The 56,303-nt window shown below is 70.4% G+C and carries 52 protein-coding genes (1 of these 52 running past the window's edge); 32 read left to right on the top strand and 20 right to left on the bottom strand.

What is annotated here, in order from left to right; translation table 11 throughout:
* The 8 genes from E3O48_RS15195 to E3O48_RS15160 form a co-directional block, all read left to right on the top strand.
* On the top strand, positions 1-784 hold the 3' portion of the coding sequence (locus tag E3O48_RS15195) for a cytochrome P450 (RefSeq protein ID WP_241982569.1). It extends 545 nt beyond the left edge of the window; 784 of the gene's 1,329 nt are visible here — the last part of the coding sequence; its start codon lies off the left edge, out of view; its stop codon occupies positions 782-784.
* Entirely contained in the window at positions 781-1,860 is a 1,080-nt protein-coding gene (locus tag E3O48_RS15190; protein ID WP_134540094.1) for a PEP/pyruvate-binding domain-containing protein, read from the top strand. Before E3O48_RS15195 ends, E3O48_RS15190 begins: the two co-directional genes overlap by 4 nt.
* Before the next feature lie 105 nt (positions 1,861-1,965).
* Positions 1,966-3,852 (top strand): PEP-utilizing enzyme, encoded by a 1,887-nt coding sequence (locus tag E3O48_RS15185; RefSeq protein ID WP_134540091.1) that lies wholly within the window; start codon positions 1,966-1,968, stop codon positions 3,850-3,852.
* Positions 3,845-4,627, top strand: a complete 783-nt coding sequence (locus E3O48_RS15180; protein WP_134540088.1) for an SDR family NAD(P)-dependent oxidoreductase — start codon at positions 3,845-3,847, stop codon at positions 4,625-4,627. The genes E3O48_RS15185 and E3O48_RS15180 overlap by 8 nt, the downstream gene beginning before the upstream one ends.
* Positions 4,628-4,653: 26 nt before the next feature.
* Positions 4,654-4,974: a 2Fe-2S iron-sulfur cluster-binding protein gene (locus E3O48_RS15175; protein WP_134507758.1), complete on the top strand. Its 321-nt coding sequence runs from the start codon at positions 4,654-4,656 to the stop codon at positions 4,972-4,974.
* 5 nt (positions 4,975-4,979) lie between these two features.
* On the top strand, positions 4,980-6,269 hold the full coding sequence (locus E3O48_RS15170) for an NAD(P)/FAD-dependent oxidoreductase (RefSeq protein ID WP_134540084.1): 1,290 nt from the start codon (positions 4,980-4,982) through the stop codon (positions 6,267-6,269).
* Between the two features lie 52 nt (positions 6,270-6,321).
* Positions 6,322-6,966: an HD domain-containing protein gene (locus tag E3O48_RS15165; protein WP_134540081.1), complete on the top strand. Its 645-nt coding sequence runs from the start codon at positions 6,322-6,324 to the stop codon at positions 6,964-6,966.
* 11 nt (positions 6,967-6,977) lie between these two features.
* The gene (locus E3O48_RS15160) at positions 6,978-8,438 is read left to right on the top strand and encodes an aldehyde dehydrogenase family protein (protein WP_241982568.1); all 1,461 of its coding nucleotides are present in this window, start codon (positions 6,978-6,980) and stop codon (positions 8,436-8,438) included.
* 48 nt (positions 8,439-8,486) lie between these two features.
* Here the strand turns inward: E3O48_RS15160 and E3O48_RS15155 are convergent, their stop codons facing one another.
* Positions 8,487-10,472 (bottom strand): APC family permease, encoded by a 1,986-nt coding sequence (locus E3O48_RS15155; protein ID WP_134540075.1) that lies wholly within the window; start codon positions 10,470-10,472, stop codon positions 8,487-8,489.
* Positions 10,473-10,721: 249 nt separating this feature from the next.
* Between E3O48_RS15155 and E3O48_RS15150 the strand changes: the two genes are divergently transcribed.
* Positions 10,722-11,279 (top strand): hypothetical protein, encoded by a 558-nt coding sequence (locus E3O48_RS15150; protein WP_134540073.1) that lies wholly within the window; start codon positions 10,722-10,724, stop codon positions 11,277-11,279.
* Between the two features lie 22 nt (positions 11,280-11,301).
* Here the strand turns inward: E3O48_RS15150 and E3O48_RS15145 are convergent, their stop codons facing one another.
* Entirely contained in the window at positions 11,302-12,759 is a 1,458-nt protein-coding gene (locus E3O48_RS15145; protein WP_134540070.1) for an MATE family efflux transporter, read from the bottom strand.
* Here E3O48_RS15145 and E3O48_RS15140 point away from each other — a divergent pair.
* From E3O48_RS15140 to E3O48_RS15125, 4 genes are all read left to right on the top strand, one after another.
* Entirely contained in the window at positions 12,758-14,722 is a 1,965-nt protein-coding gene (locus E3O48_RS15140) for a M13 family metallopeptidase (RefSeq protein WP_134540067.1), read from the top strand. The two genes, E3O48_RS15145 and E3O48_RS15140, sit on opposite strands and share 2 nt — an antisense overlap.
* An 87-nt stretch (positions 14,723-14,809) precedes the next feature.
* The gene (locus tag E3O48_RS15135; protein WP_134540064.1) at positions 14,810-15,718 is read left to right on the top strand and encodes a serine hydrolase; all 909 of its coding nucleotides are present in this window, start codon (positions 14,810-14,812) and stop codon (positions 15,716-15,718) included.
* Positions 15,719-15,843: 125 nt separating this feature from the next.
* The gene (locus tag E3O48_RS15130; protein ID WP_134507776.1) at positions 15,844-17,358 is read left to right on the top strand and encodes a cytosine permease; all 1,515 of its coding nucleotides are present in this window, start codon (positions 15,844-15,846) and stop codon (positions 17,356-17,358) included.
* Positions 17,355-17,966 (top strand): cysteine hydrolase family protein, encoded by a 612-nt coding sequence (locus tag E3O48_RS15125; RefSeq protein WP_134540061.1) that lies wholly within the window; start codon positions 17,355-17,357, stop codon positions 17,964-17,966. The genes E3O48_RS15130 and E3O48_RS15125 overlap by 4 nt, the downstream gene beginning before the upstream one ends.
* Positions 17,967-18,090: 124 nt before the next feature.
* Here the strand turns inward: E3O48_RS15125 and E3O48_RS15120 are convergent, their stop codons facing one another.
* Positions 18,091-18,300: a YbdD/YjiX family protein gene (locus E3O48_RS15120; RefSeq protein WP_134540058.1), complete on the bottom strand. Its 210-nt coding sequence runs from the start codon at positions 18,298-18,300 to the stop codon at positions 18,091-18,093.
* On the bottom strand, positions 18,300-20,582 hold the full coding sequence (locus tag E3O48_RS15115) for a carbon starvation CstA family protein (protein ID WP_134540055.1): 2,283 nt from the start codon (positions 20,580-20,582) through the stop codon (positions 18,300-18,302). Before E3O48_RS15115 ends, E3O48_RS15120 begins: the two co-directional genes overlap by 1 nt.
* A gap of 157 nt (positions 20,583-20,739) precedes the next feature.
* Here E3O48_RS15115 and E3O48_RS15110 point away from each other — a divergent pair, with 157 nt between their 5' ends.
* Complete coding sequence (locus E3O48_RS15110; RefSeq protein ID WP_134507784.1) at positions 20,740-22,125, top strand: glycine--tRNA ligase; 1,386 nt, start codon at positions 20,740-20,742, stop codon at positions 22,123-22,125.
* A gap of 42 nt (positions 22,126-22,167) precedes the next feature.
* Here E3O48_RS15110 and E3O48_RS15105 read toward each other — a convergent pair whose 3' ends face one another.
* The 3 genes from E3O48_RS15105 to E3O48_RS15095 form a co-directional block, all read right to left on the bottom strand.
* Positions 22,168-23,253, bottom strand: a complete 1,086-nt coding sequence (locus E3O48_RS15105) for an alcohol dehydrogenase catalytic domain-containing protein (protein ID WP_134540052.1) — start codon at positions 23,251-23,253, stop codon at positions 22,168-22,170.
* The gene (locus E3O48_RS15100; RefSeq protein WP_134540049.1) at positions 23,250-23,849 is read right to left on the bottom strand and encodes a GNAT family N-acetyltransferase; all 600 of its coding nucleotides are present in this window, start codon (positions 23,847-23,849) and stop codon (positions 23,250-23,252) included. Before E3O48_RS15100 ends, E3O48_RS15105 begins: the two co-directional genes overlap by 4 nt.
* Before the next feature lie 93 nt (positions 23,850-23,942).
* Positions 23,943-25,337 carry a glutamyl-tRNA reductase gene (locus E3O48_RS15095; RefSeq protein ID WP_134540047.1) on the bottom strand — a complete coding sequence of 465 codons (1,395 nt, stop codon included), beginning with the start codon at positions 25,335-25,337 and terminating at the stop codon, positions 23,943-23,945.
* Between the two features lie 71 nt (positions 25,338-25,408).
* Between E3O48_RS15095 and hemE the strand changes: the two genes are divergently transcribed.
* The 12 genes from hemE to E3O48_RS15035 all read left to right on the top strand — a co-directional run bounded on the left by hemE (position 25,409) and on the right by E3O48_RS15035 (position 35,994).
* The gene (gene hemE / locus E3O48_RS15090) at positions 25,409-26,566 is read left to right on the top strand and encodes a uroporphyrinogen decarboxylase (RefSeq protein WP_134540045.1); all 1,158 of its coding nucleotides are present in this window, start codon (positions 25,409-25,411) and stop codon (positions 26,564-26,566) included.
* Positions 26,567-26,596: 30 nt separating this feature from the next.
* Entirely contained in the window at positions 26,597-28,147 is a 1,551-nt protein-coding gene (locus tag E3O48_RS15085; RefSeq protein WP_134540043.1) for an NAD(P)/FAD-dependent oxidoreductase, read from the top strand.
* A 120-nt stretch (positions 28,148-28,267) separates the two neighbouring features.
* The gene (locus tag E3O48_RS15080) at positions 28,268-28,663 is read left to right on the top strand and encodes a hypothetical protein (protein WP_134540041.1); all 396 of its coding nucleotides are present in this window, start codon (positions 28,268-28,270) and stop codon (positions 28,661-28,663) included.
* A gap of 38 nt (positions 28,664-28,701) precedes the next feature.
* A complete protein-coding gene (locus E3O48_RS15075; RefSeq protein ID WP_134507797.1) occupies positions 28,702-29,133 on the top strand; it encodes a phage holin family protein in 432 nt (143 codons plus the stop codon).
* On the top strand, positions 29,123-29,443 hold the full coding sequence (locus E3O48_RS15070) for a DUF3618 domain-containing protein (protein ID WP_134540039.1): 321 nt from the start codon (positions 29,123-29,125) through the stop codon (positions 29,441-29,443). The genes E3O48_RS15075 and E3O48_RS15070 overlap by 11 nt, the downstream gene beginning before the upstream one ends.
* Positions 29,444-29,526: 83 nt before the next feature.
* Positions 29,527-30,291, top strand: a complete 765-nt coding sequence (gene hemQ, locus E3O48_RS15065) for a hydrogen peroxide-dependent heme synthase (protein ID WP_134507801.1) — start codon at positions 29,527-29,529, stop codon at positions 30,289-30,291.
* Positions 30,291-31,403: a ferrochelatase gene (locus E3O48_RS15060; RefSeq protein ID WP_134507803.1), complete on the top strand. Its 1,113-nt coding sequence runs from the start codon at positions 30,291-30,293 to the stop codon at positions 31,401-31,403. The genes hemQ and E3O48_RS15060 overlap by 1 nt, the downstream gene beginning before the upstream one ends.
* Entirely contained in the window at positions 31,400-32,356 is a 957-nt protein-coding gene (hemC, locus tag E3O48_RS15055; protein WP_241982567.1) for a hydroxymethylbilane synthase, read from the top strand. Before E3O48_RS15060 ends, hemC begins: the two co-directional genes overlap by 4 nt.
* A complete protein-coding gene (locus tag E3O48_RS15050; RefSeq protein WP_134540037.1) occupies positions 32,356-33,147 on the top strand; it encodes a uroporphyrinogen-III synthase in 792 nt (263 codons plus the stop codon). Before hemC ends, E3O48_RS15050 begins: the two co-directional genes overlap by 1 nt.
* 112 nt (positions 33,148-33,259) lie before the next feature.
* Positions 33,260-34,246: a porphobilinogen synthase gene (gene hemB / locus E3O48_RS15045; protein ID WP_370250275.1), complete on the top strand. Its 987-nt coding sequence runs from the start codon at positions 33,260-33,262 to the stop codon at positions 34,244-34,246.
* Complete coding sequence (gene hemL, locus E3O48_RS15040) at positions 34,246-35,571, top strand: glutamate-1-semialdehyde 2,1-aminomutase (RefSeq protein WP_134540033.1); 1,326 nt, start codon at positions 34,246-34,248, stop codon at positions 35,569-35,571. Before hemB ends, hemL begins: the two co-directional genes overlap by 1 nt.
* Before the next feature lie 78 nt (positions 35,572-35,649).
* Positions 35,650-35,994, top strand: coding sequence for a hypothetical protein (locus E3O48_RS15035; protein ID WP_134540031.1), 345 nt, complete (start codon positions 35,650-35,652; stop codon positions 35,992-35,994).
* A gap of 13 nt (positions 35,995-36,007) precedes the next feature.
* Here E3O48_RS15035 and E3O48_RS15030 read toward each other — a convergent pair whose 3' ends face one another.
* The 5 genes from E3O48_RS15030 to E3O48_RS15010 all read right to left on the bottom strand — a co-directional run bounded on the left by E3O48_RS15030 (position 36,008) and on the right by E3O48_RS15010 (position 40,229).
* A complete protein-coding gene (locus tag E3O48_RS15030) occupies positions 36,008-36,388 on the bottom strand; it encodes a DUF1304 domain-containing protein (protein WP_134540029.1) in 381 nt (126 codons plus the stop codon).
* Positions 36,389-36,397: 9 nt separating this feature from the next.
* Positions 36,398-37,414 (bottom strand): MDR family oxidoreductase, encoded by a 1,017-nt coding sequence (locus tag E3O48_RS15025; protein WP_134540027.1) that lies wholly within the window; start codon positions 37,412-37,414, stop codon positions 36,398-36,400.
* 71 nt (positions 37,415-37,485) lie between these two features.
* Positions 37,486-38,322, bottom strand: a complete 837-nt coding sequence (locus tag E3O48_RS15020) for an ABC transporter permease (RefSeq protein WP_134540523.1) — start codon at positions 38,320-38,322, stop codon at positions 37,486-37,488.
* A 2-nt stretch (positions 38,323-38,324) separates the two neighbouring features.
* Positions 38,325-39,227, bottom strand: coding sequence for an ABC transporter ATP-binding protein (locus tag E3O48_RS15015; protein ID WP_134507817.1), 903 nt, complete (start codon positions 39,225-39,227; stop codon positions 38,325-38,327).
* A gap of 93 nt (positions 39,228-39,320) precedes the next feature.
* Positions 39,321-40,229 (bottom strand): rhodanese-related sulfurtransferase, encoded by a 909-nt coding sequence (locus tag E3O48_RS15010; RefSeq protein ID WP_134540025.1) that lies wholly within the window; start codon positions 40,227-40,229, stop codon positions 39,321-39,323.
* Between the two features lie 153 nt (positions 40,230-40,382).
* Between E3O48_RS15010 and E3O48_RS15005 the strand changes: the two genes are divergently transcribed.
* Positions 40,383-40,871 (top strand): YbhB/YbcL family Raf kinase inhibitor-like protein, encoded by a 489-nt coding sequence (locus tag E3O48_RS15005; RefSeq protein ID WP_134540520.1) that lies wholly within the window; start codon positions 40,383-40,385, stop codon positions 40,869-40,871.
* A 31-nt stretch (positions 40,872-40,902) separates the two neighbouring features.
* Positions 40,903-41,835, top strand: coding sequence for a LysR family transcriptional regulator (locus E3O48_RS15000; protein ID WP_134540023.1), 933 nt, complete (start codon positions 40,903-40,905; stop codon positions 41,833-41,835).
* Here E3O48_RS15000 and E3O48_RS14995 read toward each other — a convergent pair.
* Genes E3O48_RS14995 through E3O48_RS14985 form a run of 3 tightly spaced genes read right to left on the bottom strand, consistent with a single transcriptional unit; the run spans position 41,778 to position 44,661 of the window.
* Positions 41,778-42,638, bottom strand: a complete 861-nt coding sequence (locus E3O48_RS14995; RefSeq protein ID WP_134540021.1) for an aldo/keto reductase — start codon at positions 42,636-42,638, stop codon at positions 41,778-41,780. The genes E3O48_RS15000 and E3O48_RS14995 overlap by 58 nt on opposite strands.
* Positions 42,635-43,696, bottom strand: coding sequence for an NAD-dependent epimerase/dehydratase family protein (locus tag E3O48_RS14990; protein WP_134507825.1), 1,062 nt, complete (start codon positions 43,694-43,696; stop codon positions 42,635-42,637). Before E3O48_RS14990 ends, E3O48_RS14995 begins: the two co-directional genes overlap by 4 nt.
* On the bottom strand, positions 43,690-44,661 hold the full coding sequence (locus tag E3O48_RS14985; RefSeq protein ID WP_134540019.1) for an aldo/keto reductase: 972 nt from the start codon (positions 44,659-44,661) through the stop codon (positions 43,690-43,692). The genes E3O48_RS14990 and E3O48_RS14985 overlap by 7 nt, the downstream gene beginning before the upstream one ends.
* Positions 44,662-44,819: 158 nt before the next feature.
* Here E3O48_RS14985 and E3O48_RS14980 point away from each other — a divergent pair, with 158 nt between their 5' ends.
* Complete coding sequence (locus E3O48_RS14980; RefSeq protein WP_241982565.1) at positions 44,820-45,854, top strand: alpha/beta hydrolase; 1,035 nt, start codon at positions 44,820-44,822, stop codon at positions 45,852-45,854.
* A 37-nt stretch (positions 45,855-45,891) separates the two neighbouring features.
* Here E3O48_RS14980 and E3O48_RS14975 read toward each other — a convergent pair whose 3' ends face one another.
* Positions 45,892-46,530 (bottom strand): LysE family translocator, encoded by a 639-nt coding sequence (locus E3O48_RS14975; protein WP_134540017.1) that lies wholly within the window; start codon positions 46,528-46,530, stop codon positions 45,892-45,894.
* A 132-nt stretch (positions 46,531-46,662) separates the two neighbouring features.
* On the opposite strand from E3O48_RS14975, the gene E3O48_RS14970 reads away from it, so the two are divergent.
* Positions 46,663-47,226 carry an acyl-CoA thioesterase gene (locus tag E3O48_RS14970; protein ID WP_370250162.1) on the top strand — a complete coding sequence of 188 codons (564 nt, stop codon included), beginning with the start codon at positions 46,663-46,665 and terminating at the stop codon, positions 47,224-47,226.
* Between the two features lie 22 nt (positions 47,227-47,248).
* On the opposite strand, the gene E3O48_RS14965 is transcribed toward E3O48_RS14970, so the two are convergent.
* Positions 47,249-47,761, bottom strand: coding sequence for an SRPBCC domain-containing protein (locus E3O48_RS14965; protein ID WP_134507833.1), 513 nt, complete (start codon positions 47,759-47,761; stop codon positions 47,249-47,251).
* Between the two features lie 273 nt (positions 47,762-48,034).
* Between E3O48_RS14965 and E3O48_RS14960 the strand changes: the two genes are divergently transcribed.
* Positions 48,035-49,117, top strand: coding sequence for a ScyD/ScyE family protein (locus tag E3O48_RS14960; RefSeq protein ID WP_134540013.1), 1,083 nt, complete (start codon positions 48,035-48,037; stop codon positions 49,115-49,117).
* Between the two features lie 50 nt (positions 49,118-49,167).
* Here the strand turns inward: E3O48_RS14960 and E3O48_RS14955 are convergent, their stop codons facing one another.
* The 3 genes from E3O48_RS14955 to E3O48_RS14945 are packed head-to-tail and all read right to left on the bottom strand — an operon-like array spanning position 49,168 to position 52,453.
* Positions 49,168-50,769: an NAD(P)/FAD-dependent oxidoreductase gene (locus E3O48_RS14955; protein ID WP_134540011.1), complete on the bottom strand. Its 1,602-nt coding sequence runs from the start codon at positions 50,767-50,769 to the stop codon at positions 49,168-49,170.
* A complete protein-coding gene (locus E3O48_RS14950) occupies positions 50,762-51,514 on the bottom strand; it encodes an SDR family oxidoreductase (RefSeq protein WP_134540009.1) in 753 nt (250 codons plus the stop codon). Before E3O48_RS14950 ends, E3O48_RS14955 begins: the two co-directional genes overlap by 8 nt.
* A 9-nt stretch (positions 51,515-51,523) precedes the next feature.
* Positions 51,524-52,453, bottom strand: coding sequence for a LysR family transcriptional regulator (locus E3O48_RS14945; protein WP_134540007.1), 930 nt, complete (start codon positions 52,451-52,453; stop codon positions 51,524-51,526).
* Between the two features lie 152 nt (positions 52,454-52,605).
* Between E3O48_RS14945 and E3O48_RS14940 the strand changes: the two genes are divergently transcribed.
* Positions 52,606-56,208, top strand: coding sequence for a bifunctional proline dehydrogenase/L-glutamate gamma-semialdehyde dehydrogenase (locus E3O48_RS14940; protein ID WP_134540005.1), 3,603 nt, complete (start codon positions 52,606-52,608; stop codon positions 56,206-56,208).
* Positions 56,209-56,303: the final 95 nt, after the last annotated feature.

Raw genomic sequence — 56,303 nt, 5'->3', positions numbered from 1 at the left:
CATCACCATCCTCGGCCTGCTCGGCGTCGGCCCGGAAATGGTGCCCACCTACAAGAAATGGTCGGACTCCCGTGCCGCGATGACCTGGGGCGACCTCAGCGACGAGGAGCAGATCCCGCACGCGCACAATCTGGTCGACTACTGGAACGAGTGCCTGCGCCTGGTCTCCGACGCCCACGCCCACGGCGGCGACAACCTCGTCGCCGACCTGGTCAAGGCGCAGAATGCCGGCGCCGAGATCTCCGACCATGAGATCGCCTCGGTCTGTTACAGCCTGCTCTTCGCCGGCCACGAGACCACCACCACGCTGATCTCCAACACCATCCGGGTGCTGCTCAGCCACCCCGACCAGTGGCAGACGCTCGTCGCCGACCCCAGCCGGATCCCGGCCGCGATCGACGAAACCCTGCGGTACAGCCCGTCGATCGTCGGCTGGCGCCGGAAGGCGCTGAGGGACACCGAGATCGCCGGCACTCCGATTCCGAAGGGCGCGGACATCCTGCTCCTGATGGGCGCGGCCAACCGCGACCCCGGTGTCTTCGAGGAGCCGGAGATGTTCGACCTGAGCCGGGAGAACGCCCGCACCCACCTGTCATTCGGCTTCGGCATCCACTACTGCCTCGGCAACATGCTCGCCAAGATGCAGGACAAGATCGTGCTCGAGGAAACCCTCAAGGCGGTCCCGAACCTGCGCATCGTCAACCCGGAGGCAATCACCTTCGGCGAAAACCTGTCGTTCAGGGCGCCGACGTCGGTGCCCGTCACCTGGGAGGTCCCGTCATGACCCACGCACCCTTCATCCAATTCTTCGACGACGGCGCGGCCCCCCGGCACGAGCTCCTCGGCGGCAAGTGCGCGTCCCTCGTCGCCCTGACGGCCGCGGGAATGCCGGTGCCTCCCGGGTTCGCCATCACCACCGCCGCCTACGACGCCTTCATCCACGAGGCCGGCATCGAGGCCGACATCCACGCGCTGCTGGCCGGCCTCGACCCGAACGACATCGCCGAGGTCGACCGCGTCTCGGCCCAGCTCCGGTCGGAGATCACCTCCCGCCCCGTGCCCGCCGAACTGCACGCCATCACGATCGACGCCTACAACGCGCTCCAGGCCAGGTTCGCCTCCCCGGTCCCGGTGGCCGTGCGCTCCTCCGCCACGGCCGAGGACCTGCCGGATGCCAGCTTCGCCGGCCAGCAGGACACCTACCTGTGGCTGACCGGCGTCAAGGACGTCACCGAGCACATCCGGGCCTGCTGGGCGTCGCTCTACACCTCGCGCGCCATCATCTACCGGCTGAAGAACAACATCCCCGATGAGGGACTCTCGATGGCCGTCGCGGTGCAGAAGATGGTGAACGCCCGGGTCGCCGGGGTCGCCATCACGATGGACCCGCACAACGGCGACCGGTCCAAGATCGTGATGGAGGCGGCGTACGGCCTCGGCGAACTCGTGGTCTCCGGACAGGTCACCCCCGACAACATCACGGTCGACAAGGTCATGCTGATGGTCGTCAAGCACACGATCGGCGACAAGCACGCCGAGCTGGTTCCCGACCTCGAAAGCAAGTCGCTCGTCGAACTCGAGGTCTCCGAGGAGCGGCGCAATCGGCTCTGCATCAGCGACACCGAGATCACCGCCGTCGCCACGATCGCCAAGAAGGCCGAGAGACACTTCAAGTGCCCGCAGGACATCGAGTGGGCGCTGGACCGCGACCTGCCCGACGGGGAGAACCTGCTCCTGCTGCAGTCCCGCCCCGAGACCGTGTTCTCGTCAACGGCAACGGGTTCCATCCCGGTCACCTCAACCGGGTTCGGCATCGAGAGCATCACCAAGTCCCTGATGAGCCAGGCCGGCAAGGCCTGACCCGGCGGGCAGTCTGCCCGTTCGGAACCGGCCGGTATCCACTGCACTTCACTGCACTTCACTTCACCTCACCCGCACCTTCCCCCACCACAGAACGGTTGAACCATGACAGAGAAGTCATTCCCCAGCCCCTACGACCAGACGCCCTCCGCCGCCGCCGAGGGGTGGAAGGACCTCTACGCCTACAACCTGGTCTTCCAGGACAACCGGCGTGAGGTTGAGGAGGCCAAATTCTGGTTCTGCGACAGCCAGCACTGGCCGACGGTGACGAAGCCGTTCGAGACCATCGGTTTCGAATTCGCCGTCTCCTGCCTGGGCCAGTACAACTCGCGCCACCTGCTGATCCCGCCGGCCAACGGCATCGAGTTCCGCATCCACAACGGCTACGTGTTCATGTCGCCGGTCGGCGTGCCGGAGGCGGAGATCGCCGCCCGGGTGCCGCAGTTCATGGAACGGGCCGGCCACTACTTCCAGAACTGGGACACCCTGCTCGAACAGTGGCAGGGCAAGATCCGCGGCACCATCGACGAACTGAACGAGCTCTCCTTCGAAGCGCTGCCCGACGCGGTCCCGGTCGAGGACGTGCTCAGCGGCAAGGGCACCGGCCCCAACAACGAGCTGCTCGGCAACTTCGACAAGCTGATCGCGCTCACCTACCGGGCCTGGCAGTACCACTTCGAGTTCCTCAACCTCGGCTATGTCGCCTACCTCGACTTCTTCACCTTCTGCAAGGAAGTCTTCCCCGGCATCCCCGACCAGGCCGTCGCCAAAATGGTGCAGGGCGTGGACATGGAACTCTTCCGTCCGGACGACGAACTCAAGAAGCTCGCCAAGCTCGCCGTCGAACTCGGCCTCGCCGACCACTTCGGCGACACCGAGAACCCCGACGCGACGCTCGCCCGCATCGCGGCCGCGGCCGGAGGCGACACCTGGCTGGCAGCCTGGGACGAGGCCAAGGACCCGTGGTTCAACTTCACGGTCGGCAACGGCTTCTACGCGCACGACAAGTACTGGATGGACCACCTCGAGCTGCCGCTCGGGTACATCAAGGACTACATCGTGCGGGTGCAGACCGGCCACAACATCGACCGCCCGGTCGAGGAGCTCGTCGCCGAGCGCGACCGGATCACCGAGGAGTACTCGGAGCTGCTCAGCCCCGAGCAGCTCGCCGCCTTCCAGGGCAAGCTCGGCCTGGCCCGCCAGGTCTACCCCTACGTCGAGAACCACAACTTCTACATCGAGCACTGGACCATGGGCGTGTTCTGGCGCAAGGCCAGGCAGCTCTCGAAAATGCTGCAGGGCCAGGGCTTCTGGCCGGAGGAGAACGGCATGTTCTACCTTCGCCGCGACGAGGTGCGCGAGGCACTGTTCGACTACGTCACCGGCTGGGGCGTCGGCGCCCCCGCCATCGGCCCCGACTACTGGCCGGCCGAGGTCGCCCGCCGCACGGTCATCGTCGACGCGCTGTCGAAGGAGCGCCCGCAGCCGGCCCTCAACACACCGCCCGCCGTGATCACCGAGCCGTTCACCCTCATGCTCTGGGGCATCACGAGCGACCAGATCAGGAACTGGCTGGGCGACTCGGATGCTCCGGAAGGCGAATTCCGCGGAATGGCCGCCTCCAGCGGCGTGGCCGAGGGCCCGGCCCGGGTGATCAGCAGCTCCGACCAGCTCTCCGAGGTGCAGGACGGCGACATCCTCGTCGCACCCGTCACCGCGCCGTCGTGGGGGCCGATCTTCGGCAAGATCCGCGCCACCGTCACCGACATCGGCGGCATGATGAGCCACGCGGCCATCGTCTGCCGGGAATACGGGATGCCCGCCGTCACCGGAACCGGCACCGCCTCCTCCCAGATCAGGACCGGGCAGTGGCTGCGGGTCGACGGCAACAACGGTACGGTCACGATCGTGGAAGACCACGATCACGACCTCAGCCTGGCGCCGGCCGCCGCGATCCAGTTCGACACCGCACTGGAAAGCAGCCATGCCTGAGGCCGGCACGGCCCCGACCTCCCCCAGAACGGTGCTGATCACCGGCGCCGCCGGCGGTCTGGGCCGTGCCTTCGCCCTGGGCTTCGCGGCCCAGGGCGACCGGGTGGTCGTCGCCGACGTCAACCTCGACGGCTGCCGGGAGACCGTGTCGCTGATCGCGGCCTCCGGCGGCACGGCCCTGGCCGTCGGCGTCAACGTCACCGCCCTCGACTCGGCAACCGCAATGGCGATGACCGCCGCGTCCTTCAGCCGCGACCACGGCGGCGAAGGCAAGATCGACGTGGTCATCAACAACGCCGCGATCTACGCCACCGTCACGCGGGCCCCGTTCACCGAGCTCGACCCCGACGAATGGGACCGGGTGATGGCCGTCAACCTCAAGGGCCCGTGGCTGGTCACTCGCGCCTGCTCGCCGTACCTGCCCGACGGCGGAAAGGTGATCAACCTCTCCTCAGCCACCGTGATGAGCGGCTCGGCCCAGTGGGCGCACTACGTGGCGTCGAAGGGCGGGGTGATCGCACTCACCCGGGTGCTCGCCAAGGAGCTCGGCGACCGCAACATCACGGTCAACGCGATCGCACCGGGCTTCACCCTCACCGAGGCCAGCTACGGGCTGATCGACGGGGCCGAGCAGTACGGAGTGGACCGCGGCGCCCTCAAACGGGCCAGCGAGCCGGGCGACATCGTCGGAGCGGCGCTCTTCCTGGCCGGCCCCGGCAGCAACTACATCACCGGCCAGACCCTCGTGGTCGACGGCGGCCGGCAGTTCATCTAACGAGAACGAACAAGGAGACCCGAGAAATGCCAACCGTAACCTACGTCGCCTACGACGGCAGCGAGACCATCGTCAACGGATTCGCGGGCGACTCCGTTATGGAGACCGCGGTGCGCAACGGCGTCCCCGGCATCGTCGCCGAGTGCGGCGGCAGCCTGTCCTGCGCCACCTGCCACGTCTTCGTCTGCGCCGACAGCGCGGGACTGTTCCCGCCGCGGGCCGACCTCGAGGACGACATGCTCGACGGCACGGCCGTCGACCGGGAAGAGAGCTCCCGGCTGTCCTGCCAGCTCAAGCTGACGGATGACGTGGCCGTGCACGTGCAGACCCCCGAGACCCAGGTCTGAGCGCCATGCCCGCTCCAGCGCAGCCCCGCACGGGCACCCTCATCGTCGGCAACTGCCAGGCGGGCGTGCAGATCGCCTCCACCCTGCGCGAGCTGGGCGACACCGAACGCATCACGCTGGTCGGCGAGGAACCGCACGCTCCCTACCAGCGGCCCCCACTGTCGAAGGCCTTCCTCAAGGGCGAGGCCACCGCCGACTCCCTGGCCTTCCGCACGCACGACTTCTACCGGGAGCACGACATCGAACTCGTCACCCGGGAGCGGATCGTCACGATCACCCGGGACGAGACGGGCGGCGTGGCCGTGGCCGAGTCGGGGCGCACCTTCCCGTTCGCCCGCCTCGCCCTGGCCACGGGCGCCGTGCCGCGCACGATCCCCTTCGAGGGTTCTGAGCTGGAGGGCGTCAGCTACCTCCGCACCGCCACCGAGGCGACGGTGCTCGAGCAGCAGCTGCGCCAGGCGACGAACGTCGTCGTGGTCGGTGGCGGGTTCATCGGGCTGGAGGTCGCCGCCGGGGCCCGCGCGGCAGGCAAGAACGTGACCGTGCTCGAAGCCGCCCCGCGGCTGATCGGCCGGGCCGTCTGCGAGCAGACCAGCGAGTTCTACCTCCAGGCGCACCGGCGGCGGGGCACCCGGGTGGTGCTGAACGCGAAGGTCGTGCGCTTCACCGGAGAGCACGACCGGGTCACCGGGGTCGAACTCGGCGACGGAACCGTCGTGCCGGCCGAGGTCGTGCTGATCGGCGTCGGCGTCATCCCGCGCACCGAACTCGCCGGGCAGCTCGGACTGCAGGTCGACAACGGAATCGTCGTCGACACTCACGCGCTCGCCTCGGACGGACTCACCGTGGCCGCCGGCGACTGTGCGAACATGCCGAACCCGTCGATCGCGGACTTCGGCCAGGGCCGACTGCGGCTGGAGAGCGTGCAGAACGCCGTCGAACAGGCCAAGGTGGCCGCGGCCACCCTGCTCGGCCAGGCTGCCGAGCACAAGACGGTGCCCTGGTTCTGGTCGGACCAGGCCGACCTCAAACTACAGATCGCCGGCCTCTCCGGAGGGCACGACCAGGTCGTGCTCCGCGGCGACCCCGACTCGGAGAAGTTCTCCCTGCTCTACTACCGGGACGGCATCCTGATCGCCGCCGACTGCGTCAACAGCCCACTCGACTTCATGGCCGTGCGCAACGCCCTGCACCAGGGCCAGTCGGTCCCCGCCGCGCTGGCGGCCGACAGCTCGCTCCCGCTCAAGAAGTCCGTCACCGACGTGCTCCTTCCCGTTCCTTCCCCGGCCGCGTAGGCCCCTTCCCGTGTGCGCCCCGGCGCCGGCCACCCCAGAAAGCGAGATCGCCATGACCCTGCAGACCGAACACCCCGTCGACACCTCACCCATCGACGTCGCCGGCGACGCCCCGACCGACCTCGACCCGCTCTGGCGGGCCGTCGAACCGGAAATGCGCACGCGCGGCAACGACATCCACATCCCGATCTCGTTCGCCTTCGCGGAGCGGCTCTGCGAGGCCTACCCGGAGGCGGACTCCCTCGTCGTGCGGGTGGCGATCCTGCTGCACGACACCGGCTGGGCGCGCGTCGACGAGACCAAGATCATCTCCGAAGGGTTCGGCGCGAACTGGAGGCAGGCGCAGATCCGGTTCGAACACGAGATCAGGGGCTGTGAGATCGCCAGGGAGGTGCTGCCGGGCCTCGGCTATGACGACGCGTTCATCACCCGGGTGACCGACATCATCGACGGCCACGACACCCGTGCGGAGTCGCACTCGATCGAGGATTCCCTCGTGCGCGACGCCGACCGGCTGTGGCGCTTCAACCCGGCCGGAATCGCCCTGGCCTCCAGCTGGTTCGGCCAGACCCCGTCCTTCTACTGCCGGCGCCTCCGCACCGAGATCCTGCCCGAGCTGATCACGGCCGCCGGGCTCGAGATGGCCACGGTCGAACTGGACCGGGCCGAGGCGCTGCTCAAGGTGGCGGTGCTCTGATGGAGACGGCCGTGGCGACCCTGCCCTACACGCACACCGCCGACCTGTTCATCGACGGCGCCTGGACGCCGGCCGAGGGCGCGGGGAGCACGCCGGTGACCAACCCGGCCACCGAGGAGGTCTGGGGGAGCGTGCCCATCGCATCCGCCGGTGACCTGGACCGGGCCGTCGGCGCGGCCCGGCGCGCGTTCACCGGCCACGGCTGGCGCGACCTGACACCCACCGAGCGGGCCGGCCACCTGCTGCGGCTGGCCGACGAGGTCGAGAAGCGGGCCGAGGCGATCTCGCACACCAACACCTGGGAGAACGGGTCCCCGGTCGCGGAGACCGCCAGGGCGGCGTCGAACGCGGCCGCGATCTTCCGCTACTTCGCGTCGCTCGCTCCGCACCTGGAAACCCCCGACATCCGCCCCTTCCCCGACGGCTCCGCCGAGACCGTCGTGCGGCAGGACCCGGTGGGCGTCTGTGCGCTGATCGCCCCGTGGAACTTCCCGATCAACCTCGTCGTGGCCAAGCTGGCGCCGGCCCTGATGGCCGGCTGCACCGTCGTGATCAAGCCGGCCTCACCGACGCCGCTTTCCATCCGCCAGATCGCGGATGCCGCCACGGCCGCCGGGATCCCGGCCGGCGTGATCAACGTGGTCACCGGCAACAGCTCGGTGGGCGACGCCCTCGTGCGGCACCCCGGCATCGACAAGGTGGCGTTCACCGGCTCCACCCCGGTGGGGCGCTCGATCGGCGCGGCCTGCGGCGAACTGCTCCGGCCGGTGACCCTGGAGCTCGGCGGCAAGTCCTCCGCCCTCGTGCTGCCCGACGTCGACCTGGCGGAGATGGCGAAGGTGCTCATCCGCAGCTGCATGCGCAACACCGGGCAGACCTGCTACATCTCCACCCGCATGCTCGCCCCGCGGGAACGCTATGACGAACTCGTCGACATGGTCACCGCCACGATCAGCGCGGCGCCGCAGGGCGACCCGATGGACCCGGCGACCGTGTTCGGGCCCAGCGCCACCGCCGCGCAGCGCGACACCGTGCGCGGCTACATCAGGTCAGGGATCGCCGAGGGCGCCCGCGCGACGACCGGCGGTGACGTCGCCTCCGGGTTCGACCGGGGCTTCTACGTGAAGCCGACGGTCTTCGCCGACGTCACCCCCGGGATGCGGATCGCCAGGGAGGAGATCTTCGGGCCCGTGCTGTCGATCCTGCGCTACGACACCCTCGACGAGGCGGTGGGGATCGCCAACAACACCGGCTTCGGCCTCGGCGGCACCGTGTTCTCGGCGGATGTCGACTTGGCGTTCGAGGTGGCCGCCCGCGTGGACACCGGCTCGATCGGGCTCAACTTCTTCGCGTCGAACCATGCCGCGCCGTTCGCGGGCCGCCACGACTCCGGCCTCGGCGTCGAGTTCGGGCTGGAGGGACTGCACGTGTACCTCAAGCCGCAGTCGGTGCACCGCCGTATCCGTTCGTAGCGGGCGCAGGCTTGTGCAGCTCGGGCTCCTCCGCCTCAGCCGCCCGCCTCAGCCGCCGCCGACGTGGATGCCCGGCCGGCGGGCCGGGTCGGCCTCGCTGGTGCGGAGGATCTCGCGCACCACGGGGGCGGTGTCGCCCTGCCCGAGCAGGAGGTAGCGGACGAGATGGGCTACCGGGTTGCCCTCCGACCACTCGAAGTAGGCGTGCGGCCGCACGCCGGCAGCGTCCCGGAGCGCCAGCAGGATGGCGGCGATGGCGTTCGGGGCCGCGGGGCTCTTCGCCCGCAGCACCCGGTAGCCGTCGGCCTCGACCCCGCGCACCTGCAGCCGCTCGCTGAAGCCGGACGGGTCGACGACCTCGATCTCCAGGAACAGGAGGTCGGCCGCACCCGGCACCGGGTTCATCCCGCGCTGCTCGCGCTCCTTCTGTGCATAGTCGCCGCGGGTGCCGGGCGCCCGCTTGTGGGCGACCAGGTTGAGGGCCCCGTCGTAGTCGAGGGAGTCCCGGATGTACCGCCTTGCCGTCTCGTCGAACTCGACCTGCTCCACCCGGAGCTCGGTCGTGCGGGACACCCGCGAGATCAGGGACACGGTGACGATCCCGAGGATGAAGAAGGCGGAGATGGTGATGCCGTCCGGCTTCTCGATGATGTTCGCGCCGAGCGCGTAGAGGAGCACGAAGGTGAGCACGCCGAACGCGACGCTCGCGCCCCGTTGCCGCCGCCGCACGGCGGAGATGGTCACCGCGACCGCGCCGGACACCATCATCACCAGGATCCCGGTGGCGTAGGCCCCGGCCTGCGCGTTGACGTCCGCGTTGAAACCGATCGTGATCAGGATGCTGACGCCGGTGTAGACGAGCACGACCGGCCGCACCGCGCGGCTCCACTCGGGGGCCATGCCGTAGGAGGGCAGGTAACGCGGGACGATGTTGATCAACCCCGCCATCGCCGACGCCCCGGCGAACCAGAGGATCAGGATGCTGCTCACGTCGTAGACCGTGCCGAACACGTTGCCGACCCGCTCGTGCGCGAGGTAGGCGAGGGCGCGCCCGCTGGCCGCCCCGCCGTCCTGGAACGCCGCGGCCGGGATCAGCACCGTGGTGACCAGGCTGCTGGCCAGCAGGTAGACGCTCATGATGACGGCCGCGGCGGTGAGCAGCTTGCGGGTATTGCGGATGCGGGACGCCAGCCGTTCCTCCGGCGTGCTTCCCGCGGCCGCGACGAGCGGCATCATGCTGACCCCGGTCTCGAAGCCCGACAGGCCGAGCACGAGCAGGGGGAACGCGATGATCGCCGGTCCGGCGATGTCCCCGAACCCCGTGCCCCGGGCGGACAGGGCGCCGATCCAGTCGGACAGGGCCCGGGGTTCGGTGAAGACGTCGTAGAGGCCGACGCCGATCACGATCCCGTTCAGCAGCAGGAACAGGGCGACCAGGGGGATCGCGACCGACACCGCCTCGCTGAAGCCGAGCAGGAAGACCCCGCCGAGGATGAGCAGCAGCACGATCGTGATGGTCACGGCATGCCCCTGGAGGAAGGCCGGCGCGAACGGGTTCTCGAGAAGGTGCACCGTGGCATCCGCCGACGACAGCGTGATCGTGATGATCCAGCTCGTGGCGACGAAGCCGAGCAGCACGAGCACGAAGACCTTGCCGCGCCAGAACGGCAGGAGTCGCTCCAGCATCGCCACCGAGCCCTGGCCGCGCGGGCTCTCCTGGGCCACCCGCCGGTACATCGGCAGCATGCCGAGCAGGGTCAGCGCCACGATCAACAGCGTCGCCAGCGGAGAGAGGGCGCCGGCCGCCAGGGCCGCGATGCCGGGAAGGTAGGACAGGGTCGAGAAATAGTCGACGCCGGTCAGACACATCACCTTCCACCAGGAGTGGGTGGCCGTGGTCTCCTCTCTGCTCTCCGGTCCCACCGGCTGAACCCGGTTCTGCAGCAGCCAGCGCGTGAAAGCGTTGGTCGGGGCCGTGGCGCGCGGCGGGCGTGGCACGCTCGCGGGAATCAGCGGTCGGGCAGGTGACGTCATGGTTCTCTCTCCCGGTGGCACTCGGCCTGCCTCGGGCCCGGCGGAACCACGTCGACAGATCACCATTGTCGACCCTTCGCGCCGTTTCGTGGCTATTCGCGGCGCGGTGATCCGCAACGTCGCCGGGGCGCGCCCGCCGGGCCGCCGGAGCCGACCATAATCGACGTGTACCCCCTGGGCAGCCGGCCCACCGGGAGCAGAGGTCCCGAGCCGAGCATCCGCCCGCGCTCGCCGCCGGAAAGTGAATCCATGCCAGGCATCCCCACCACCCGGGTCGCCGTTCGAGGCGTCTGGGAGGGTGACACCCCGGACTACGGCAACGTCGTCGACGCCGAGAACGCGGGCAGGCTGCTCACCGATCTCGTGCGCTCCGCCCTCGAACTGCTCGAATACCGCCGGCTCGCCTGGGAGCCCGACGCGATCCAGCTCGTGTCGAGCGACCGGGCGGCCTACCTGAGGTTTCCGGCGGCCGACGAGCGCACGGCGGATGTCGCGGTGCAGCTGTCGCAGGCCCTCTCCGCGCATGCCGCCGACGGGCTCAACCTCGGCCGCATCATGGGGGCCAACCCGCCCTGGCGGTCGGTGCGCATCCTCGTGCTCGCCGACGAGGACGGCGCCGCGACCACGCGCCTCGACCTCGATCCGGAGGGGGAGTGCCGGGTGTCCTGGTACGGCCCCTTCGACAACGCCCGGTTCTCCGAGATCGCCACCGGGTTCGCGCTCTTCCTCACCCATATCGTCGCGAACGTGTTCGACGACGACGACGGCAGCGAGACGTTCGAGGAATCGTTCGACTGGGTCGTCTGAGACCGATCTTCGCCGGGCCGGTTCAGCGCGCCCCGACGACCATCCAGCTCGAGGCGCGGGTGCGCAGACCCAGGGTGACCGCGCGGGCGCCGAGGTAGCCGAGGGCGAAGGCGGCCATCAGCCACGCCAGCCCGGCAGCCCCGGATGGCGCCCAGACCAGCACGCCGACGGCCAGCGGAACGAAGGCGGCCAGGTTCACGACGCCCGTGACGGCCAGGTAGCGCGCGTCGCCCGCGCCGATCAGCACCCCGTCGAGCACGAAGACCACGCCGCCGAGCGGAACGGAGAGCCCGAGCACGACCAGCGTGGCCGGCAGCAGTGACGCCACCTCCGCGGCGTTCGTGAAGAGGCTGCCGAGCCCGCCGCTGCCGAGGATCACGAGCAGTCCGAGGGCCGCGCCGCTGAGCACGCCCCACTCCAGGCAGCGCCGGAGCACGGCCTGCACGCCGGCCAGGTCGCCGGCGCCGAGGCCGCGGCCGACCAGTGCCTGGGCGGCGATGGCCAGCGCGTCGAGCGCGAAGGCGAGGGTGGCGAACACGGTCATCGCGATCTGGAAGGCCGCCAGCTCGGGTGAGCCGAGCCGGGTCGCCACGAACACCGCGAGCAGCATCGCCGCGCGCAGGCTGACCGTGCGCAGGAAGAGCCAGCCGCCGCTCGACGCCCCGCGCAGCACGCCCGCGCGGTGCGGGCGCAGCCGTGCCCCCTCACGGCGGGCGTGGCGCCCCACGACGACGAGGTAGACGGCGACCATGGCCCACTGGGCGACGACCGTGCCGAGCGCCGAGCCCACGATGCCGAGTCCGAGCCCGTAGATGAACCACAGGTTGAGCAGGATGTTGGCGGAGAAGCCGAGCCCGGCCACCCAGAGCGGGGTGCGGGTGTCCTGCAGCCCGCGGAGCAGCCCCGTGGCCGCGAAGATCAGCAGCATGGCCGGGAGTCCGAGCATCGAGAGGCCCAGGTAGCCCGCGGCGGCCTCCGTCACGGCCGACTCGGCCCCGAAGGCGCCGACCAGCGCCGGGGCGGCGAACCACCCGGCCGTCGCCAGCAGCACGCCCAGGCCGAGGGCGAGCCAGAGGCCGTCGATGCCGACCGAGACCGCCCGCCCGCGGTCGCCGGCGCCGAGCCAGCGGGCCACCGCGGGGGTCGTGCTGTAGGCGAGGAACACCATCAGGCCGATGATCGTCTGCAGCACCGCGCCGGCCAGTCCGAGCCCGGCCAGGGGCACCGCGCCGAGGTGCCCGACCATCGCCGAATCGGCGAGCAGGAACAGGGGTTCGGCGATGAGAGCGCCGACGGCGGGAATGGCGAGGCGCAGGATCTCGCGGTCGATGGGCTGCGGGCGGAGGATGGTGATGCTCCAGAGTAGCCGCCGACCCCTCGCCGAACTGAGAGTTCGGCGCGTTTTCGGCGGCTGGGAGGGTGCCCAACTCTCAGTTCGGCGAGGTGGATCGGGCCGACGCAGCGAATAGGCTGGGAGCATGACTGATCAGGGGACCGCATCCGGAATCGACCGCGACGAACTCGACCCGGGCGTGCGTCCACAGGATGACCTGTTCCGCCACGTGAACGGCAAGTGGATCGATCGCACCGAAATTCCCTCCGACAAGGCCCGCTGGGGGTCGTTCTACCTCCTGGCCGAGGAGTCCGAGAAGGCCGTGCGCGAGATCATCCTCGAGGCCCAGACGGCCCAGCCCGGCACCGAGGAGCGCAAGTTCGGTGACCTCTACGCCAGCTTCCTCGACGAGCAGAAGGTCGAGGCGCTCGGCGCCACCCCGCTCGCCGACGATCTCGCCACCGTCGACGGCATCTCCTCCATCCCCGTGCTGCTCGGCACCCTCGGCCGCCTGGAACGGGCCGGAGTGGCCGGCGCATTCCAGCTCTACGTCGACAACGACCCGGGAAACCCCGAACGCTACCTCGTCTTCGTCGAGCAGGCCGGACTCGGCCTTCCCGACGAGTCCTACTACCGGGACGAGACCTCCGGCGCGATCCGGGAGGCCTACCAGGCCTTCGTCGAGCGGATGTTCGGCCTCGCCGGCCTCACGGACGTCGCCGCCCGGGCCGCCCGCGTCTTCGACCTCGAGACCGAACTGGCCACCCACCACTGGGACAAGGTGCGCTCCCGCGACAGCGAGAAGACCTACAACCTCAAGACCTGGGGCCAGGTGACCGCGCTCGCCGCCGGGGCCGACCTGCAGCTCTGGCTCGAGGGGCTCGACGCCCCGGCCGCGGCGTTCGACGAGGTCGTCGTGCGCCAGCCCAGCTTCGTCACCGGCCTGGCCGAGATGCTCACTGAGGACCGGCTCGCCGCCTGGCAGGACTGGCTGCGCTGGCAGGTCATCCGTTCGAGTGCCGCGTACCTGTCGGCCGACTTCGTCGACGCCAGCTTCGACTTCTACGGCCGCACCCTCACCGGCACCCCGCAGCTGCGCGACCGCTGGAAGCGCGGGGTGTCGCTGGTCGAGGGTGCCCTGGGCGAGGCCGTCGGCCGCATCTACGTGGAGCGCCATTTCCAGCCGAGCGCCAAGGCCAGCATGGATGTGCTCGTCGCCCACCTCGTCGAGGCCTACCGCCGGAGCATCGCCGACCTGGGCTGGATGACCGAGGAGACCCGTTCCCGGGCGCTCGAGAAGCTCGAGAAGTTCACCCCGAAGATCGGCTACCCGGTGAAGTGGCGCGACTATTCGACGCTGGCCATCGACGCGGGCGACCTCATCGCCAACGTGCGCAGGGCCAACGAGTTCGAGTTCCAGCGGGAGCTCGGCAAGATCGGCAACCCGCTCGACCGCGACGAGTGGTTCATGACCCCGCAGACCATCAACGCGTACTACAACCCGGGCTTCAATGAGATCGTCTTCCCCGCGGCCATCCTGCAGGTGCCGTTCTTCGACGCCGACCGGGATGCGGCAGCCAACTACGGTGCGATCGGCGCGGTGATCGGCCACGAGATCGGGCACGGCTTCGACGACCAGGGTTCCAAGTACGACGGCGACGGTTTGCTCACCGACTGGTGGACCGAGGATGACCGCGCCGCGTTCGAGGAACGCACCAGCTCCCTGATCGAGCAGTTCAACGTCCTGGCCCCCCGGCAGGTTCCGGAGCACCACGTCAACGGCGCCCTGACCATCGGCGAGAACATCGGCGACCTCGGTGGCCTCTCGATCGCGTGGAAGGCCTACCTGATCTCCCTGGCCGGCGCCGAGCCGCCCGTGATCGACGGCTTCACCGGCGCGCAACGCTTCTTCCTCTCCTGGGCGCAGGCCTGGCAGCTCAAGATGCGCGACGAGGAGGCCATCCGGCTGCTCGCGATCGACCCGCACTCGCCCAACGAATTCCGCTGCAACCAGATCGTGAGCAACATCGACGAATTCTACGACGCCTTCGGCGTGGCCGAGGGTGACGCCCTCTGGCTCGCCCCGGACAAGCGCGTCACCATCTGGTAGCGGGCTTCTTCGCAAGAATCCTCCAACCTCGTTGGGTTATGGTGGTGCCGGGCCAGCAGGCCCGGCGCACGGAAGGACCCGCATCCGGTGGTCAAGCCATCCCAGGACTCAGAGCGACGGTCCCGCCACTCCTCTGCGCCACCCGGGAAGCACGGCGGGGCGGGGGCGAACGCCAACTTCGGCCGCGGCTTCCAGGCCCTGGGTGACCTCGCCGTGCACGGGGTGCAGGTGTCGGCGCGCGCCACCGACCTGACCACCGGCCGGGTGCTGTTCTCCGTCGACGACCATGTCGTGATGCCCACCGCCGGGATCGGCACCGTGCTCCTCCTGATCGAGGTCGCGGCCCGGCTGCGCGAGGCGGACTTCGGCGCCTACACGATCCTCGACCGCACCCCGCTCGACTCGGTCGGCGGCTCGGGCATCTGGCAGCACCTGCAGGCCCCGTCGCTGCCGGTGGCCGACCTCGCCGCCCTGATCGGCGCCACCGGCGACAACCTGGCCGCCAATGTGCTCATCCGGGCGGTCGGCCTGGACGCCGTGCGCGCCCGCACCGAACAGCTCGGCCTCTCCCGCACGGCCCTGCTCGACCTCGTGCGCGACGAGCGCGGGCCCGACCACGCGCCGCAGCTCTCGGTCGGCAGCGCCAAGGACCTCACCTGGCTGTTCACGGCGCTCGCCCGCGGCGAGATCGTCGACGCCGCCGCCAGTGAACGGGTGATCGGCTGGCTCTCCCTGGGCAACGACCTGTCCATGGTGGCCAGCGCCTTCGGCTTCGACCCGCTCGCCCACCGCCAGGGCGACCACGGCATGCTGCTGGTCAACAAGACGGGCACCGGTGCCGGCGTGCGCAGTGAGGTCGGCATTCTCCGCGGGCCGCGCGCCGGCGTCACCTACGCGGTGTCGATGTCGTTCGCCGACACGGCACTCTCGGCCAGGCTCGCCGTGCTCGACGGGATGCGCGCGGTCGGCATGGACCTGCTCGAATACGTGCACTGACCGGCTGAAGTCCACAGGCGCCCCCGCCGGGTCGTTGCGCGTCCGGCCCGGCCTTGACAGGCATCCGCGCCCCGCCCTAGTCTCCGCAGTACAGGCTTTGGCAGGTTCGACGAGAGGACCTTCGCATGTCCACCCCACCGCTGATCGACGCAGAAGGCCGGGCCGCGGGCTCGGCCCTGGAGATCGAGCTGAACGGCATCAACGCGATCCATTCGAGCGAGCACAAGGGGCACCCCCGGGACCTCTTCTGGCCGTGGTTCGCCGCCAACGTCTCGGTGCTCGGCATCAGCTACGGCTCCTTCCTGCTGGGCTTCGGCATCTCCCTGTGGCAGGCGACGATCGTGGGGCTCGTCGGTATCATCGTCTCGTTCCTGTTCTGCGGTTTCATCGCACTCTCCGGCAAGCGCGGCCACGCCCCGACGATGACGCTCAGCCGGGCCGCCTTCGGCATCAACGGCAACCGGGTGCCGTCGGCGCTGTCCTGGCTGCTCACCGTGGGCTGGGAGACCGTGCTCGCCTCCCTCGCCGTGCTCGCCACGGCGACCGTGTTCACCGAACTCGGCTGGGAGGGCGGCATCCTGACCAAGGTCGTCGCACTCGTGGTGGTGGCCGCGCTGATCGTCGTCGGCGGGGTGCTCGGCTTCGACTTCATCATGAAGCTGCAGAAGTGGATCACGATCATCACCGGAATCCTCACGGTGGTCTACGTCATCCTCGTCGCCGACCAGATCAACTTCGACACACTCGCCGCGATCCCCGGCGGCGGCACCCCGCAGGTGATCGGCGCCCTCGTGTTCATGATGACGGGCTTCGGACTCGGCTGGGTCAACGCGGCGGCCGACTACTCCCGCTACCTGCCCCGGTCGGCCTCGAGCACCGGCGTCGTCGCCTGGACCACCTTCGGCGCGTCGCTGGCGCCGATCATCCTGCTGCTGTTCGGGCTGCTCCTGGCCGGTTCCTCCGCCGAGCTCAGCAGCGCGATCGCGGTCGACCCAATCGGGGCCCTCACGACGATCCTCCCGATCTGGTTCCTCATCCCCTTCGCCCTGGTGGCCGTGCTCGGCCTCGTCGGCGGCGCCGTGCTCGACATCTACTCCTCCGGCCTGGCCCTGCTCACCACCGGCGTCAGGGTGCCCCGGTTCGTCGCCGCCGGCATCGACGGCGTGCTGATGGTGCTCGGTGCGGTCTACGTGGTCTTCTTCGCGGGCAGCTTCCTCGGCCCGTTCCAGGGCTTCCTGATCACCCTCGGCGTTCCCGTCGCGGCGTGGTGCGGCATCTTCATGGCCGACATCCTCCTTCGCAAGAAGAGCTACGCGGTGAAGGAACTGTTCGACCCGGCCGGGCGCTACGGCAGCGTGCGGGTGCTCTCGATCGTGCTGATTGCGGTCGGGTCCATCGTCGGCTGGGGCATGGTCACCAACGGCTTCGCCGACTGGCTCGCCTGGCAGGGCTACCTGCTGGACCCGTTCGGGCTCGGCGGCCGAGGCGGGGAGTGGGCCTATGCCAACCTCGGCGTGCTCGCCGCGCTCGTGATCGGCTTCGGCGGCACCCTGCTCTTCGGCCGCGGAACCGTTCGGGCGCAGGAAGCCCTGCCGGTCCCCGGCGAGGACCAGGCGGCCGAGGAGCTCCTGCCGGCATGAGCGCCGCACCGGAGGGTTCCCCGGGCAGGTCCGCCGCCGCTTCCGGCGTGGACAATGGTTCGTGGCTCGTCCTGATCGACCTGCAGCGCATCTTCGGCGAACCGGGCAGCGACTGGTTCACACCACGCTTCGCCGAGGCCGCGGCGGGCGCCGCCCGGCTCCGACCCGCGTTCGGCCGGCGGGTCGCCCTGACCCGGTTCCTCGCACCGGAGAAACCCGGGGGAGCCTGGATCCCGTACTACCAGGACTGGCCGTTCGCGCTCGACCCGGCGAACCGTGCGCTCTACGACCTCGTGCCCGAGATCCCGCCGCTGGACGCCCGGCTGATCGACCGGCCCACCTTCGGCAAGTGGAGCGCCGCAACCCGTGCGGCCCTCGACGACCCCCGCGAGATCGTGCTCGCGGGCGTCTCCACCGATTGCTGCGTGATCTCCACGGCGCTGGCCGCGGCCGACGACGGCGTGCGGGTGCGGGTGGTGGCGGATGCCTGTGCCGGCCTCAGCGACGCCGACCACCGGCGCGCGCTCGACGTGATGGCCCTCTACGCCCCGCTGATCAGCATCACGTCGGTCGACGAGATCCTGGCCGAACGCGCCGCGGCCGGCTGAGCTGAACCGGGGCCGGGCGACCTGAACCGGGGCCGGGCGAACGGATGCCTCCCCGCGTTGGCGAGGAGGCATCCGTTCATGGGCCGGGTCAGGCGCCCAGTGCGCTGAAGCGGGGCGTGCCGGTTCAGCAGCACCGTCCCTGCGGGTTGGTGTCCTGACGGTCGGTCTGGTCCCGCCAGAACTCGCGCTCGGTGAGCACCGGGGTCGCGTCGGCCCCGGGGTGCCGCGACTCGTGATGGGCCCTGTACTTGTCGTAGGCGTCTTCCCCCATCACGCCCTTGACGAACCAGGCAAGGTCCCTGGCGCCCTTCTTCAGGAGCTCGACGGTGTTCATCAGCGCTTCGCCTTACCCGGCTTCTCCAGCCTGGCCTGGGCCTCCCAACTGGCGCCGAGTTCCTTCTCGGCCGGTGTCGGCAGGAAGCCGGACGGGGCGAACATCTGCGACGGGACGGCCGGGTCTTCGTTGGTGCCGAAGTCGCGGCTCTTCCACGAGCGCCAGGTGGCCTGGATCGCGGTCACCATGACGATGATCGCCAGCACGACGAAGAGCACCGACAGGATGCCCTGCACCATCGTGTTGCGCACGACGGCCTCCATCGCGGCCACGGTCTTCGCGGTTCCGAAGCTCGTCTCGCCGGCCGCCAGCGCCTCGGAAAAGACGCGGTTCTGGGCGAAGTAGCCCACCGCCGGAACGGTGGAGAAGATCTTCAGGAATGACGCCGAGATGGTCACGACGGCGGCGAAGGCCAGCGGCAGGGCCACGATCCACAGGTACGTGAACATCCCGCGCTTGGCGACGATGGCCATACAGACGGCCAGCGCGATGGCCGCTAGGAGCTGGTTGGCGATTCCGAAGAGCGGGAACAGGGTGTTGATGCCGCCGAGCGGGTCGGTCACTCCCATGATCAGCACGGCGCCCCAGGCCAGGACCATGATCCCGGTCGTGAGCCACGCGCCCGCGCGCCAGGACGTGTTCTTGAATTTCGGGAAGAAGTTGCCCAGGCTGTCCTGGAGCATGAACCGGGCCACCCGGGTGCCGGCGTCGACGGCGGTCAGGATGAACAGCGCTTCGAACATGATCGCGAAGTGGTACCAGAACGCCATCATCCCGCTGCCGCCGGCGACCTGCTGCATGATGTGGGCCAGGCCGACCGAGAGGGTGGGAGCGCCGCCGGTGCGGGAGACGATGCTGGCCTCACCGACATCCTTCGCCGTCTGGGTGAGCATGTCCGGGGTCAGGTTGACGCCGGTCAGGCCGAGGCTGTTCACGAACGCGACGGCACCCTCCACGGTGCCGCCGGTGAGTGCGGGTGAGGAGTTCATCGCGAAGTAGATGCCGCGGTCGATCGACACGGCGGCCACCAGGGCCATGATCGCGACGAACGACTCCATCAGCATTCCGCCGTAGCCGATGAACCGGGTCTGGCGCTCCTTCTCGATCAGTTTCGGCGTCGTGCCGGAGGCGATCAGGGCGTGGAAGCCGGAGAGGGCGCCGCAGGCGATCGTGACGAAGAGGAACGGGAAGAGCGAACCGCTCACGACCGGGCCGCCGTTGGCGGTGAACTCGCTGAAGGCCGGCACCGAGATCTCCGGGCGAACGATGATGATGGCGATCGCGAGCATGCCGATCGTGCCGATCTTCATGAAGGTCGAGAGGTAGTCCCGCGGGGCCAGGAGCAGCCAGACCGGCAGGATGGCGGCCACGAAACCGTAGATGATGATGCCGATCGCGAGCGGAAGCGGGTCGACGTGGAAGAACGCCGCACCCCACTCGGTGTTCGAGATCATCCCGCCACCGACGATGGCGGCCAGGAGCAGCACGAAACCGATGATCGAGACCTCGGTGACCTTGCCCGGGCGGAAGAAGCGCAGATAGCAGCCCATGAGCAGCGCGATCGGGATGGTCATCCCGACCGAGAAGACGCCCCAGGGGCTGGCGGCGAGGGCGTTGACGACGACGAGGGCGAGGATGGCCACGATGATCACCATGATGGCCAGGGTCGCGATGAGCGCGGCCGTGCCGCCGACCTTGCCGAGTTCGTCCCTGGCCATCTGGCCGAGGGAGCGGCCGCCGCGCCGCATCGAGAAGAACAGCACCAGGTAGTCCTGCACCGCGCCGGCGAGGACGACGCCGACGATGATCCAGATCGTGCCGGGCAGGTACCCCATCTGCGCGGCCAGCACGGGGCCGACGAGCGGTCCGGCGCCGGCGATCGCGGCGAAGTGGTGGCCGAAGAGCACGCGGCGGTCGGTGGCGGCGTAGTCCTTGCCGTCGGCCTTGTACTCGGCCGGGGTGGCCCGCCGGTCATCGGGCCTCAGCAGGTGCTTCTGGATGTAGTTCGAGTAGAAGCGGTAGCCGATGAGGTAGGTGCAGACGGCCGCGAAGACGAACCAGATGGCGTTGACGGTCTCCCCGCGAACCACGGCCAGCATCACCCAGCTGAGGCCACCGAGCAGCGAGATACCGCCCCAGATGGCGATCTTCGCGGGGGTCCAGTGGGCCTCCTCCGCGTCGTGCGTGGTCTGGTCGAGGGCTACGGCCAGCAGGGCCGGATCCCGATCCAGCACCCCAGCCCCCTCGGTTGACTCGTGTGGCGTGCGGGGCCTGGTGCCCATGATCTCTCCCTTGAGGTACCGCAAGGACTGCGGGATTCCTTAGCAAGGCTAACAGCTTGGCGGCGGAGCGGCGGCAAACGCCTAAAATGGGCTGAGCGCCCGCCGGGCTTCCGCCCGCTCGCGACACACTCTCCCACCCTCGACCATTGGAGCCACCGTGGCCGCCCCCACCCGCCTCGATTCCGTCATCGCCCTCGCCCGCCACCGCGGGTTCGTCTTCCAGGCCGGTGAAATCTACGGCGGATCCCGCTCCGCGTGGGACTACGGGCCGCTCGGGGTGGAGCTGAAGGAGAACATCAAGAAGCAGTGGTGGCGCTTCATGGTCACCAGCCGCGACGATGTGGTGGGCCTGGACTCCTCGGTGATCCTGCCCCGCAAGGTGTGGGAGGCATCCGGCCACGTCGAGGTCTTCTCCGACCCGCTGGTGGAGTGCACGAGCTGCCACAAGCGCTTCCGGGCCGACCACCTCGAGGAGGAATTCGAGGAGAAGAAGGGCCGCCCGCCCGAGGGCGGCATCGACGGCATCCCCTGCCCGAACTGCGGCAACCGGCACATCTGGACCGAACCGCGCGCGTTCTCCGGTCTGCTCAAAACCTACCTCGGCCCGGTCGACGACGAGACCGGCATGCAGTATCTGCGGCCGGAGACAGCCCAGGGCATCTTCGTGAACTTCGCCAATGTGCTGCAGGCCGCCCGGATGAAGCCGCCGTTCGGCATCGGCCAGATCGGCAAGAGCTTCCGCAACGAGATCACCCCGGGCAACTTCATCTTCCGCACCCGCGAGTTCGAGCAGATGGAGATGGAGTTCTTCGTCGAGCCCGGCACGGACGAGGAATGGCACCAGTACTGGATCGACCAGCGGATGGCGTGGTACACCGGCCTCGGCATCGACGCCGACAACCTGCGTTTGTTCGAGCACCCCGCCGAGAAGCTCTCCCACTACTCCAAGCGCACCGTGGACATCGAGTACCGCTTCGGTTTCAGCGGCAGCGAATTCGGCGAGCTCGAAGGCGTGGCGAACCGCACCGACTTCGACCTGAAGACGCACGCCGCGGCATCCGGCAAGGACCTGTCCTACTTCGACCAGACCAAGAACGAACGCTGGGTTCCCTACGTGATCGAGCCGGCCGCCGGCCTGACCCGTTCGCTGATGGCCTTCCTGGTTGACGCGTACCACGAGGAAGAGGTGCCGAACGCGAAGGGCGGCGTCGACAAGCGCACCGTGCTGAGGCTCGACCGGCGCCTGGCGCCGATCAAGGTCGCCGTGCTGCCGTTGTCCCGCAACGAGGCGCTCTCGCCGATGGCCAAGGCGCTCGCCGCCCGCCTCCGCGAGTCGTGGAACGTGGACTTCGACGACGCCGGTGCGATCGGCCGCCGCTACCGTCGCCAGGATGAGATCGGCACGCCGTATTGCGTCACGGTCGACTTCGACTCGCTCGAGGACCAGGCCGTCACCGTGCGCGACCGCGACACCATGGCGCAGGAGCGCGTGCCGCTGGACAAGCTCGACGCCTACCTCGCCGAGCGCCTCCGCGGCGCGTAGCCCGCGCCGGTCCGCTGCTCAGCCGCGGGCTCAGCCGCGGGCTCAGCCTGAATTGGCGACGCGGCCTGACTTGGAGGCGGGGCGCGGGGCGACCTCGATCAGGGTGACGCCGGCCGGCGGCACCGGGTCCGACATCGCCGCGAGGGCGGCCGGCGCCTCGGCGAGGGTGATCCTCCGGCTGACCAGGGTCTCGGGGCGCAACCGGCCCGATTCGACCAGGGCGAGCAGCGCCGGGTAGTCGGCGGCGGGCATCCCGTGGCTGCCGAGCACCGTCAACTCCCGGGCGATGACGTCGCCGAGCGGCATCCGCGGGTCCTCCGCCAGCAGGCCGATCTGCACGTGGCGACCGCGGGCGGCCAGGGAGCGGATGGCGATGGAGACCGTGTCCTCCCGGCCGAGCGCCTCGACGCTGACCTGCACGCCCGCGCTCCCGGCGGCGGCGCGGATGCGGGCGAGAACCTCGTCGTCGTCCAGGCCGGAGGAATCGACCGTGTGCGCGGCTCCGCACCGGGCGGCCGCGCCGAGGGCAGGCCCGCTGATGTCCACCGCGATCACCGTCGCGCCCAGGGCGGCGCCGATCATCACCGCGGAGAGCCCGACGCCGCCGCACCCGACAACCACGAGTGTCTCGTCGGGAGCCAGGCGGGCCTGGTGGGCCAGGCCGCGATAAGCGGTGGCGAACCGGCAGCCGAGCAGGGCGGCGGCCCCCGCGTCGAGAGCGTCCGGCACGGCGATGAGGTTGACGTCGGCGTCGTGCAGCGCGACCAGTTCGGCGTAGGAACCCCAGTGGGTGAAGCCCGGCTGGGTCTGGTTGCGGCAGACCTGGGCGTTTCCCGCCGCGCAATCCGGGCAGTCGCCGCAGGCGCAGACGAACGGAACCGTGACGCGCTGGCCGACCCGGAACCGGCGCACCAGGGGTCCGGCCGAGTCGATCACCCCGACGAGTTCGTGGCCCGGAACGTGGGGCAGCGCGACTCCGGGGTCGTGCCCCAGCCAGCCGTGCCAGTCGCTGCGGCAGAGGCCGGTCGCCTCCACTCGCACGACGACGCCCGTTGGGGAGGCGACCGGGTCGGGCACCTCCCGCAGTTCGGGCAACTCGCCGAAGCGCTCGAACCAGACCGCCTTCATCGTGCGACCGGCCGGTCGCGGGCCTGGATCGCGAACACCTGCAGGTCGGACCACTCGCCCTTGAAGAACTCGGTCTCGACGAAGTGCGCCTCGAGGCGCATCCCCAGCCGCAGGCAGAGGGCGGCGGATGCTTCGTTCCGCGGATCGAGTTCGGCGAACACCCGGTGCGCGCCCAACTCCCCGAACGCGAGGTCGAGCAGGGCGCCGGCGGCTTCGGTGGCGAAGCCCTGGCCGTGCCAGTCGGGGTGAAAGACCCAGCCGACCGCGACCTGGGCGTGCTCCCGGCTCTTGAGGAACACGCTGAGGTCGCCGATCACGGGCCCGGGCGCTCCGGCCGCGCCGACGAGTTCCGCGGCGAGGATGAGGGCGTCGCCGTCCTCGGCCAGCCGGGTGAACCCGGCGCGGGTGATGGTGTGCTCCCGCGATTCCTCGGGACTCCGAACCGGCCACGGCAGGTACCGCACGACCTCGGGCAGGCCCTGGTAGGCGGCGACCTCCTCGGCGTCGGACGCGGTCAGCGGGCGGAGCAGCAGGCGCCGGGTTCGGACCGGGTGGGCGGCGAACGGGAACGCGCCGTGCGGCCCCGGTTCACTCATGACGGCCGGCGCACGAGGACGGCCACGGTCATGAGGCGGCGGGGGAGATCTCGACGTCGCCTCATGACGGCTGGCGCACGAGGACGGCCGCCGTCATGAGGCGGCGGGGGAGATTTCGACGTCGCCCGGGGTGCCGGAGACGGCGGGCAGGTCGACCTGGATGCCGAACACCGCGTCGAGCCCGGTCAGGAAGGCGGCCTGCTCGCCGGCCCGGGCGAGCTCTCGGGAGCGCACCATCGGGGTGTGCAGCAGCACGCTGGCCAAGTGCCGCAGCGCCGCTTCGGTCTGCTCGGTCGAGTCGCTGCGACGGCGGACCCGTTCGATCTCCGCGTCGAGGAGGCCGAAGATGTGGCTGCGCAGGGCGACGACCGCCGGAGCGAGGCTCTGCTCCTCGGCGACCGCGGAGAACTTGCGGGCGGCCCGTCCCACGAGGAGGCGGGCGTCGCTGGTGGCGTTGAGCTCTTCGAGCGGGGCGTGGATGCGGATGGTCTCGAGGTCGAGCAGTTCAACCCCGGCCAGCTCGGTCACATCGGGGTCGACGTTGCGCGGCAGGCCGAGGTCGATGATGAGCCGCTGCGGAGTCTCCGGTGACCCGGGGGCCTCTGGAGAGAGTGACGACCCGGGCGACTCGCCGACCGGGCACACGGTTGCCGGCGGTGCGGCATCCGCCGGGGCCCCACCCTGGGCGCGCCCGGCCCGGAGCAGTGCGGCGGTGATCACGTGGTGCTCGACGGTCGTGCAGGTGAGGATGAGGTCGGCGCTCGCGGCCGCCACGGCGAAGTCCGACTCGGCGACCGCGGTGATCCGGTGTGAGGAAGCGAACTTGCGGGCGCGGCCCGAGGGGGAATAGACCCGCACGTTCTCGGCACCGAGGTCGCGCAGAGCGGCCAGGGAGGCGCCGGCGTAGCGCCCGGTGCCGACCAGGAGCACCTGGGTCTCGGTCCAGTCGGGGATGCGGCTTTCGGCCAGTTCGAGGGCGAGCCGCACGAGAGAGCGGCCTGCCGCGCCGATCCCGGTGCGGTTCTTGATTCCGCGGGAGGTCTGCGAGGCACGCTGGAACAGGCGCTCCAGCTCCGGGCTCGTGGTGCCCACCAGCCGGGCCTGTTCGAGCGAGCGCCGCACCTGGCCGGCGATCTCGCCCTCGCCGACGACGACGGATTCGAGGCCGCTGGTGACGGCGAAGAGATGCTCGGCGACGGTGTTGCCGTGCACGAGTTCGAGGGTGTCACGCAGCACCTCGACGGCCACGCCGGTGCTCGCGCTGACGCCGTCGATCGCGGCGCGCACGGCGAACCGGGGGGAACTGCCGGTCGGTTCGTCCAGGTCGAGGTACGCCTCGAAGCGGTTGCAGGTGGCCACGACGACGGCTCCGACCAGGGCCGGGTGGCGCGCCAGGATGCCGGCCGCTGCGTCGCCCGCACCGACAGACAACCGCTCCAGCACGTCGAAGCTGGAGTTCTTGTGACTGGCGGACAGGCAGATTAACACCTGTGAAGTCTACTTTGCGATTCTGGGGGTCGAATCGCCCGGGTGTGTGAAGTTTGACAGAATTGAGGCAAATGAACCTTGAAGCGCACCACCCCCTCGCATCCGGACTCACCGCCGACGCCCGTCTCATCCGGGCCTACCAGGGCACCCGCCCGGAGGTGACCCCCGTCTGGTTCATGCGCCAGGCCGGCCGCTCCCTGCCCGAATACCGCTCGCTCCGGGTGGGCACCCGGATGCTGGACGCCTGCCTCGACCCCGAGATGGCCAGCGAGATCACCCTGCAGCCTGTGCGCCGGCACAACGTCGACGCGGGCATCCTGTTCAGCGACATCGTGATTCCGCTCAAGCTGGTCGGCGTCGATGTCGAGATCGTCGCCGGCATGGGTCCGGTCCTCGGCAAGGCCGTGCGCACGGCGAAGGACGTCGCCGAGCTCACCGCCCTCGACCCGGCCGTGCTCGACACGAGCCTCGCCCCGATCCGCCAGGCGGTCGCCCGCACGGTCGCTGAACTCGGCGCCACCCCGCTGATCGGCTTCGCGGGAGCCCCGTTCACCCTGGCTGCCTACCTGGTCGAGGGCGGGCCGTCGAAGGACCACATCAACGCCCGCACCTTGATGCACGCCGACCCGGAGGCCTGGGCCGCCCTGATGGCCTGGACGGCCGAGGTGACCGGCCGCTTCCTGCGTGCGCAGGTGCTGGCCGGGGCCAGCGCCGCCCAGCTCTTCGACTCCTGGGCGGGCGCCCTGTCGCTGGACGACTACACCCGGTACGTCGCGCCCGCATCCGCGGCGGCGATCGCGCATGTCCGCGACCTCACCTACACCGAGAACGGCGTCCCCACGGATGCCGACCAGACCGGCGCGGAGACGGCCACCCGCCGCAACGTGCCGGTGGTGCACTTCGGCGTCGGCACGGGGGAGCTCCTCAAGGAGATGCACGGGGTGGGCGCCGACGTCGTCGGAGTCGACTACCGGGTGCCGCTGGACGAGGCCAATCGCCGCCTCGGCGGAGTGGTTCCCGTGCAGGGCAACATCGACCCGGCCCTGCTCGCCGCGCCGTGGCCCGTGCTCGAGGCGCATGTGCTCGACGTGCTCGAGCGCGGCCGCACCGCGCCGGCCCATGTGCTCAACCTCGGCCACGGCGTCCCGCCGCTGACCGACCCGGACGTGCTCACCCGGCTGGTCTCGTTCGTGCACGAGCTCGGCGCCTCCGCCACGGTCGCGTCCTGACCGTTCGCCGACCCGGGAGCTGAGAAGCACATGCAGGACGTCATCGTCATCGGCGGGGGTGTGGCCGGCCTCGTCGCGGCCAGGGCGTGCGCCCGGGTCGGCCTCACGGTGACCGTGCTCGAGGCGACACCCGCGGTGGGCGGGGCGGTCGCAAGCCACGAGGTCGCCGGGCTGACCCTGGACAGCGGGGCCGAGAGCTTCGCGGTGCGCCGCAACGCGGTCGCCGAGTTCGTCGACTCGCTCGGCCTGACCGGCGACGTGGTCGCGCCGGACCCGGCCGGCGCCTGGCTGCACCTGCCCGACGAGGGCCCGGGCGGCGGGTCGATCAGCGTCCCCCTGCCCCAGGCCGGGGTGCTCGGGATCCCCGGGTCCCCGCTGGCCGACGACGTGCGCCGCGTGATCGGATGGAGCGGCGCCTGGCGCGCCTACCTCGACCGGCTGATGCCGGTGCTCACGATCGGCCGCGAGCACAGTCTGGGCGACCTCGTGCGCAAACGGATGGGCCGCCGCGTGCTCGAACGGCTCGTCGAGCCGGTCACCGCGGGGGTCTATTCCTCCGCGGCGGACGACCTCGAGATCGACGTCGTCGCCCCCGGGCTGAACGCAGCCCTGACCACGGCAGGCTCGCTGTCGGGCGCGGTCCTGTCCCTCCGCTCCGCGGCCCCGGCCGGCTCCGCCGTGGCGAGCCTGCGCGGCGGCATGTCCCGGCTGGTGTCCGCCCTCGTGGCCGACCTCGACCATTTCGGGGTCGAGATCGTGACGGATGCCCCGGTCACGACCCTGCGGCGGGCCGGTGTGCCCGACGACGCCGGTGTGCCCGCTGGCGGAGAACAGACCTGGGTCGTGCGGCACGAGGTGCCGGCCCACGACGCTCCGGCCGAGGTCCCGGCCACTGATCTGCCGGGCTGTTCCGCTGCCGGAGCCGCCGAACCTGCCGCACTGCCCGCGACCCGCGACCGGGAGGCCCGCTTCGTGATCCTCGCGACTCCGGGCGCCCCGGCTCTTCGCCTGGTCTCCGGCCTCAGCCCCGAACTGGCAGCACTCGCCGGGCTCGACTGGCCGGAGACCACCGCGGTCGAACTGGCCACCATCGTCCTCGACGCGCCCCAGCTGGACGCGCACCCCCGGGGAACGGGAGCCCTCGTCGCGGCCGCCACCCCCGGCGTGACCGCCAAGGCTCTCACCCACGCGACCGCGAAGTGGGGCTGGCTCGCCGAGGCGGCCGGACCGGGGCGCCACGTCATCCGTCTCTCCTATGGTCGGGCCGGCGCGGCCGGCCCGACAGTCGACCTGTCCGACGCCGAGCTGCTCGCCCTCGCCCTGCGGGACGCGTCCGCCATCTTCGGAGTCGACCTCGACGCCGGCGCGGTGCGCGGTTTCGCCCGCACGCTGTGGGGCGACGCCCTGTCGCCGGCGACGATCGGGGCGCCCGGCCGGGTGCGGCAGGTGCGCACGGCCGTCGAGGCGACGCCCGGGTTGGAGTTGACCGGTGCCTGGCTCGCCGGCACCGGGCTCGCGTCGGTGATCCCCGACGCCCTCGCGGCTGCCGGCAGGGTCAGGCACGGGGCGCTCGGCATCTGAACGCCGGCCCGGAGGCTGGGAATAGCCCCGACAACCAGGGTCGCTCCGGCTTCACCCTGCGCGTGAACCCGTGGAGGGATACGCTGGTGAGATACATGAACCTCGAGGAATGGAGTGACAATGCGGGGAAAGCTTCTCTTCATCACAGGTGGGCTCGTGGGCTACGTCCTGGGCGCCCGCGCCGGACGCAAGCGCTACGACCAGATCGTGGCTGCCGCTGAGAATCTGTGGAGCGCCCCACCCGTGCAACGCCGTGTGACAGAAGTGCGCGACTTCGCCCTCGAACGGGTCGGCGACGTGCCGTCCGCCCTGTTCGACGCCGGCAAGAAGATCGTCACGGCCGTGCAGGCCAGGACAACCGGGCCCAGGGACGCCGGTGGCACCGCGTATAGCCCCGCCACCCCCGCGGCAACCAAGCCCGCCGCGGCAACCAAGCCCGCCGCGGCAAAGCCCGCAGCCACGTCCGCGGCGAAGGCCGCCGAGACGTCCGCGTCCGACGACGCCGCCACCAGGTAACAGCCGCACACTCCAAGGAAGCGAAGGAAGGGGCAGCTGTGAGCAACAGCGGATTCAACCCGAATGGTTTCAACCCCAGGACGAAGCGATCGCTCGTCGTGCTGCTCGGCGAGCTGCCCGGCCAGATCATCGCCCTCGTCAAGGCGGAACTCGACGCCTTCAAGGCCGAGGTGGCCGGCAAGGCGAAGAACATCGGACTCGGCATCGGCCTCTTCGCCGTGGCCGGCGTCTTCGCCTTCCTCGCCGTGATCGTGCTGATCGCGCTCGCCGTGATCGCCCTCGCGCTCGTGCTGCCGCTCTGGCTCGCCACGCTGATCGTAGCGGTGGCGCTGCTGCTGATCGCGGCGCTCCTGGTCCTCGTCGGGGTGAACCGGGTGAAGGCCGCCACGGCCCCCGATCCAGAGGGAATCGCGGCAAGCATCCGGCACGACGTTGACGCGTTCAAGGGAGTTGGCGAGTATGAGCACTGACGACAAGACCAGGACCGGAAGCCAGGCGAAGACGGTCGCCGTCACCGGCGACGCCGCCGTTCATCGTTCGAAGGCCGAACTGCGCGCCGACGCGATGACGGCCAGGGCGGAACTCGCGCGCACGCTCGATGCGATCGAGTACAAGCTCAACCTGCCCAAGCAGCTCCGCTACCGGGTGCGGCTGCTCAAGCTCCGGCTGTACCGCCTCGGCGAGGACAACCCGGCCGCCCTGGCCGGGATCGCCGTCGCCGCTGCCGTCGTCGCCGGCGCGGCGGTCTGGCTCGGCGTCAAGGCCGTGCAGGACCGCTGAACCACCGCCGGGAACACCGGCGCACCCGCGGGCACCGGGCGCGTCTTTTGGCTCTGGTCGCAAAGAAGTAGAGACTAGTACTCATGACTCACCCGGCTGCCGGAGAGGCAGTAAACCCACTCCACCCGACCAGTCCCGCCGAGACCCCGTCAGCGGCCGACGCCTCTGCGGCATCCCCCCAGGGGTTCACGCTGTTCACGGTCCTGCGCAAGGACCCGAGCAACCCGGATGACCTCGACGGCCGCGACGTGCCGCACGCCGTGCTTGAGCTCGATGACGTGGTTGAGCTCGTCGAGGCGGAGGGTGTGACCGTGCGCGGCTTCTACGATGTCTCCGGGCTGCGCGCCGACGCCGACGTGATGATCTGGACCCACGCGCCCGAGGCCGAGTCCCTGCAGTGGGCCAACCGGGAGCTGCGCCGCAGCCGCCTGCTCAAGAGCCTGCTCCCCACCTGGAACGCGATGGGCGTGCACCGGGACGCCGAGTTCAACAAGAGCCACGTGCCCGGGTTCCTCCGCGGAGTCGAACCGAAGGGCTGGCTGACGGTCTACCCGTTCGTGCGCAGCTACGAGTGGTACCTGCTCCCCGAGGCCGAGCGGAGCGCCATGCTCGCCGACCACGGCCGCAAGGGTGCCGCCTACCGCGGCGCGATCGCCAACACGGTCTCCGCGTTCGCCCTCGGCGACTACGAATGGCTCCTGCCGATCGAAAGCGACGAACTCACCGAACTCGTCGACCTCATGCGGGGCCTGCGCGAGACCGAAGCCCGCCGGCACGTCCGCGAGGAGATCCCGTTCTACACCGGGCGCCGCATCGGCACCGCCGAACTCGTCGAGGTGCTGCAGTAGTGGCGCGCTACGACGCCGTCCTGCTCGCCGGATTCGGCGGGCCGGAGGGCCAGGACGACGTGATCCCGTTCCTGCGCAACGTCACGCGCGGCCGCGGCATCCCGGAGGAGCGCCTCGAAGAGGTGGCCCATCACTACCGTCACTTCGGCGGGATCAGCCCGATCAACAACCAGAACCGCGTGCTCAAGGCGGCCCTCGAGGTCGAGCTGGCCGGCCGCGGAATCGACCTGCCCGTGCTCTGGGGCAACCGGAACTGGGGACCGTACCTGCGCGACGTCGTCGCCGAGGCGCACTCCAACGGCCAGGACCGGCTGCTCGCCATCGCCACCAGCGCGTACAGCTCCTACTCCGGCTGCCGCCAGTACCGCGAGGACTTCGCCGAGGCGCTGTCCGTGAACGGCCTCGAGGGCATCGTGCAGATCGACAAGGTGCGCCAGTTCTTCGACCACCCCGGTTTCGTGATGCCGTTCATCACCGGCGTTCGGAAGGGCCTGGAGGAGGTCGCCGCCTCCATCCCCGGCATCGACCTGGCCACCGAGGTGGAGATCCTGTTCTCCACCCACTCCATCCCCATGACGGATGCCGCCAAGAGCGGCCCGGCGGCCCTCGGATTCGGTGAGGGTGGCGCCTACAAGGCCCAGCACCTGGCCGTCGCGCAGGTCGTCATCGACGGCGACTCCGTCGCGGAGCCGATCCAGAGCCCGTGGCAGCTGGTCTTCCAGTCGCGCAGCGGACCGCCGAGCATGCCGTGGCTCGAGCCCGACATCAACGACGCCATCGCGCTGCTGCCGGCCCGGGGCATCCGTGCCGTCGTGATCGTGCCGCTCGGCTTCGTGAGCGACCACATGGAGGTCATGTGGGACCTCGACAACGAGGCAACGGAAACCGCCAGGGAACACGGCCTGTTCTCGGTGCGCGTGCCCACCCCCGGCGTCGACCCGGCCTACGTCAGTGGACTCGTCGACCTCGTCCTCGAGCGCCTGACCGACGTGCCCGTCGAAGAACGCCCCGCGATGACGGACCTCGGCCCCTGGTACGACGTGTGCCGGCCCGGCTGCTGCGAGAACGTTCGCCTCGGATTCAAGCCTGCCGTCGCGGGGATGGCACCGTGAGTGCTGCCATTCGCGTCGGCACCCGCGGGAGCGCCCTCGCCCTCGCCCAGACGACGCAGATCGCCAACCGGATCGCCGCCGCCGCGGGCGCCGAGGTCGAGATCGTCCAGGTCACCACCCACGGGGACACGTCCACCGAGCCGTTGTCCAGCCTCGGCGGAACCGGGGTGTTCGCCAGCGCCCTCCGCGAATCCCTCCTCGCCGGTGAGTGCGACCTCGTCGTGCACTCCTTCAAGGACCTGCCCACCGCAGCGTACGAGGGTCTGGCCATCGGGGCCACGCCCAAGCGAGCGGATGCCCGCGACGTGCTCTGCGCCCGTGACGGCTTCACTCTCTCCACCCTGCCCCAGGGCGCGCGGGTCGGCACCGGGTCGCCGCGCCGGGTGGCGCAGCTGCGCCAGGTGCGCCCCGACCTCGAGGTCGTCGACCTCCGCGGGAACGTCGACACCAGGCTGGGTCGCGTGGCCCCCGGCGACCTCGATGCCGTCGTGCTCGCGGCCGCGGGTCTCGGCCGGCTCGGACTGTTGACCACCTTCGAGCCGGAGTTCCTCGAGCTGTCCGCCTGGCCGACCGCGCCGGGCCAGGGCGCCCTGGCGGTCGAGGTGCGCTCCGGCAGGCTGGACCGCACGCTGGTCCGGGCGCTGGACGCTATCAACCACGCGACGACCCAGGCCACGACGACGGCGGAACGGCTTGTGCTCGCGCACCTCGAGGCAGGGTGCGCCGCGCCGATCGGCGCTATGGCCGCCATCGACGACGGTCTCCTCTTCCTCACCGCGACGGTGTACAGTCCAGATGGTGCCCAAAGCGTCGTGAGCTCGCATGCCGCGACGCCTGAATCCTTTTCCATTGCACACCTGGTCGACGCCGCCCAGGACGTCTCAGAACGTGTGGCCCGAGACCTGCTCTCCGGCGGTGCTGCCGACTTCGCCCCGATGAAGGTGACTTCGTAATGACCTGGCGTTACAAGACCAAACCGAACCTGACCAAGCCGTTGACCGGCTGGCGCATCCTGGTGCCCCGCGGCGGCCCGTGGGGCGACCACGTCGCGGCCGATCTGCGCGCCAAGGGGGCGCAGCCGATCGTCGCGCCGATGATCAACTTCGCCGCGACCGACGACGCACCCGCGCTCGAAGAGGCGCTGGCCAGGCTCGCCGCCGGCGATTTCGACTGGATGACCGTCACCAGCGCCACCACCGTCGACGTGCTGTCCTCGCACCGTGCTGTCGTCGCCCCCGGAACCCGGATCGCTGCCGTCGGCGAAACCACCGCCGCTGCCCTGATCGCGGCCGGGTATCGCGTCGACATCGTCCCCTCCGAAGACAATTCGGCCCGCGGCCTCCTGTCCGAGTGGGAGGCGGCTACCCAGGGAGTGGTGCCGCTGCGCATCCTCACCCTCCGGTCGGAGATCGCCAAGCCGCTGCTCACCGAGGGGCTGCGCCGGATCGGCCACGAGGTCGAATCGGTCGTCGCCTACCGCACCATCGGCGTGCCGGTCGATGAGCGGGTCGTGGCCGACGTCGCGGCCGGCCGGGTGCAGGCGCTGCTCGTCACCTCGGGGAGCGTCGCCCAACAGGTGCAGGACCAGCTCGGACCGGTTCCTGAAACCACCGTCGTCGCCTGCATCGGCCCGCGCACGGCGAAGGATGCCGCGGCGATCGGACTGCGGGTCGACGTGGTGGCCGACGCGCCGAGCGCCGAATCCCTGATCGAGGCCCTGGTCCAGGTCGCACTCTCCCGCTGAGCCGGTCACCTGCCTCGGCGAACTGAGACTTACGCTCGGTTCCGGGCCCCCGGAAGGGTGCACACCTCACAGTTCGCGGAGGCTCCGCCGGGCGACGTAGGGTTGAGGAGTGATAAACCCCGTCATCCGCCCGCGACGGTTGCGCACCACACCCGCGCTCCGTCGCCTGGCCAGCGAAACCCGACTGCACCCCTCCGAGCTCGTCCTGCCGATGTTCGTGCGGGAAGGCACCGGCGCAGCCGTGCCGATCCAGTCGATGCCGGGGGTCGTGCAGCACACCGTCGACAGTGCCCGGCGCGCCGTCGCCCGGGCGGCGGAGGCCGGCATCGGCGGGATCATGCTCTTCGGCGTGCCCGATGTGCGCGATGCCGTCGGCACGGGTGCGACCGACCCTGACGGCATCCTCAACGTGGCCACCCGGGCGCTTGTCACCGAGGTCGGCGACGCCCTCGTCGTGCAGACCGACCTCTGCCTGGACGAGTTCACCGACCACGGGCACTGCGGCGTGCTCTCCGCGGACGGCACCGTCGACAATGACACTACTCTCGAGCGCTACCGCGAGATGGCGCTCGTACAGGCCGCCTCCGGTTCGCAGCTGCTGGGCCTCAGCGGCATGATGGACGGCCAGGTGGCGGCGGTGCGCGAGGCGCTCGACCAGTCCGGCTACGTGGACACGGCCGTGCTCGCCTATTCGGCCAAGTACGCCTCCGCCTTCTACGGTCCCTTCCGCGACGCCGTGGAGTCCACCCTCGTCGGTGACCGCCGCAGCTACCAGCTCGACCCGGCCAACCGCCGGGAGGGCGTGCGCGAAGCCCTGCTCGACATCAGCGAGGGCGCCGACATCGTCATGGTCAAGCCGGCCGGCAGCTACCTCGACGTGCTGGCCGACGTCTCCGCCGTCAGCGACATTCCCGTCTGGGCATATCAGGTTTCCGGCGAATACGCGATGATCGAGGCCGCCGCCGCCCACGGCTGGATCGACCGTCGCCGCGCGATCGAGGAGTCCGTCCTCAGCATCCGTCGTGCCGGGGCGGATGCCGTGCTCACCTACTGGGCCGTCGAACTGGCCGACTGGCTCACCGAGAGGCCCACCCGCTGATGACCCACAACGACGACCTGTTCGCGCGCGCCCAGCGCGCCATCCCCGGCGGGGTCAACTCTCCGGTGCGCGCCTTCCGCTCGGTCGGCGGCACCCCCCTGTTCCTGGTCAAGGCCAAGGGCGCCTACGTCACCGACTCCGACGGGCGCGACTACGTCGACCTGGTCAGCTCCTGGGGTCCGGCCATCCTCGGCCACGCCCACCCCGGCGTGGTGCAGGCGGTGCAGGATGCCGCCGCGCTCGGGCTGTCCTTCGGCGCCTCGACCCCCGGTGAGACGGTGCTGGCCGAACTGATCGAGGCCCGGGTGGGTGCGGTCGAGAAGCTGCGCCTGGTCTCGACCGGCACGGAGGCCACCATGACGGCCATTCGCCTGGCCCGCGGCTTCACCGGGCGTGACCTCCTGATCAAGTTCGCCGGGCACTACCACGGCCACTCCGACGGGCTGCTCGCCCAGGCCGGCTCCGGCCTGGCCACGCTGGCCCTGCCCGGCTCGGCCGGCGTGACGGCCGCGACGGCCGCGCAGACCCTCGTGCTGCCGTACAACGACCTTGCCGCCGTCCGGCTGGCCTTCGAGGCCCATCCGGGCCGGATCGCCGCCGTGATCACGGAGGCCGCCGCCGCGAACATGGGCGTCGTGGCCCCGGATCCCGGCTTCAACGCCGCCCTCGCCGACCTCGCGCACGAGCACGGCGCGCTGCTCATCATCGACGAGGTGCTGACCGGCTTCCGGGTCGGCCCGGCCGGCTTCTGGGGACTGGAGAACGCGGGCGACCGGCCCATGTACAGCCCCGACCTGTTCACCTTCGGCAAGGTCATCGGCGGCGGACTGCCGGTGGCGGCGCTCGGCGGCCGGGCCGACGTGATGGACCACCTCGCCCCGAACGGCCCGGTCTACCAGGCCGGCACCCTGTCGGGGAACCCGGTGGCGGTGGCCGCGGGAATCGCCACGCTGCAGGCGCTCGACGCGGACGTCTACGCCGGGCTCGACGCCACCGCCGTGCGCCTCTCCGGTGCGGTGTCGGCCGCGCTCAGTGCCGAAGGCGTCGCGCACAGCGTGCAACGCGCCGGCAGCCTGTTCAGCTTCGTGTTCGGCGAGGAGGCAGCGGCCTCGGCGCCGCGCGACTACGCCCAGGTGCAGCGGCAGGAGGCCTTCCGGTACGGGCCGTTCTTCCATTCCATGCTCGACCAGGGTGTTTCCCTGCCGCCGTCGGTGTTCGAGGCGTGGTTCGTGTCGGCCGCCCACGACGAGGCCGCGATCGAGTGGATCGTCGACGCGCTGCCCGCTGCAGCGAAGGCGGCGGCCGCCGCCACGGCGGTGGTGTGAGCATCCGACCGCGGGGACGTTATTCCTTTGTGAGGAACCGACAAACCGATTTCCGCCCGGAACAGGCAGACTAGGAGCATGGCCTCCCTGCGCGTTCACCCCGACCGGCTTGAGATCCACCTCACGAAGGCAGAGAAGACCCTCTCGCTCCGGCGAGATGACCTCGTCGTGCAGCGGGAGAACATCCGTACGGTGACCATCACCGACGACCCGTGGATCTGGATCCGGGGGATCAAGGCGCCGGGCCTCGAGCTGCCGTTGGTGCTCGCGGTCGGCACGTGGAAGTTCCACGGCGGCAAGGACTTCCTCGCCATCAAGCGCAAGCGCCAGGCCGTCGTCATCGACCTCGTCGAAGAGGACTTCGCGCGGGTCATCCTGACCACCAACCACGCACCCGACCTGATCGCCTCGCTCAAGCTCTGAGCTCGGCGGCGCGTCAGCTGACCAGGAAGAGGACGAAACCGATCAGCGGCAGGGTGCCCTGGGTCAGGGCCGCCCGCCGGTAGCCGGGTCCCGTTGTTGTCAGCACGGTCGCGGCGAGCACCATCGAGCCGGTGCTGAACAGCACGAGTGCGGTGCCGGCCGGCGACTGGCCACTGAAGAAGAGCAGGAGCCCGATGACGGCGCCGACGGCGAGGAACAGATTGTAGAAACCCTGGTTGTAGGCCATCGGCCGGGTCGCGTCCGCATCGGCCTGGCTGGCCACGCCGAACCGTTTCCAGGTCGCCGGGCGGGTCCACCAGATGCTTTCCATCAGGAAGATGTAGCCGTGCAGCAACGCCGCGAGGGCGACGAAGACGGCCGCGACAATGCTCATGCCGGCAGCCTATGCCCGGACGTCGACCACGGTGCGCCCGTGGATCGTGCCGGCGAGGATGCGCTCGGCCGCCCCGAACGCGTCGTCGAGGCCGATCTCCTCGGTCAGGTCGTCGAGCAGGCCGAGGTCGAGGTCGGCCGCGAGCCGGCCCCATGCCTTCTCACGAAGGGAGAGCGGAGCCTCGACCGAGTTGATGCCGATCAGGCTGACCGCGCGCAGGATGAACGGCATGACCGTGGTCGGCAGGTCTGGGCCCTGGGCGAGACCGCAGGCTGCGACCACTCCGCCGTAATTCATCTGGGCGAGGACGTTGGCGAGGGTGGAACTTCCGACAGAGTCGATGGCCGCGGCCCAGCGCTGGGCCTGCAGGGGCTTGCCGGCGTCGCTCAGGGTGCGCCGGTCGACCAGGTCCGCAGCGCCGAGACCCCTCAGGTAGCCGCCGAGCTCGTCGGCCCGGCCGGTTGAGGCGTGCACCCGGTAGCCGCGCACCGCGAGCAGGGCGATCGCGATCGAGCCGACTCCGCCGGCAGCGCCGGTGACGAGGACGTCTCCCGAGTCGGGCGTGATACCACCCTGCTCGAGTGCCAGCACGGAGAGCATGGCCGTGAACCCGGCGGTCCCGATCGCGGCCGCGCGCTTCGCGCTGATGCCGGCAGGGAGCCGCACCAGGGAGGCGCCGCTCACCCGGGCCCGCTCGGCGAGTCCGCCGTGGTGGGTTTCGCCGAGGCCGGCGCCGTTCAGGATGACGCGATCCCCGGTGCTCCAGCGCGGGTCGGTGCTCGACTCGACGGTGCCGACCAGGTCGATCCCGGCGATCAGCGGCCAGACCCGCACGACGCCGGGGCGACCCATCAGGGCGAGGCCGTCCTTGAAGTTGATGCCGGAGTACTCGACGACAACGGTCACGTCCCCGGGCATCAGGAAACCGTCATCGACCAGGCGGAGCGCCGAGCTCTGGGTCTTCCTGCCCTCCGCGTCTTCGGTGCGGTCGACGACGATTGCGCGGAACTGCGTTTCAATGCCCATGGGTCGAGCCTACGCGCCGACCCGCAGGCGGCGCGGCGGCCAACCAGCGGCGCCGACCCGGGGAGCCTGGCTCAGGTGACGTCGCGGCGCCAGCTGACGAAGTAGCCGCCGATGGTGGCGGCCGCCGCATAGGCGAGCAGCACGAGCCCGCCCTGCCACCAGTCGAGCGCGGCCGCCGCACCGCCGACCGGGCTGGCCACGGTGAAGATGCTCGCACCGACCAGGGCATCGGATGCCGCCCCCGGCAGGAACTTGCCGATCCCGGCGGTGGCCTCGGTGAACATCGAGGCGAAGCGCAGCAGCGGCTCGACGAACTGGGTGAACGCGAGCACGATCACGATCGAGGCAACCTGGTTGGGCACGAGCACGCCGAGACCGACCCCTACGGCCGCCCAGAGAGCCATGGCGAGCAGGGTGCGGCCGATCAGGGCCCAGGTGGCGCTGTCGCCGAGCAAGGTGTCGACCCCGAACGCGTTGATGACGAGGGCGCCGATGCCGACGGAGGCGAGCAGCGCGACGGCGCCGAACGCGCCGCCGGCGAGGAACAGGGTGATCGCCTTCGCACCGAGCACCTGCGCCCGCCGCGGGTTGGCAAGGAAGGTGGGCGTGAGGGTCTGGTGCCGGAATTCCCCGGTGGTCGCGAGGGCGCCGAGCAGGACGGGAAAGACATACCCGACGGAGGAGGCGAAGCTGTAGACGAGCGGGGGAAGGCTGCCGAGGGGCGGGGTACTCTGGGACCCGGTGCCGGCCGCGCTCGGGTCGATGGCCCCGCTCTGGATTCCCGCGAACAACGCGGCCAGACCACCGGAGAGCAGGCCGATGTAGCCGAAGAGCACGGCGGCGAGGACCCACCAGATGCGGGTGGTGAGGAGCTTGGCGAACTCGGCCCTGATGGCGCGCAGCAACATGGTCACAGCGAGTCGCTTCCTTCCACGAGGGTGAGGAACGCATCCTCCAGGCCCTTCTTCTGGCGGTGCAGGGCGCTCACCTCCACGCCGGCGGTGAAGGCGATGTGGCCGATCCGGGCCGGGTCGGCGGCGGTGGCCAGCAGCCCGGTCCGGCCCTGGGAGAAGACGACCCCGGCTCGGGCCAGGGCGCTCGCGAGGGCGGCGCGGTCGGGAGAGTCGACGACCACCTGCGGCGCCACCTGGGTTTCCAGGCTGGAGAGCGGCCCGCGGTGCACCAGCCTGCCCTTGGCGATGATGATCACGTCGTCGACGCTCTGCTGGACCTCGCTCAGCAGATGGGAGCTCACCAGGACGGTGCGGCCCTCGGCTGCCATGTCGCGCAGGAAGCCGCGGATCCACTTGATGCCCTCGGGGTCGAGGCCGTTGATCGGTTCGTCGAGAACGAGCACGCCGGGGTCGCCGAGCAGCGTGCAGGCCAGACCCAGGCGCTGGCGCATGCCCAGCGAGTAGCCGCCGACGCGCTGGCCGCCGTGCTCGGACAGGCCGACCAGGTGCAGCACCTCCGCCACCCGGGCCTGCGGCAGGCCGGCTGCGGTCGCGTAGATCGACAGGTGGTTCCGGGCGGTGCGGCCCGGGTGGAAACTGGCGGCTTCGAGGGCGGCGCCCACGGTCGCCAACGGGTGCGGCAGGTCGTGGTAGCGCAGGCCGCCGAAGGTGGCGCTGCCGGAGCCGGGGCTGACAAGGCCGAGCAGCATCCGCAGGGTCGTGGTCTTGCCGGCGCCGTTGGGGCCGAGGAAGCCGGTGACCCGGCCGGGCTCCACGGTGAAGGACAGGTCGTCCACCGCGGTGACATCACCGAATCGTTTGGTGATGTTGCTGAACTCGATCACCGCTCCGACTGGCATTCGCGCACCCCGATTTCCGATTTGACCCCAGACTATGCCCTGCGCGGACACCGACCGGGCGTACCGCGTCGTCGCGCCGGACCCAGCGGGCGGTCAGCGTGGGTGCAGAGCGTGCCCGGCGCAGGCCGGTGCGTCGCGCCCGGCGCAGGTCGCGCAGACGACGAGCTGTTCCCGGCAGGAGACATCCCGGCAGTTGAGCATGTTCTTCGTCGGCTCGCCGCAGGCCCGGCAGTGGCCGAGCACCGCAGTGTGGTCACTGAAGTCCACGGACATCCGCTGGTCGAAGACGTAGAGCGAGCCGTCCCACAGGCCGTCGTCGCCGAACGCCTCGCCGTAACGCACGACGCCGCCGTCGAGCTGGTAGACCTCGCTGAAGCCGCGGTCCTTCATCAGGCCGCTGAGCACCTCGCAGCGGATGCCGCCGGTGCAGTAGGTGACGACGGGCTTGCCCTTGAGATGGTCGTACTTGCCGCTGTCGAGTTCGGCGACGAATTCGCGCGTGTTGGCGACGTCGGGCACGACCGCGTTCCGGAACCGGCCGATCTCCGCCTCGAAGGCGTTGCGCCCGTCGAAGAAGACGACGTCGTCGCCGCGCTCGCCGACCAGTGAATGCAGCTCGGCCGGGCTCAGTTTCTCGCCGCCGCCGACGACGCCGTCCGCGTCCACCTTCAGTTCGCCGGGAGCTCCGAAGCTCACGATCTCGTCGCGCACCTTCACGACCAGGCGGGGGAAGTCCAGGCTGAGGCCGGCCGGGTCCAGTGCCGTCCCGTTGCTCCACGTGAAGTCAATCTGCTTGAACGCCGGATAGTCGCGGGTCTTCCGCACGTAGCGTTTGAGCGCGGCGAGGTCGCCGCCGATCGTGCCGTTCAGCCCCTGGGCTGAGATCAGGATCCGGCCGCGGATGCCCAGCGCCGCGCAGAGGTCGCGCTGCCAAAGCCGCACCGCATCGGGGTCGGCCAGTGGCGTGAAGACGTAGTAGAGCAGGATCTTCGGGATGGCCATCGGCCCATTTTACCGCCCTCCTCGCGGGCTCGGACCCTCGCGCCCCGGCGGAATCTCCCTAGGCTGGTGGCAGACAACGGAGGAAACGTGAGCACACCTGATCCCCTCGCCCGGTTCGGCGACGTCCCGCTCTTCAGCCTGACGAGCACCGAGATGACCCACGGCCGGCCGCTCGCCGCGGCACAGTACGGCCGGGGTGCCGGCGGCGCAGACCTCTCCCCCCAGTTGTCCTGGTCCGGCTTCCCGGCGGCGACGCGGAGCTTCGCGGTGACCGCGTACGACCCGGATGCGCCGACCGGCTCGGGATTCTGGCATTGGGCGGTCTTCAACCTGCCGGCAACGGTGACCAGCCTCCCACCGGGTGTCGGCGCGGCCGGCGGGCACCTGCTTCCCGCCGGCGCGGTGACCCTGCCGAACGAGGCGGGGCAGCGCGCGTTCATCGGGGCCGGCCCGCCGGCCGGCACGGGCACGCACCGCTACCAGTTCATCGTGCACGCGGTGGACGTCCCTCACCTCGACGTCGGCCCCGCGTCCACGCCGGCCGTGCTGGGATTCACCCTGCACTTCCACACCCTGGCCCGCGGCATCCTCGAGGCCACCGGCGTGTTTGGGGGAGCCGCCGGCAACACGGACGGCTCCTAGGACCGGCGTGATCCAGCAGTACAATCGCTGAATGGAATTGCGCCAGCTCGAACACTTCGTCGCCGTGGCCGAGGAACGCCACTTCACCCGGGCCGCGGAGCTCCTGCAGATCTCGCAGTCCGGCCTGTCGGCGTCGATCCGCGCCCTCGAGATCGAACTGGGCACGTCCCTGTTCGTCCGCAGCACCAGGCGGGTCGAACTGACGACCGCCGGCCGGGCGCTGCTGACGGATGCGGTGCGCACCCTGGCCAGCGCCGCCGCCGCCCGCAACGCGGTGGCCGCGGTGCGCGGGCTGATGCGCGGCACCCTCACGGTCGGCGCCGAGCCCTGCCTCGGGTCGGTCGACCTGCCGGCCGAGCTGGCGGAGTTCCGGCGGCTGAACCCGGGCGTCGAGATCCGGTTGCGCTACGCCGGTTCCGTCGACCTCACCGAGAGCGTCGCCGGCGGGCAGACCGATGTCGCGCTCGTGGTCGAGACCGGCGACACCCCGCCTGGGGTGCGGCTGCTCCGGCTGAGCACGCAGAACCTGATCGTGCTCTGTCACCCCGGGCATCCGCTCGCCGCCAGTGCCGGGATCGAGATGGATTCCCTGCGCACCGAGTCGCTCGTCGGCTTCCAGGCCGGCTGGGGTGCGCACGTGCTGACCCGGCGCGCCTTCGCCGCGGCCGGGTTCGACTACCGGGCCACCCTCGAGGTGAACGACGTGCACCCGCTTCTCGACCTGGTCGGCCACAACCTCGGCATCGCGATCGTACCGGAGAGCTTCGCGGAGAAACGCCCGGACGAGTTGCACGCGGTGGCATTGCACGCGGGGATGCCGCAGTGGCACGTCGCGGTGGCCGTGGCGGACGAGCCGAGCCCGGCCGCCACGGCGTTCCTCGATCAGCTGCTCACCCGGGCGCCCGCTCAGGCGGCGTCGAGCGTCGCCGATTCCTCCGGGGTGAGCGTGAACTCGGCCGCCTGAACCGAATCCCGGATGCTCTCCGGGCGGGAGGCGCCCGGGATCGGAATGACCTGGGGCGACTTCGCCAGGTGCCAGGCGAGGCAGACCACCTGCGGGCTCAGGCCGCGTGCGGCGGCGACGGCCTGGAACGCGGGGAACCGATCGCCGAGTGCCGCCGCGGACAGGATGCCGCCGAGCGGCCGCCAGGGGAGGAACGCGATGCCGAGCTCATCGCAGAGCCGCAGCTCCGACTCGCTGCTGCGGAACGCGGGCGAGAACTGGTTCTGCACGCTCGCCAGGCGACCGCCCAGGATCTCCCTGGCCAGCAGGATCTGCTCCGGGTTCGCGTTGGAGATGCCGGCCAGCTCGATCGTGCCCGCGTCGAGCAGGTCGCGCAGGGCTCCGATCGAGTCGGCGTACGGCACGGCCGGGTCGGGCCGGTGGAACTGGTACAGCCCGATCGCGTCGCCGCCGAGGCGTTTCAGTGACGCCTCGGCCGCCTGCTTCACGTACTCGGGCCGGCCGTCGACGGTCCAGGTGCCGTCCCCGGGCCGGAGATGCCCACCCTTCGTCGCCACCAGCACGGTCGACGTGTCGCCTCCCCACGACCCGATCGCGCCGGCGATCAGAGTTTCGTTGTGGCCGACCTCGTCGCTGTGCACGTGGTACGAATCCGCCGTGTCGAAAAGGGTCACGCCCTCCTCCAGGGCGGCGTGGATGGTGGCGACGGAGCGTGCGGCATCCGGTCGGCCCTCGATCGACATGGGCATGCCGCCGAGTCCGATCGCGCTGACCTGACGGTGGGCGATGAGCCGGGTCTTCATGAGTCCTTCAATCCCCGGGCGAAGCCGGTTTCGGGCCGTGCGGCCGCAATGAGTGCGTCGAATGTGCTCGTCAGCGCCGGGTTGGGCAGCTGGTGTTCCGGATGCGCGTCGAACCAGGCGAGGGTGGCCCGGGCTCCCCGCCAGAGCGGCGTGGTGCAGACGAACTCCGGCACCAGCGCCCTGACCTTGGTGTTGTCGAAGATCACCGAATGGGCCTTGTCCCCGAGAAGCGGCGGGCCGAGCTCCGGGTCGGCGGCCGCGATCGTCTCCGACGCCACGTGCACGAGGTCGGGCTCCGGGGCTCCGGCTGCCGCGGCATACACGGCGTAGATGGCATTCCACGGCATGACCTCGTCGGAGGTGATCGTGAAACTGTCGCCCACCGCCTGGGGAAGACCGAGCAGCCCGACGAACGCCTTCGCAAAATCGGTGCTGTGCGTGAGCGTCCACAGCGATGTGCCGTCACCGTGCACGACAACGGGCGCCCCGGCCCGCAGCCGGACGATGTCCGACCAGCCGCCGGTGAGCGGAATCTGAGTGTGGTCATAGGTGTGCGACGGGCGCACGATCGTCACCGGGAAACCCCGTTCGCGATACGCGGCGACAAGAAGGTCCTCGCCGGCGATCTTGTCCCGCGAATACTGCCAGAACGGGTTGCGCAGGGGAGTCGACTCGCGAATCGGCAGAACGCCCGGGGGCTTCTGGTAGGCCGAGGCCGAGCTGATGAAGACGTACTGCCCCGTTCGCCCCTCGAACAGTTCGATGTCGGCCGCGACCTGGCCGGGCGTGAAGGCGACGAAGTCGACGACGACGTCGAAGCTGCGGGAGCCGAGCGCGGAGCGGACGGATGCGGGATCACGGATGTCCGCGACCAGCAGTTCGGTTCCGGCCGGCAGGGGGCGGAGCGTCGCCCGGCCGCGGTTGAGGATGGTCAGGCGGTGGCCGGCGGCGACGGCCCGCTCAGCGGCGGCGGCGCTGATCACCCCGGTGCCCCCGACGAAGAGCACGGTCAGCCCGGCGCTCGCCGGCGGGAGGGAGCCCGTCGCCGGCGTCACCATGCGTAGTGCTCCGGTGCCGGCTTCCGGCCCGGGAAGATCTCGTCCAGCCGGGCGAGGGCCGCCGTGTCGAGGCTGACCGTGAGCGCTCGAACCGCGGCGTCCAGCTGGCCCTGCGTGCGCGGACCCACGATCGGCGCGGTGACGGCGGGCTGGTGCAGCAGCCAGGCCAGGCCGACGTCGCCCGGCTCGTGGCCGAGCTCCGCGCAGAAGTCCTCGTACTGCCCGATCGCGGTGCGGTGCTTCGCGAGCTGTTCGCCGACCTTGCCCTCGAGGCGTCGCTTGCCCTCCTGCTCCTTGCGGAGCACCCCGCCGAGCAGTCCGCCCTGCAGCGGCGACCAGGGGATGATGCCCAGGCCGTGGCTCACAGCCGAGGGAATGACCTCGAGCTCGATGTCCCGGGTCAGCAGGTTGTAGATCGACTGCTCGCTGACCAGCCCGGTGAAGTTGCGCCGCCGCGCCTCCGCCTGGGCGGTGGCGATGTGCCAGCCGGCGAAGTTGCTGCTGCCGGCGTAAAGGATCTTGCCCTGCGCGACGGCCGTCTCCATCGCCTGCCAGATCTCGTCCCACGGGGTGTCCCGGTCCACGTGGTGGAACTGGTAGATGTCGATGTAGTCCGTCTGCAGCCGCGTCAGGCTCGCGTCGAGGGCGCGACGGATGTTCAGCGCAGAGAGCTTGCCCTCGTTGGGCAGTCCGCTCATGTCGCCGTAGAGCTTGGTCGCGAGCACGGTTCCCTCCCGGCGGGCGCCGCCCTGGGCGAACCAGTCGCCGATGATCTTCTCGGTGCCGCCCTTGCCGGTGCTGTCACCGTACACATTGGCGGTGTCGAAGTAGTTGATGCCGTAGCCACGAGCCGCGTCCATGATGGCGTGCGCGTCGGCCTCCGGGGTCCAGTGGCCGAAGTTCATCGTGCCGAGGCAGAGCCGGGAGACCGCGAGGCCGGAACGGCCGAGATGTGTGTAGTCCATCTGCCCAGCCTCCACCCGTACCGAGTGAACTGTCCAACAGGGGCAGCGGATGTCATTGTGCGCTCGGGCTTCTCAATCTCGAAGGTGAGGCGCTCTCAGCTTGCTCACGGTCGGGCGTCATACAGTCGGCAGGTGATCCAGACCCACCGCTCCCTCGCATGACGAGCCCACCTCCAGCAATCGGCACCGACGCACCCCCCGTATCCGCCGCACCAAGGCGAACACCGAAGAAGCCGAAATCGCACAAGGAGACGGCGCTCTCCCGGGTTCCGGTCTGGGTCTGGCGGGCACTGATGCACCGCATCCTGCCCGGCGAACTGCACAAGTTCAACGCGGAGCCGATCGACACCGTCGACTACCACCTCGACCTCGACTACGCCGGCGACGGCATCCGTGACCATCGTCTCGACGTCATGGTGCCGCACGACGCGCCCGAACCTCTCCCGGTCTACATCTACTTCCACGGCGGCGGCTGGACATCGGGCGACAAGGCGCCGCTGACCAAGTACTGCGCGAGCCAGGCCGCCGACGGCATGGTCGTGGTCAACGCGAACTACCGGATGGCCACCCACTTCCAGCTCAAGCACATGCTCGAGGACGCCAACGAGGTGCTCGACTGGGTGGCCCGCAACATCGACCGCTTCGGCGGCGACCCGACCCGGATCGTGCTCGGCGGCGACTCGGCCGGCGGGCACATCGCCGCGCTCCTGGCCGCCTCCGCCTACGAACCCAGGCTGGCCGCCTACTACGGCATCCGCCCGCAGGTCGAACCGGAAAACCTGCGCGGCCTCGTGCAGCACTGCAGCATCGCGGACGTCTCGGTGATGTTCGAGCGCGGCTTCGTGCTGAGCCTCAATTTTCTGCGGATGCTGCTGCCTGAGCGGGGCCGCGGCCTCGTGCTGCGCGCCGCAGCCCGGTTCATGTCCCCGATCGAGTGGCTGGACAGCGGGTTCCCGCCCGTCTTCGTGACCACCTCGGAGCGGGACTACTTCTACCGGGCCAACCTCAATTTCATCGCGGCGCTGCGTCGCCGCTCGATCACCGTCGACACGCTGATCTACGAGCGCGGCCGGGCGAACACCCACCACACCTGGCAGCAGGATTCCCGGCACCCCGAGTCCCAGGAGGTCTACCGTCGCCTCGGAGCCTTCGTGCGCCGGGTGGCCGCCCTGCCCGCCGCGGTCCCCGCCTGACCTGCAGCAGCAGCCTGACCGGGAGCAGCAGGAGGAGTCAGGACTGCGCGCCGGTGGCGGCGAGCACGCCGCCGAGGCCGATCATCATCACGCCGCCCGTCGCGGAGAGGTTCTCCATCCGGCGGGGCGATTTCGCGAACCAGTCCCTGGCCGACCCCGCCGCGAGCGCCCAGACGCTGTCGCCGAGCAGGGCGAGGAACACGAACAGCACGCCCAGGGTCATCAGCTGCAACGGCACCGCGCCGGCCCGGTAGTCGACGAACTGCGGCAGCACCGCGACGAAGAAGACCATCGACTTGGGGTTGCTGACGCCCACCACCGAGCCCTCTGCCAGCAGGCGCCAGTTGGACTTGCGGGCGACGCTCACCCCGATGTCCCTGGCCACCGCCCGGCGATGCCGGATGGCGTGCACGCCCAGGTAGACGATGTAGGCGGCGCCGACGAACTTGATCACGGTGAAGACCACCACCGACTGGGTGACGATGGCCCCGAGGCCGAGCGCGACGGCCGCGATCACGGGAACCATGCCGAGGGCGTTGCCGAGCACGCTGAGGAAGCCGCCGATCCGGCCGAGCGCGAGCGACCGCCCGATCACGAACAGCACCGTCGGGCCGGGCAGCGCGATCAGCGCGACGGAGGCCAGCGCGAACGTCAGCAGGTTGGACAGGGGAACCATGGGGCAATGCTAGACCGCGCCGGGCCCCATCCGCTGTGGCAATCGTGCAGGTTCCTGGCCTGGCGTGACGAATGCTTGTGGCCCTCAGCAGAAAATGCGCGGACCGGGCTTTCCTGGCCCTAGCATCGCAGGGTGCATATGCTCTGGCGAACCCTCCTCCACAGTCTGCTGTCCCGCTTCGGAGCGAGGCTCGGCCACTACGACGTCGCCCGCACCCGGTTCATCACCCTGCCGACCGACCAGGACATCCTGCGGCACATGAACAACGGGGTATACCTGTCGATCATGGACATCGCCCGGTTCGACCTGCTGCATCGCACCGGGATCTGGGCGATCTTCCTCGCCAAAGGCTGGTACCCCGTCGTCGTCTCGGAGACGATCAGCTTCCGGAAGTCCCTGACCCTCGGCCAGCGCTTCACCGTCGAGTCGCGCATTCTCGGCTTCGACGAGAAGGCCGTCTACGTGGAGCAGCGCTTCGTGCGACCGGATGCCGACGGCGCGCCCGAGGTCTACGCCCAGGGCTTCATCCGCGGCCGATTCCTCAAGCGCGGCGGCGGAGTCGTCACGATCGACGAGCTCACCGAGGCGGTCGGGGCGGTGCCGGCATCCGTCACCGTTCCGCACTGGCTGCTGGAGTGGAGCACGGATGTGGCGATGCCCGCGACCCGCGCGGCCGCCCCCAGCCTCTGGGAGTAGCCTCGCCGGCGGAACCCACCGGTCAGTGGATCGGTTCGGCGGCCCGCTTGGGAACGACGAGCTCCCGGTAGTACTCGGCGTGCGGGTGGTAGTGCGCGCGATCGGGGAGCGGCTTGCCGAGCCGGGCGGCGACCAGGCGGTCGAAGTAGTAGTCCCAGTACGGGCCGACGGTCTCGGCGTCCGCCGCGCTGTGCAGCCGCTGGCCGAACGTGAGGGTGGTCATCCCCGCACCCTCGACGAGGTGCAGGATGACGTGCCGGGCGGCGTCGCCCTCGCCGATGTTGACGGTGAACCGCTTCGGCGGGATGCAGGTGAGGATGCTGACGTACTCCCACTCGGCGCCAGGCTCATCGAGGCGGAAGCGCACGGCGCCCGTTTCGGGGGAACCGGTGTAGGTGCCAATCCAGCCGGCTAGGCCGGCGGGTCGGCTCATGCTCGCCCACACGTCGTCGATCGGCGCGGTGAAGAGCCGATCGAGCATGAGATAGAGCCCGTCCTCGCGCTGGGCGAGGCGTCCGGTTGGCTTGGCTGACATGGGAACCTCCACGGTGAGTGAGGCACTGGCCTCACTACAAAACTATGCCCTTCTCCGGCCGGGGGCCAGCGGCCACGCCAAGCGCCGGCCCGGGGGAGGGTCCCCCGCCAGGGCGATGCCTTGACGTGGGCGCGGCCCGGGAGCAGGATGGCGGCGAGAAACACCTCACGTCGTTCCGTGACCTGAGGACCGCTCCCGCCGTGACAAGCCGGCCGCCCATCGCCGCCATCGGCATGATCCCTGGGCCACACCTACTCAATCGGAGGAAAAACCATGGGTGTCAAACGAACTCTGTTCCATGCCGCGGCCCTGGCCGCCCTGATCGTGCCAGCAATCCTCGTTCCGTCGATCGCCGGAGCCACCACCGGACACGGGACCGATGCGCATCCGGCCGTCGCCGAACTGCTCGTCTCCGGCCTCGAAGGCACCAGCGGCGGCGCCATCGGACCTGACGGGGCGCTCTACGTCGCCGAGGGGACGACCGGCGAGATCACCAGGATCGATCCCCGCACCGGCAGCACCACGACCTTCGCATCCGGCCTGCCCAAGGCGGTGATCCCCATCGGCGGTCCGATCGACGTCGCGTTCGTCGGCGACACGGCCTACGTGCTCGTGTCGGTTGTCGGCCCGGATGTCGGCGGGAACCAGATCGACGGGATCTACCGGGTTGACGGCCCGAACACCTTCACGGTCATCGCCGACCTCGGGGAGTTCTCGCGCACACATCCGCCGGCCACCGCGTTCGACCTTGATCGCGGGGTGCAATTCGCTCTGCAGCCGGTGCGGGGCGGATTCCTCGTCTCCGACGGCCATCACAACCGGGTGCTGTCGGTGTCGAGGTCGGGCGAGGTGAGCGAGCTCATCGGGTTCGGCAACATCGTTCCGACCGGGCTGGCCGTGGCCGGCAAGACCGTGTACCTGGCCGAGGCCGGCCCGGTGCCGCACGCCCCCGCCGACGGCAAGGTTGTCTCGTTCCCGCTCAGAAACCCGGACACCGAGGAAGTGACCGACGTGGCCTCGGGGTTCAGCTTGCTTGTCGACGTGGAATTCGGGCGCTGCGGCGCGCTCTACGCCCTCTCCCAGGGCGATTCGCCGGGTAATGTTCCCGCCGGCTCTCCGGCACTGCCGAACAGTGGGGAGCTGCTCCGGGTGAACGACGACGGCACCTTCTCCGTTGTCACGGCCGAGCTGAATCTGCCGACCTCCGTCGATTTCCTGGGTGACACAGCCCTGGTCGTCACGCACAACGGTGAGGTCTGGAAGATCCGGGGTGTCTCGCGGGCGGCCGGCGATTCCGAGCGGAAGGGAGGCGACTGCCGCGGTGACGACCGCGGTCATGGCGACGACCACAGCTGACGCCGGTCGCGCCTGACGCTCGACGTCCCGGTATTCTGCGCGGCGGCGGGTCAGGAGTCCTCGAGCACCGCCATCGCCGCGTTGTGCCCGCCGATCCCGCTCACCCCGCCGCCGCGCCGTGCCCCCGCGCCGCAGATCAGGATCCGCGGGTGCGCGGTGGCGACGCCCCAGCGCTGGGCCGGGGTGTCCCTCGGCTCGTCGTCCTCGAGGAACGGCCAGTCCAGGGGGCCGTGGAAGATGTTGCCGCCCGGCAGGTTGAGGGCGTGTTCGAGGTCGAGGGTGGTCTTCGTCTCCACGCAGGGGTTCCCCTCGGTATCCGTCAGCAGCAGGTCCTCGATCGGCTCGGCGAGCACCGAGTTGAGCGAGGCGAGCACGGCCGCCTGCAGCCTGGCCCGGGTGGCGTCGTTGTTCTCGTCGCTCAGCCAGCGGCTCGGCGCGTGCAGTCCGAACACGGTCAGGGTCTGCGCGCCGGCCGCGACGAGCTCCGGCGAGAGGATGCTCGGGTCGGTCAGTGAGTGACAGTAGATCTCGCAGGGCAGCAGTTCGGGGATCACGCCGCGGGTCGCCTGCTCCCAGGCGTCCTCCAACTGGCTGAACGTCTCGTTGATGTGGAAGGTGCCGCCGAACGCGGCCTCCGGTGAGACCGACGGGTCGCGCAGCGTCGGCAACCGGGTGAGCAGCAGGTTCACCTTGACCTGGGCGCCCTCCGGTTTGGCGATGGCCGGTCCGGCGGCGGCCGCCGCGGGGAGGGGAGCGTCGGCGGTCCCGGCGGCCAGGAGCTCCTGCAGGACCCACGGGGCGACGTTGGCGAGCACGTGCCCGCCGACGACGACGCGCTCCACGTCACCGCGGCGGTACCGCACCTCGCCGTCCGGACTGACCGAGGTGACCAGCGCCCCGGTGACGATGCGGGCGCCGGCCTGGCGGGCGGCATTCTCGAGGGCGCCGGTGACGGCGCCCATCCCGCCGATGGGCACGTCCCAGTCCCCGGTCTCGTTCCCGATGACGTGGTACAGGAAGCACCGATTGGCGTCGAGGGACAGGTCGTCCGTCGAGGTGAACGTGCCGATCAGGCCGTCGGTGGCGACGACGCCGCGCACCAGGTCGCTCCCGAACCGTTCGGTGATGGCCGTGCCGAGCGGGCGCTCGATGAACTGGTCCCAGACGAAGTCGTCCCCGACCAGCCGGCGGGCCTCCGAGCGGGTCGGCAGCGGCTCGCAGACCGTGGGGAAGAGTGCCGTCGCGAGGGCCTCCGTGTCGCGGTAGAACGCGTTCCAGGCGTCGAAGTCGTCGCCGGCGCCGACCCGGTCGAAGCTCATGCGCGTGGCGGCGTCGTCGCCGCGGTCGACCAGCAGGCCGCCGGTGGTGTCGGCGGGGTTGGGCGTGTACGAGGAATAACGCCGCCGGGCGAGCTCGATCGACAGGCCCAGTTCGTCGATGATCCGCCGGGGGAGCAGGCTGACCAGGTAGGAGTAGCGCGACAGCCGCGCGTCGACTCCGGGGAAGGCCTCGGCCGAGATGGCCGCGCCGCCCACGTGGTCGTCGCGCTCGAGCAGGAGCACGCTCTTCCCGGCGAGGGCAAGGTAGGCGGCGGCGGTGAGGCCGTTGTGTCCGCCGCCGACAATCACGACGTCGTGAGTGGGTTCAGTCATGCCTCGAGACTAGCCAGTCCTCGAATCGAACCGGGTCGACTCGCGCTTCCGCGCCCGGAAGGAGAGCGCCGTGGGCGATGGCCGCGCCGAGCAGCGGGAGCCGGAGCACCCGGGTCCGGGGCTCCTCGACGGCGGCCAGGCGACGGGCCAGGTCGGCCAGGTCGTGCTGCTCCGGTCCGGCGATCGTTCGCACGATGCCCGGCCGGTGTCCCTCGGCGACGACGTCGGCCAGGTACGCGGCCACCGAGCCGGCGGCCACCGGTTGGGCGAGCATCCGCGGCACGACCGCGACCCGTCCCATCCGGATCTGGTGCAGCAGCGAGCGAGCCAGCTCGAACCATTGCGTTGACGAGACCACCGTCGCGGGCACGGGCGCGGCGCGGTAGACAGCCTCCTGCGCGGCCTTGCCCCGGTAATAACCGAGCCGGGAATTGACCCCTGGGTCGGTCACGTTCACGATCGACAGGCAGACCAGGTGCAGGACGTTCGCGGCCCGGGCGGCGTCGGCGACCTGGCGCGCGGTCGTGGCGAAGAACGCGGTGGCTCTCCGGGCCGACAGTGTGGGCCGGTTGAGGCAATCGAGCACGGTGTCCGCCCCGGCGAATGCCGCCGCGAGGCCTTCCCCGGTGACGACGTCGACCCCCGTCGACCGGGAGACGCGCCCCACGCTGTGGCCCCGGGACTCCAGCACACTGGAGACCCGACGGCCCATCTCGCCTGTCGCCCCGAGGACAATCACTCGCACGCGGGCAGCCTACAACGTCGGCCCGGAACGCGGGGCCGGCCCGGCCACCAGCCCGACGGCCCTGGCCAGCGCGTCGCGGACGGCGAGCACGCCGGGCCGGCTGGCACTCGACCGCCGGGTCGCGGAGAACACCGTGCGGTTCGGCCGGCCGGGAAGGTCGACCAGGTGCACGGTGGGCTCGTGGCCCGCCCAGATCAGATCGGGCAGGATGCCGACGGCATTTCCGGATTCGATCAACCGGATGTGCGCGATCAGGTCCGCGGTCTCGAACCGCACGTCCGGCTCGAAACCGGCCGACCGGCAGAGCTGCCTGGCCCAGTGCCGCGACGCCGTGCCCTGCGGCTCCATCACCCAGGGCAGGCCCGCCGCCTCCTCGAGCGACGCGGGAGCGCTGCGGCCGGCGCGCGGCGGCGGCACGGCGAGCCGGAGCGCATCCGTCGAAAGGTTCACCCGGTCGAGGTCGGGCCAGTGCGCGCGGGTGTGCCCCGGATACTGCTCGGCCAGCACGAGGTCGAAGTCGCGGGCGGAGACCTCGAACAATCCGCGCTCCGGCTCACGCTCGGTCACCTCCACCCGGAGGCCGGGGAACTCGCCGGCCAGCAGGGTGAGCGCCTGCGGGATCAGGGCGTGCGCGGCCGACTGGAAGAGGGCCACCCGCACAGTACCCGACACGGTCGTCAGCGACGCCGTCATCTCGGCCTCGGCCAGCTCCAGGCGCTCGAGGAGGTGGGTCGTGTGCTCGACCAGCACCTCCGCCTGCGGGGTGAGCCGCACCCGGCGGCCCACCTTCTGCAGCAGCGGAACCCCGGCCTCCTTTTCGAGCAGGGCGAGCTGCTGGGAGACGGCCGAGGGGCTGTAGGCCAGGGCCTCCGCCACCCCGGCGAGGGTGCCCCGGATCTTCAGCTCGCGCAGCAGCCGCAGGCGGCGGACATCCAGCATGGGCACTTCCTCCGGCTCGACCGTGTTAGATCAGTAATCCTAATGAATATCGATCAAGAAGAATCGCTTTTGCTAAACGAATGCGGGCGGCACACTGAAAATAGAATCCTCTGGTATGAGGCGTGCCGAAACGAAAGACTAACCTCGTGACCATGACCAACCCCTCTCCCCACGTGCAGCAGGACCTGAGCGCCGAGGTCGTCGCGCTCGTCAAGAAGTGGCTCGCCGACAGTGCCACCATTCCCGCCGACGTGTCGGCCGAACGCCTCGCCGGCGTGCTCAAGGACCCGAACGGGCTCGACTTCACCGTCGGCTTCGTCGACGGCGTGATGCGGCCGGAGGATCTGATGGTCGCCGGTTACAACCTGCAGACAGTGGCGAAGAAGGCGCCGGGATTCCTGCCGTCGTACATGCGCGGGGCGATCGGCCTCGGCGGTGTGCTCGGCCCCGTGCTGCCCTGGGTGGTCATCCCCGCAGCCCGCAAGGTGCTGCGCCAGATGGTCGGACACCTCGTCGTCGACGCCACGCCCGACAAGCTGGGCCCGGCGATCGCCCACCTGAGGGAGTCCGGCAACCGGCTCAACATCAACCTGCTCGGCGAGGCCGTGCTCGGTGAGAAGGAGGCCCTCCGCCGCCTCGACGGCACCAGGGCGCTGCTACTGCGTGACGACGTCGACTACGTCTCGATCAAGGTATCGTCGATCGCCAGCCAGCTCTCGATGTGGTCCTTCGACGAGGCCGTGAACCGGGTCGTCGAACGCCTCACCCCGCTCTACGAACTGGCATCGGCCTCCGCCACGCCCAAGTTCATCAACCTGGACATGGAGGAGTACCGCGACCTCGACCTGACGATCGCGGTCTTCGAGCGCATCCTCGACCTGCCCCAGCTGCTCCACCTCGAGGCCGGCATCGTGCTGCAGGCCTACCTGCCCGACGCGCTCGCCGCGCTGCAGGGCCTGACCCACTGGTCCCAGGGCCGCCGCGCCGCCGGGGGCGCCCCGATCAAGGTGCGCGTCGTCAAGGGCGCCAACCTCGCCATGGAGCACGTCGACGCCGCCGTGCACGACTGGCCGCTCGCGACCTACGGCACCAAGCAGGACAGCGACACGAACTACAAGCGGGTGCTCAGCTGGGCGCTCACCCCCCAGAACACGGATGCCGTCAAGATCGGCGTCGCCGGCCACAACCTCTTCGACGTGGCCTGGGCCCACCTCCTCTCCCAGCAGCGCGGCGTCGACGACCGGGTCGAGTTCGAGATGCTGCTCGGCATGGCCACCAGCCAGGCCGACGCCGTGCGCAAGGACGTCGGACGCCTGCTGCTGTATACGCCGGTCGTGAACCCGGCCGAATTCGACGTGGCCATCAGCTACCTGATCCGCCGCCTCGAGGAGAACGCCAGCCAGGACAACTTCATGTCGGCCGTGTTCGAACTGACCACGACACCCGCCCTGTTCGAGCGGGAGAAGCAGCGCTTCCTCGCCTCGCTCGCGACTCTCGACACCGTCGTGCCGAAGCCCAACCGCAGCCAGGACCGCTCCGCGGTGACCCAGCTCGAGGCCGAGGCCCGGGCCGAGGACGCGGCCGACGGCGCTGAGGCCGACGCCGGCCTCACCGCAGCGGTGCTCGGCCTCACCCGCGGATCCGTCTCCGCCGCCCTGGACGCCGCGCCCGGCGCCGGCGCGCCCGCTGCCGCCCGGTCCGGCTTCCACAACGAGCCCGACACCGACCCGTCGATGCCGGCGAACCGCGCCTGGGGCCGCCGCATCCTCGCCCGCGTCGAATCCTCCCGGCTCGGCGTGGACGCCATCACCGAGGCCGCCGTGACCGATGCCGACCAGCTCGACCGGTTGATCGCATCCGTCGCCGCCAGCGGCGAGGCCTGGGGCCAGCTGCCCGGCGCCGAGCGGGCCGCGGTGCTGCACCGCGCCGGCCTCGCGCTCGCCGCGAATCGGGACCGCCTGATCGAGGTGATGGCCGCCGAGACCGGCAAGACCATCGCCGAGGCCGACCCTGAGGTCAGCGAGGCGATCGACTTCGCGCACTACTACGCGGAGCGGGCGAAGGGCCTCGACGCCGTGCAGGGCGCGATCTTCGTGCCGTCCAGGCTCACCGTGGTCACCCCGCCGTGGAACTTCCCGGTCGCGATCTCGGCCGGCGGAGTACTCGCCGCCCTCGCCGCCGGCTCCGGCGTGATCGTCAAGCCCGCCAAGCTCGCCCAGCGCACCGGCGCCGTCATGGTCGAGGCACTCTGGGAGGCCGGGGTTCCCCGCGAGCTGCTCGCGCTCGTCGACCTCGCCGACCGCGCGCTCGGCACCCAGCTCATCTCGCACCCTGCCGTCGACCGGGTCATCCTGACCGGCGCCTACGAGACCGCGCAGCTCTTCCGCGGCTTCCGGGAGGACCTGCCGCTGCTCGCGGAGACAAGCGGCAAGAACGCCATCATCGTGACCCCGTCCGCCGACCTCGACCTCGCCGCGATCGATGTGATCAAGAGCGCCTTCGGCCACGCCGGCCAGAAGTGCTCCGCCGCGAGCCTGGTCATCCTCGTCGGCTCCGTCGCCAAGTCGGAGCGCTTCCTGCGCCAGCTGGTGGATGCCGCGACCTCCCTGCGGGTGGGCTGGCCGGCCGATCCGACCACCCAGATGGGCCCGATCATCGAACCGGCGGAGGGCAAGTTGCTGCACGCCCTCACCACGCTCGGTGCCGAGGAGAGCTGGCTGGTCGAGCCCGAGCGGCTGGACGAGGAGGGCAAACTCTGGTCGCCCGGCATCCGCACCGGCGTCGCCCCCGGCTCCTACTTCCACCTGACCGAGTTCTTCGGCCCGGTGCTCGGCGTCATGCACGCCCGCAACCTCGCCGAGGCCATCCGGTTCCAGAACGCGGTGGACTACGGCCTCACCTCCGGCCTGCACTCGCTCGACCCGGCCGAACTGGCCGAATGGCTCGACACGATCGAGGCCGGCAACCTCTACGTGAACCGCGGCATCACCGGCGCGATCGTGCAGCGCCAGCCGTTCGGCGGCTGGAAGCGCTCGGCCGTCGGCCCCGGCACCAAGGCGGGCGGACCGAACTACCTGTTCGGGCTCGGCAGCTGGGTGACCAACCCCGGCCGGAACAGCTCGACCCTGCACCTGCGCGGGCTGGAACAGCGCGTCACCGACGTGATCGAAGGCTCGCAGCCGGTGCTCGACTACGCGGACTTCGACGTGCTGCGCCGGTCCGCCCTGAGCGACGCCCTTGCCTGGCGCGAGGAGTTCGGCGCGGTGAAGGACGTGTCGAACCTCGGCTACGAGCGCAACCTGTTCCGCTACCTCCCGCTTCCGGTCACGGTGCGCCTGGCCGAGGACGGCACGCTCTCGAACCTGCTCCGGGTGATCGCCGCGGCCACCCTCTCGAAGTCCCGCTTCCTGGTGTCCAGCGCAATCCCGGTGCCGCCGATCGTGCGGGGCCACCTCGCCGACCGGGAGATCCCGGTCACCGTCGAGAGCGACGCCGAGTGGCTCGAGCGCGCCGCAGCCGGTGGCATCACGACCACCCGGGTGCGCCTGATCGGGGGAACCCCCCTCGCCGGGGCGACGGATGCCGCATCCGCCCTCGCCCACGCCCTCGGCGGCAGTCCCGACATCGCCGTCTACGCGCACCCCGTGACCCAGGCCGGCCGGTTGGAACTGCTGCCGTTCCTGCGGGAGCAGGCGATCTCGATCACGGCCCACCGCTTCGGCAACCCGAGCTCCCTCTCCGACGGCATCATCTAGATGAGTGAGTCCTAATGGTCGTAGGCGATGAGGGATCGTTTGTTGGGTGTTCCGAGGAGCCAGTTGTGCCAGATTCCGGCGGCGAGGGCGAGTAG

The organism is Cryobacterium sp. HLT2-28 (genome assembly GCF_004402495.1).
Lineage (GTDB): Bacteria > Actinomycetota > Actinomycetes > Actinomycetales > Microbacteriaceae > Cryobacterium > Cryobacterium mannosilyticum.
This window is presented reverse-complemented; position numbering and strand designations above follow the sequence as displayed.

Coding starts and splice junctions, on each gene's coding strand:
- E3O48_RS15190 (WP_134540094.1), top strand. CDS start 781: ATGACCCACGCACCCTTCATCCAATTCTTCGACGACGGCGCGGCCCCC.
- E3O48_RS15185 (WP_134540091.1), top strand. CDS start 1,966: ATGACAGAGAAGTCATTCCCCAGCCCCTACGACCAGACGCCCTCCGCC.
- E3O48_RS15180 (WP_134540088.1), top strand. CDS start 3,845: ATGCCTGAGGCCGGCACGGCCCCGACCTCCCCCAGAACGGTGCTGATC.
- E3O48_RS15175 (WP_134507758.1), top strand. CDS start 4,654: ATGCCAACCGTAACCTACGTCGCCTACGACGGCAGCGAGACCATCGTC.
- E3O48_RS15170 (WP_134540084.1), top strand. CDS start 4,980: ATGCCCGCTCCAGCGCAGCCCCGCACGGGCACCCTCATCGTCGGCAAC.
- E3O48_RS15165 (WP_134540081.1), top strand. CDS start 6,322: ATGACCCTGCAGACCGAACACCCCGTCGACACCTCACCCATCGACGTC.
- E3O48_RS15155 (WP_134540075.1), bottom strand. CDS start 10,472: ATGACGTCACCTGCCCGACCGCTGATTCCCGCGAGCGTGCCACGCCCG.
- E3O48_RS15150 (WP_134540073.1), top strand. CDS start 10,722: ATGCCAGGCATCCCCACCACCCGGGTCGCCGTTCGAGGCGTCTGGGAG.
- E3O48_RS15140 (WP_134540067.1), top strand. CDS start 12,758: ATGACTGATCAGGGGACCGCATCCGGAATCGACCGCGACGAACTCGAC.
- E3O48_RS15145 (WP_134540070.1), bottom strand. CDS start 12,759: ATGCTCCCAGCCTATTCGCTGCGTCGGCCCGATCCACCTCGCCGAACT.
- E3O48_RS15130 (WP_134507776.1), top strand. CDS start 15,844: ATGTCCACCCCACCGCTGATCGACGCAGAAGGCCGGGCCGCGGGCTCG.
- E3O48_RS15125 (WP_134540061.1), top strand. CDS start 17,355: ATGAGCGCCGCACCGGAGGGTTCCCCGGGCAGGTCCGCCGCCGCTTCC.
- E3O48_RS15120 (WP_134540058.1), bottom strand. CDS start 18,300: ATGAACACCGTCGAGCTCCTGAAGAAGGGCGCCAGGGACCTTGCCTGG.
- E3O48_RS15115 (WP_134540055.1), bottom strand. CDS start 20,582: ATGGGCACCAGGCCCCGCACGCCACACGAGTCAACCGAGGGGGCTGGG.
- E3O48_RS15105 (WP_134540052.1), bottom strand. CDS start 23,253: ATGAAGGCGGTCTGGTTCGAGCGCTTCGGCGAGTTGCCCGAACTGCGG.
- E3O48_RS15100 (WP_134540049.1), bottom strand. CDS start 23,849: ATGAGTGAACCGGGGCCGCACGGCGCGTTCCCGTTCGCCGCCCACCCG.
- hemE (WP_134540045.1), top strand. CDS start 25,409: ATGAACCTTGAAGCGCACCACCCCCTCGCATCCGGACTCACCGCCGAC.
- E3O48_RS15085 (WP_134540043.1), top strand. CDS start 26,597: ATGCAGGACGTCATCGTCATCGGCGGGGGTGTGGCCGGCCTCGTCGCG.
- E3O48_RS15080 (WP_134540041.1), top strand. CDS start 28,268: ATGCGGGGAAAGCTTCTCTTCATCACAGGTGGGCTCGTGGGCTACGTC.
- E3O48_RS15070 (WP_134540039.1), top strand. CDS start 29,123: ATGAGCACTGACGACAAGACCAGGACCGGAAGCCAGGCGAAGACGGTC.
- hemQ (WP_134507801.1), top strand. CDS start 29,527: ATGACTCACCCGGCTGCCGGAGAGGCAGTAAACCCACTCCACCCGACC.
- E3O48_RS15050 (WP_134540037.1), top strand. CDS start 32,356: ATGACCTGGCGTTACAAGACCAAACCGAACCTGACCAAGCCGTTGACC.
- hemL (WP_134540033.1), top strand. CDS start 34,246: ATGACCCACAACGACGACCTGTTCGCGCGCGCCCAGCGCGCCATCCCC.
- E3O48_RS15035 (WP_134540031.1), top strand. CDS start 35,650: ATGGCCTCCCTGCGCGTTCACCCCGACCGGCTTGAGATCCACCTCACG.
- E3O48_RS15030 (WP_134540029.1), bottom strand. CDS start 36,388: ATGAGCATTGTCGCGGCCGTCTTCGTCGCCCTCGCGGCGTTGCTGCAC.
- E3O48_RS15025 (WP_134540027.1), bottom strand. CDS start 37,414: ATGGGCATTGAAACGCAGTTCCGCGCAATCGTCGTCGACCGCACCGAA.
- E3O48_RS15020 (WP_134540523.1), bottom strand. CDS start 38,322: ATGTTGCTGCGCGCCATCAGGGCCGAGTTCGCCAAGCTCCTCACCACC.
- E3O48_RS15015 (WP_134507817.1), bottom strand. CDS start 39,227: ATGCCAGTCGGAGCGGTGATCGAGTTCAGCAACATCACCAAACGATTC.
- E3O48_RS15010 (WP_134540025.1), bottom strand. CDS start 40,229: ATGGCCATCCCGAAGATCCTGCTCTACTACGTCTTCACGCCACTGGCC.
- E3O48_RS15005 (WP_134540520.1), top strand. CDS start 40,383: ATGACCCACGGCCGGCCGCTCGCCGCGGCACAGTACGGCCGGGGTGCC.
- E3O48_RS15000 (WP_134540023.1), top strand. CDS start 40,903: ATGGAATTGCGCCAGCTCGAACACTTCGTCGCCGTGGCCGAGGAACGC.
- E3O48_RS14995 (WP_134540021.1), bottom strand. CDS start 42,638: ATGAAGACCCGGCTCATCGCCCACCGTCAGGTCAGCGCGATCGGACTC.
- E3O48_RS14990 (WP_134507825.1), bottom strand. CDS start 43,696: ATGGTGACGCCGGCGACGGGCTCCCTCCCGCCGGCGAGCGCCGGGCTG.
- E3O48_RS14985 (WP_134540019.1), bottom strand. CDS start 44,661: ATGGACTACACACATCTCGGCCGTTCCGGCCTCGCGGTCTCCCGGCTC.
- E3O48_RS14980 (WP_241982565.1), top strand. CDS start 44,820: ATGACGAGCCCACCTCCAGCAATCGGCACCGACGCACCCCCCGTATCC.
- E3O48_RS14975 (WP_134540017.1), bottom strand. CDS start 46,530: ATGGTTCCCCTGTCCAACCTGCTGACGTTCGCGCTGGCCTCCGTCGCG.
- E3O48_RS14965 (WP_134507833.1), bottom strand. CDS start 47,761: ATGTCAGCCAAGCCAACCGGACGCCTCGCCCAGCGCGAGGACGGGCTC.
- E3O48_RS14960 (WP_134540013.1), top strand. CDS start 48,035: ATGGGTGTCAAACGAACTCTGTTCCATGCCGCGGCCCTGGCCGCCCTG.
- E3O48_RS14955 (WP_134540011.1), bottom strand. CDS start 50,769: ATGACTGAACCCACTCACGACGTCGTGATTGTCGGCGGCGGACACAAC.
- E3O48_RS14945 (WP_134540007.1), bottom strand. CDS start 52,453: ATGCTGGATGTCCGCCGCCTGCGGCTGCTGCGCGAGCTGAAGATCCGG.
- E3O48_RS14940 (WP_134540005.1), top strand. CDS start 52,606: ATGACCAACCCCTCTCCCCACGTGCAGCAGGACCTGAGCGCCGAGGTC.